Below are 57,524 nucleotides of genomic sequence, written 5' to 3' on the forward strand. Positions count from 1 at the left end.
CACATGGCACACAACCAGAGCTGAAACGACCTACAAATAGTTGATCACAGACACCTCCGCCGGGGTCGTGTAGTCTAAGGCTTCATGAAGCCGGTGGTTATTCCACCAATACACCCAGGCGAGGGTCGCCCACTCCACCTCCGCACAGGAAGCCCACGACTGGGAATGGATGAGCTCGGCCTTGTATAAGCCGTTCACCGTCTCAGCCAGCGCATTATCGTAGGAGTCCGCGACACTGCCCGTGGATGGAGTGATCCCATACTCATTTAGTTTTTCGTTGTAGGCGAGGCTCACGTACTGGGATCGGTGATCCGCATGATGAGTCAACCCAGCCAGCTGGTCTTGAGCATTCATGATCGCCTGTTCCAAAGCCTCCAGTGGTAGTGCCTCAGTCCGCATCGTTGAACGAGTGGACCAGCCCACGATCATGCGTGAATACACGTCGGTGACGAACGCGGTATACACGAACCCGGATACCGTGCGTACGTAGGTGATGTCAGCTACCCACAGCTTGTTCGGACGATCCGCCTCAAAGCGGTGTTGGACCAGATCCGGGCGAGTGTCCGGGATCGAGGCTGGCCTCGTGGTCACGGGTTGACGGCCCCGGCGTACACCATGGATCCCCACTTGTTGCATGAGTCTGGCGACCTGGTCACGACCCACATCAAGTCCAGCACGCCTGGCAGCATGCCACATCTTCCGGATCCCGTACACGCCATAATTCTCGGCATGCAACCGTGATAGTTCCCCAACCAGAACCTCATCCTGGAGTCTCCTGGCACTGGGTGGCCGGACTTTTGCTGCACGGTAGCCGCGAGAGGTGATGAAACCTCCCACCAGATGATCACCAAGGACCCGGCACAGGCGCTCGACCGAGTATTGATCGCGATACATGTCAATGGACGCGATCATGGACTCCCGGGGCGGTCGAGCTCCGCTGCGAAAAAAGCTGAGGCAAGTTTCAAGATCTCGTTCGCCCTGCGTAGCTCGCTGTCTTCGCGTTTGAGGCGTCTAATTTCCTCGTGTTCCTCACGGGTCACACCCGCTTTTTGTCCTGTGTCGACGAGTGCTTGCTCGTTCCAACGGCGCAGTGATTGTCTTGAAATACCAAGCTTTGGCGCGATCTCATTAATCGCTTGCCACTGTGTGCATGACTCATCACTGGCTAGACGGTCGTGGACCACCCGGACAGCTCGTTCCCAAAATTCTTTGGAATACCTTTTCGGCATGTCCCAATCCCCTCAAAAACAGGCAGGAACAAAACCCAGGACACTTCAATTTCCACTCAGCTAGAAAGCCATACTGATTCGGAATTGTCAATCAAAGTGAGATGGATTCATCAGTTTTTGATTATGAGACAGTTAAGTAGTCAATTTACCTAGAAATCATTCTCTGGTAACTTTCAGCACGATAGCAAGTTTGAGGGTTCTCGAATAGTGACAGTAGGCCACTAGCCGGAGTCTCGGGAACTTCTCTTAAGAGCTCTCCACTACATGTTTATTCGAAAGTGCGTTACACACACCATCTTCATTTAAACAAGGCTGGACTGTCAGCAAGTGTAGCGTTTTCGAAGGAATATGGTGGTCCACAACTATGAGTAAGACGCCACCCAATCTTGACTGGATTCAGTGCTTGACCCGGTCTCCCATTCCACTTCCAGAGACTGTTTGGAGTAGGTACCTAAAATAGGACTTGAGACTGCTCTCTTGGATCATTTTTTCGTCAAGACGCGCAAGCTTCTGCGGCTGGGACATGTCCGTCTCTGTTACTTGTCCAAGACCCGTAATTCCCGGACGGACATCAAAGACGCCACGCGCTCGACGTTCCTCGATCAGTTCCGTCTGTGAGAACAGACAGGGCCGTGGGCCGACCAGGCTCATATCCCCTCGAAAGACGTTTATTAGTTGAGGAAGTTCGTCCAATTTTGTCCGACGAAGAATTCCACCAAGTTTTGTAACGCTTGTTGCATCAACAAGGTGAGTCGCCACAGATTTCGTATCGCGTCTCATGGTTCTAAACTTCAGCAGAGTGAAAGGCTTTTCCCTTAAACCAACTCGCTCTTGCTTGAATAGTGGAGAGCCAGTGTCAAAAATACCCAAAACATAGATGACACCTAGAAGTGGCCAGAGGAATAATAGGCCAACTCCCGAAAGGAGAATATCGACCATTCGTTGGGAACCCTGGGCCCTGATCTCAGTTCGCACTAAACCTGGCGTGAGCCGCTGTGTTTCCTCATTCTGAGGAGGTCGCCAACCTAATAGGTCCTTCGCTTTCGAGGCGTCTACCTGAAGATTACCTATTAGGCTTTGCGTCATCGTGCCCTTTCCAAAAAAAGTAGCAACGCGACTCATCAGTTGCACTGGGATTGGGAAAGTACGTAACCGCTTATTCTTTGTTGAAGCAATAGACTCGGCAAGCTCTAGCGTCGACAGGTCATGCATGTCAGACACATGAAATGTTTCTCCTGGCGCCTCCCGATGCCTGGAGCATAGCAAGAGAACGTCACATAAGTTTCCAACCGCTATGAACGAGCGCTTGTTACGGATTCTGCCGATTGGAAGTGGTATCCCCTTCTCGATCAAGCGGCGAAGAAGTGCGAGACTACCCTTTGACCTTTCGCCATACACAACCGGCGGTCTTACGATGACAAGATCCAAGTCGTTTGCGGCGGCATATTCCCGCAATGCATCTTCGGCAGCCAGTTTTGATCGCCCATAATCGTCCTCGGGCCGAGGCCGTTCGTCTGGCGCCAACGATTGGCCGGGCTCGCTGGACTCCCCCATGGCCTTGATCGAACTCACATACACAAAACGTTTGGCGCCCAGGTGAAGTTGAGACTGTTTCGCAACATTGACTGCGCCACCGACATTTGTGCGCATGAGCTCCTCTAGATCCACGCCTGCGCTGGCGTATCCCGCGAGGTGTACGACTACGTCGACATTCAGATCGGTAGATGGATCCGCTCGCCACGTTGCTATGTCCTCGGCAACTACAATATCATCGACACGGCTTCGTAAATCTTTAGGAATTCTGCCAGAGTCACGCACAAGAGCAACAACCTCTACATCTGGCTTGCTAGCGAGCATCCTAATAAACTCTTGGCCGACGAATCCCGTCGCACCTGTAACCAGAATTTTCATACCTGAGTTCCTAACAGTTCCTTGTAAATGTTGAGATGCTTGGCGACAACGTCCTGTATTCGGAATAGGCGTTCTGCTCTCTTTCGTCCTGCCGCACCTAGCTTCGAAGCTAACTCCCGATCCCCCGCCAAGGAAAACATTGCGTCGGCAAGCTTCTCAGAATTCTTCGGCGGTACCAGAAGCCCGGTTAGACCTGACTCCACGGTTTCTCTACAGCCTGGGATATCGGTAGTTACTATCGCACGTCCGCTTGCAGCCGCTTCGATTAGCACCTTTGGTAGCCCCTCAGAGTAAGACGGCAAAACAACCACGTGAGCTCGTCCCATCAGCGCGGGAATATCACCCTGATAGCCCAGTACCTTCACGATTCCGCTCTGTCGTATAACTTCGAGTTCTTCTTCCGAGATGCCAGCAGGATTAAATTGATCTAAGTCTCCGACTAATAAGAACTCTGCATCAACACCACGTTTGTGAAGTATTTCAGCCGCTCTACAAAACTCTCGAACACCCTTCGTGCGAAGTAGCCTAGAAGCCATAAGGAAGATAGTTCGACCCTCGGGCATAGGCTGGACCGAGATGCCATCAACATCCACCCCGGAACCCAGGATTAATTCTGATTCAGAGTTGGAAATTCCAGCGGATCTTTGGACTTCGCGACGGTCAAATTCATTCTGAAAAATGACTTTCTTGTTGGAGGCACCGAGTGCCAAACCGTAGAAGCGTCGCACAACACTACGACGAACGCGTTGCCAGACCCCACCAGCATCAATAAATACGTGGCCGAGTCCCGAAACCGCATAAACGACACCTGGTACGCGCGTTAGCCTTGCGGCTATCCCGCCCATCAGTACCGGTTTAATCGTGACGAGGTGCAATACTTCCGGGTTTACCTTTCGGAACAGCCTGACGAGATCAACAACTAACTGCCCAAGACCCACTGGGGACGAACTAGTGCGATGCAATTTGAGCGGGTGAAGGGTAAATCCATACTTTTCAATCTCACTGCGCTCGATTGTTAATGCTGTTGCAATATGGACATCCCAGCCTGCCCTCTTGGCTGCAATGGCAATCGGCAACCTATGTGAAAGAAAGAACCAGTCGACATTAACAACGATCAATAACTTCATTGAATACCCCGAGCGAGTTTAGAATCTACGGCCAAGTCTAAAACGGAACTTCGCAAATCATAACAGCCACAAAGCCTAATCTGACCTATTCCGGGGTCGACGGAAGCATAGCTACGCCCATCGGGTTCGTCTCGAGATACTCCACGGCTTCGTCATTCTTGATCGCGTCGAAGAGCTTGCCGCCGTTCACCTCGTCGTACATGACGATCGACTGACCGTCATTGGACCAGCCCGTCCCATTGTGCGGAGCAGTCACAAAATAAACGTTGCCGGGACGGATGTTGCGTGCCGAGTACGCGAGGTCTCGGATCTCTCCGATGGTAAACCCTTCATCAAGAGACACGGAGCCCGCTACGGTCTCAATGAAATTGGTAAGCTTTCCGAGATCGCTCAAGATATTCTGATCGAATACTTCACGCATGATGGAGCGCATCCAGTTCTGTTGGCGCTGCACACGAGAGAAGTCTCCCCCGCTCAGGCCATACCGCTGACGAACATAACTCAGGGCCTGTTCACCATTTAGGCGGTGTTCACCTGCGTCGAGTGTTCCGCCAGGAACACTGAGTGGAGAGTTCAGGGTGATCCTCACTCCCCCAAGTGCATCTGTCATGGTCGAGAAGGAATCGAAATCTGTGACAGCAAAATGATCAATACGAACATCCGTTAATTCTTCAACTGTTTGGATCATAAGAGAGGGACCACCGTAGGAGAATGCTGCATTGATCTTTCCCTCACCCCATCCTGGGATGTCTACCCAAGTATCTCGCGGTATGGATACAACGGAGACACTCTCACGGTCTCCTGAGATGTGCATGAGCATGATGGCATCGGTGCGCTGCGCTCCCACCTGCCATTGACTGGGATCTCCTGCGGAGATTCTCGAGTCTGAACCGAGAACAAGGATATTGACCGGGAGGTCCTTGTCTTCCTCTTCAGCTTCCTGGATAACCTCATCCGGAATCTCTGGCCTGCTCGAGATCTCCCCAAACGGATCGTCAATACGTTCGATCATTCCGTCGAGGTGACGCTGTACCCACCAGCCGAAGCCAACGACACCGGCAGCCAGGACAAGAACAGTAACGAGAATGAAGATACCGGCCTTCTTACCCGTCGACATCTTCTTCCTGGGCTTCTTCTTGTCTACATCGACCTGTTGATTCTCAGTCACACTTAAACCTTGCCTGTCATTCACGCACCATCACCGTACGAGTCCGATTCCAAGGATAGCCCGGTATAGCCAATCAAGTGACAGGGCTTTCATCCTCACCGATCCATCAGGAACTTAACAACTCATTGTCCCACCGGATAACACAACGTGCTCGTCGCACCCTCAGCTTCCGCTCAGGCCAGTCGCTCCTACGGCAGATCTCTGCTGGCTATCGGAACCAGCAGTACGGGTCGCTAGATGCGCGAAGCGACAATAGCGAAGCCTCCTTTTATGTGCATCACAACCACAACGATCCGTCGTATACTCCCTGGCTCCCGGACGGAAGCCTGGCCTATCGAATTGAGAGCCCGGCTCGCTACTCCATAATCTCGTAGAAGCAACGAGGATAAAGATCAACTAACCCAGGCTACTTGAGAATTCGACCAGGTCCTGCTGGCCAACACAGCTTCTGAATTCACGGGCGTGAAGCTCAAGCGTCCTCTGGTAATGGTATTGCAGAAAGTCAATTCACCGCCCGTAGCGGAAGCCGACAACAGTGCAACAGTGCTCATTCGTCCTATCGCACTTTCGACAATTGGTCGTTTCAGTCATATTTTGCGTATTAGGCCCCCATTGAATCGAAAAAGGGTCTACAGTGGCTATTGGCCACACCGTAAGGCCCCACCTCGTAGTCGAGATGGGGCCTTACGTTTTCCCAGGGCAAAGCGGTCAACTCACATTGTGGGAAGATCCCAATGCTCGCATCCTTGCAAGTTACACCTGTCAGCCGCTTGCCTGTCGAACATACGTTGATGCCGATATCTATTCACAGCCGATTCCGTCACCGTCCCTGTCGCGATGCCTGCCGTAACCGGGATCATCCTTGTAAACAGGGGCAGCACCCTCATTGCGGGCTTCCGTACAGTTCTTGTAATACGTGTTGGTTGCAACCGGCGCTGAAGCTGGGACTGGAGCCTGGGTCGCAACTGGCGCTGGATCAGCGACCTGAGACGGCCGAGGTGTGCTTGGAGGTGCGGGAGCCGTTACAACCGCGGCAGGTGCAGAAACTGACGCTTCTTCCACCAGCTCCTCCGGAACTCCCTCCTGAGCTTCCAATGCGGTTTCTAGGTCTGCCGACACCAGGGCAAGCTCGCTCGTCTTTTCCTCAATCTCTTCTTTCAGACGGTCGCGCTCGGCCTCAAGGTCAACAACTGCCTCTTCGACGGCAAGCTCTAGTTCTTCACCCGCTGCAACCTCTGCGTCCAAGGCTTCCTGATGGATGCGCTCCAGTTCTTCGTCACAGCCATCAAGTTGAGTCTCCAGGTTTGAGACCTGGCTTTGCAGTGCTTCCAGCTCACTGGAGTCTGGCGCACAACCGCCAGCCACAACGCCTACCGCGAAGGCGCCTACGCCAATAAACTTTGGCAACTTCCATGCTCTGAAGCGTCTGTACGTCCCGCACGCGTGCAACCGGAGACCACAACACTGCCATGACCCGCAACACCTAAAGGCGCCACCCGAAGTAACCACGAATAACAAAATTCTGGGCCCAAGAAATCTAAGAGCGACAGCCACTGATTAAGACAGGAAAAGTAAAAAGCCGGGACACAGATCTGTAACCTATGTCCCGACTCATCACATTTGTGGAGCTAAGGGGATTCGAACCCCTGACCTCTTCCATGCCATGGAAGCGCGCTACCAACTGCGCCATAGCCCCGAGTGCTCCCCTAGTTTATGTCGAAACACCCACCTAATGCCAAATTAACTGCTGGTGGTAAGGGACACACAGCTTCAATTGACGTTGTACGAAACCAGCCGCCATCCCGGCACCCTGTTGTCCTGCCGAGTCAGCACAGCCCAGTGGCAGTTGTCCAGGCCGGCGATCGGCTGCCGTTCTGAAGGGTTAGTTCCCAGGAGCGTCATAACACCGTTGGAGATAGCACCACCGTGGGCAACGATGACCAGAGTGTTTCCACCCTTTCCGCTGAGCTTCTCGGTCCATTCGTTAATCGCTTCCGCAACCCTCAATCCGCAAGCTTCGCGGGTTTCTACGTCTCCCCCGGGTTCCTTACCGTCACGCCACAGGGTGAGGCGCTCGGGCGAGTGCTCGGCGATCTCCTCAAGGTTCTGGCCTTCCCACGAGCCAAAGCTACGTTCGGCTACACGCGGGTCCTCGACGGCGGTGATGCCGGTGAGGGCTTCGAGTTCACGGGCAGTGTCCCGGGCTCTCACGAGCGGAGAACTGACGATGTAATGGGGTCCAAGCTCTGCGAGCCTGGGGGCTGCGGCCTTGGCCTGTTCCCTACCGGCTTCGTTGAGTGGGTAGTCGGAGGCTCCCTGGAGCCTGCGCTGCTTGTTGAGGTCGGTCTGTCCGTGTCGCCACAGAATAATCCGAGTGATCAACGATCTCCCTCCAGATCAGAGACATCGATTTGGGGGCAGTCAGCCCACAGGCGATCCAGGGCGTAGAACTCTCTGTCTTCGTCCTGCTGGACATGAATGATGATGTCACCGTAGTCGGCAAGGATCCATCGGGCTTCGCCCTCGTATCCTTCCCTACGCTGACGCTCTACACCCTGCTTGTGCATGGCTTCATCAATAGCATCGACAATGGCTCGTACCTGCCGGGAGGTTTCTCCAGAAGCCACAACGAAAATATCCGTAAAGGCGAGCCTTTCGGATACGTCAATGACTGTGACTGAAGTTGCGAGCTTCTCGAATGCTGCCTCTGCTGCGGCGCGGGCGTTGGTTACGGACGTAGAAGTCGCGGTCACAATACTCCAGGGTAGAAGGTTAGAGATGCTGGTACTGCCAGTGCTGATGCCGAAGCTCCACCACCGGAGAAGATAAGAGATCCGAGGAGGATACCGACCCCGAACCCAACGACAATGAGAAGAAGGAACAGAACGATTGTCTTCCAGCGGCTTGCCGGAGCTTCCTCTTCTTCGGCCGCGTCAGCGCTTCTGGCCGATGATTCTGTTTCAACGGGTGGACGGGATTTCAGTTCGGCACGGAGAGCACCGGCAAAGTCATGTTCGGTCTCGTCCTCATCAGCTTCATCCTCGTCGCCTGCGGCGGGAACGACCGGCTCGGCGACAAATCGTGAGGATCCAGAAGCAGACTTTGCTGAAGCATCCGTCTTCTCTGAGGTCGCAGGATCGCCGCTATCTGCATCAGCCGAATCAGAATCGGAATCCCTGTGATCCTTATCCGCAGGCTTTCCATCGCTATCAGCAGTCTTCTCTACAGCATCTTCGGCCTTCTCCTCCGAAGCCACCTGATCTCCGTAGAACTGGTCGATCGGGTCCTGCTTCTGAGCGGCAGGAGTCCATGCGCTACCGCTCTGTGCAAGTTGTTCGGACGTGTTGACCGTGGAATCGCCGTCGACCGCTCCCCCGCTAGCTACGTCGGTCGGATCTTGGTTGGTCGATGAGAACCTGTCGAAAACGCTCTGTCGTTCGGGAACCTCGGCTACCTGATCATCATCCGTGGCGGAGTCCTCAACGAACTCATCCGCGGAAGCATAGGAGGTTTTCCCGAACTCACCGACCGTGTCGTGAGCGGCCGTTGCATCCAGCTCTTCGTCCGCGAGCGCGGGCTCGTCAGCGGGCGCAGTCTCCTCAGCGGACGTAACCTTCTCAGAGCTAGCGTCCACAGATGCGCCAGCATCGGCTTGGGTGCCAGGATTGTCGAGGCCGGGCTTATCTGAGTCTTCAGCGGGTTCAACGGCGTCCTGAGCCTGCTCGGCAGGCTCTTGGCCTTCGGCCAACTCGCCGGCCGCGGGCTCGGTCACGGGTGTGCCTGCGGGCTCGGGGCCCGTGCCAGTATGCTCTTCGTGGACCGGGGTTTCTCCCGGTTCTTCTGCCGACTTTGGCTTTAGAAGCCCGGCCATGCGCATTTCCCGTCGCGTCATGCGGCGTTCGCTCATCGGTTCTCCTTCACTGTGACTGAGGTTCAGTCTACCTGCCTTGAGTCTTAATCGCCGGTCTTCCCGGTTGGGACACGAGCGGGAACCTACTGGGTGAGTACAGGCCGTATTTCCTGATGTACTGCACGACCCCATCGGGAACGAGATACCAGATCGGTATTCCTGCATTTTCCCTGCGCCTGACATCGGTGGAGGAGATGGACATGGCGGGGACTTCCAGGACCGTGACATCGTCGAGCGGTAGACCATCGGTCACCAGGCTATGTCCGGGTCTGTTGACTCCGACAAAGTGGGCGAGCTCCCAGAGCTCGTCGGAGTCTTTCCATTCGAGGATTTGCGGGAGTACGTCGGCACCGGTGATGAAGAAGAATTCATCATCCGGGTATATTTCACGTAGGTCTCGCAGGGTATCGATCGTGAATGTGAGCCCAGGCCTGTCTATGTCCACTCGGGATACGGAGAACCGTGAGTTTGAGGCAGTGGCGATCACAGTCATGAGGTATCTGTTCTCTGCCGGGGAGACATCCCTGTCCTGCTTGTAGGGTTGCTCCCCCGTGGGAACAAAGATCACCTCATCCAGGCCAAACCGGTACTGCACCTCGGAGGCGGCGACAAGGTGACCGTGGTGGATGGGATCGAATGTCCCACCCATGATTCCAATACGGCGGTGCCTAGTGCCCTTAGTGTGCGGTGCTTCGATGGAGCTGAGGTCCGTTTCGTGGGAACGGTCGTGGCTGCTACCGGACATGTCCGGCGCCCTCAACACGCCACGTCGTCGTTGTGAGCTCTGCCAGGCCCATGGGGCCACGCGCATGGAGCTTCTGCGTAGAGATACCGATTTCTGCTCCCAGCCCAAGTTCACCGCCGTCGGTGAACCTGGTCGATGCGTTAACCATGACTGCGGCGGAGTCGATGCCGGCGGTGAACTTGTTTGCCACCGTCACAGAGTCGGTCACGATTGCTTCCGTGTGCCCAGATGAATGCTTGCGGATATGGGCAATGGCGTCATCAACCGAGTCGACGATCCCCACCGCCATGTGCAACGCCAGGTATTCCTCGCCCCAGTCCTCTTCAGTCACGTCACGGAGATAAGCGGAGTCCGCTCCCGCGGCCTCCGCGAGGCCACGGGCCTCGCTATCAAGGTGGAGGGTAACCCCAGCATTAACGAGAGCCTTCAGAATCGCACCCGGTTCCGGGTAGTCCTTGTGAAGAAGGAGAGTCTCAGCCGCGTTGCATACGCCGGGCCGGTGAGTCTTCGAGTTAATAACGATGGGCAGTGCCATCTCCGGGTCAGCATCAGCGTTGATGTAGACGTGGCAGTTACCCACGCCGGTCTCAATGACGGGTACAACTGATTCCTTGACCACGGATTGGATCAGGCCGGTACCGCCACGGGGAATGAGAAGGTCAATGTAGCCCCGCGCCCTCATGAGCTCCGTAGCACCCTCGCGGCCGTACTCATCGACCGAGGCAATGGAATCAGCCGGGATACCCACCGACTCGACTGCTTCACGCATGAGAGCAACAAGGACAATGTTGGATTCTTCGGCGGCGCTGCCGCCGCGCAGGAGAACCGCGTTCCCTGCCTTAAGTGCCAAACAGGCAGCATCGACCGTCACGTTCGGGCGGGCTTCGTAGATCATGCCCACCACACCCATGGGGACCCGCACGTTACGAACAACGAGCCCGTTTGGCAGGGTGCGGCCCATGACAACTTCACCCACCGGGTCAGGCAGGGCAATGAGTTCTCGGACAGCATCTGCGATACCGGAGATACGATCCTCATCGAGAGTTAGCCGGTCGATGAGAGCCTCAGTGAGCCCATTCTCTATTCCGCGCTCAACATCTAACTTGTTGGCCACCACAATCTTCGTTGCATTGGCCTCCAAGGATTGCGCGATTGCCGCTAGTGCATCGTTCTTTTGACCGGTCGAAGCTCCCCGAAGGATCTGCGCTGCTTCGCGCCCCTTTGTCGCCAGTGCCCTGACTGCGTCACTCGTGTTCGTCATGAGAATAAGCGTATAGGGAATTATTCGATCGTCCAGTGAGTTGAAGCCCTTGTATCACCTTTCGAGGTACCCGACCGTAAGGACAACAAATGGCGACCGTAGAAATCACGAAGGAAAACTTCACCGAGACAGTCAAGGAAGGCATCGTCTTCCTCGACTTCTGGGCAGAGTGGTGCGGCCCGTGCCGTCAGTTCGCGCCAACCTTCGAGAAGGCATCGGACGAGCATGAGGACGTAGTCTTCGGAAAGATCGATACCGAAGCAGAGACTGAGCTCGCCCAGAGCTTCCAGATCATGTCGATCCCGACCCTCATGGTGTTCCGTGACGGCATCAAGATCTTCGAGCAGGCTGGCGCTCTCCCGCCTTCGGCACTCGAGGACCTCATTGAGCAGGCCGAGAAGCTCGACATGGACGCAGTACGCGCCCAGATCGCCGAGCAGCAGGCAGCGCAGGGCGAGCAGGCCTAAGCATTCGATCGATTGCTGGTAGCCCGCTACTTATTAGCGGATAACCAGAACTCTGTGTGGGGCGAGCAGTAAATGCTCGCCCCACACTCATGTCCAAGCAGCTGAACTGGGCATGATCTGGCATGACACCTATTCCAAGGGTCTATCCCTGGGATCCAAGGGACTATCCCTATCGATGAATTGCGCCCATTCCAGGCGCAGCGTCCTGCTCTTTCCGTGCCTATCGACTCTTCATAGCCGAACAAGCTGTGCTTCGTTGCCAAACCGACGAATCAAAGTAGCCCGTCCCCCGATCTGATCGCCTGTGCAGAGCAATGGTTTGGACTATAGGTCGATGGTTTCGCCAGGCTCTGTTGTCGAACAGAGCAAATGGCGAGTGAAAGGGGCGCGCCGCTCAGCAAGCACCGCGCCCCGTTCACGTAATTTACTTTTCGTCCAAGGCGTTGCTCGTTCGAGGATTCAAACGTTCGAGGTTTCAGATACAGAGCCCTCAAGCCTCGCGCAACCAGGCTTCCCGAGCTAATGCTCGGTCTTCCGGACCTTTAATCCGTGTTCTATGCCTGTTCGAGGAAAGCTTCCCTTTAGGCAGCGGCCTCGGCTTCGCGGCGTGCGTGCAGAAGAGGAAGAACGCCGCAGACAGTGGACGCGAGATCGGTGGGAAGGGAACCCGGGAGGATCGTGAATGCATCGCCGGCACCAAGGGCCAGCCAGGATTCTACGTGGTCGGCAACGTCGTGGACGGTACCGAGAACACGTGCCGAGCCTTCTGCGTAGCGATCGGCACCTATGGCGGAGATAAGATTGCCGCGCTCCTCCGCATCCATCGCGCAAGCCGAGACGATCATGAAGAGATCGCAGACAACCTGAAGGTCGTGTCCGGCTTCCAGTGCTGCGGAGCGCAAGGAGTAACGGATCTCGCGGGCCGTGTGGGGATCCTGTTCGCGAAGGCGAACGGTATCAACAGCAGTACCGAGCTTAGTGAGATCAATCGACTGAGCAGTATCACCGGTCAGGGCAACCGTGACTGGAGTACCAGCATCCTGCGCACGGCGAACCAGATCGAGAGCGGCATCTAGTTCCCCGTGCGGGATGTGGATCTCGAGACCAACGCCCGTGTCCTTGACCAGGTCGAGGGCGGCGTTGCCGACCTCGTGGGCGGTGACGGAAGCAAAGATGGGGCCGGTAATCCGGGACGTGAGCTTCACGGCTGCGCGGATAGCATCGAGCCTGCAGTCCCGCAGGTGCAGATCGGATCGCAGCAGGAAGGAGGCTCCGAGGGTGACTCCTGCAAGACCATCGGTCAGTGCCGCTGAGGTCATGGAAGCCAGGCGGCCGAAGTTGCAGGTTTCTACCGGGAAGTCCTCACCGAAGTCGGTATCGGTGTCGAGCACTTCTGCACCGAGGGCAGACAGATCGATCGAGAGGGCGGGAACGCGGTAGCTGGAACGGGTTTGGTTTGATGAGGGCAGCTGGATAGTCATCGTAAATCCTAAGAGTGGTATAGCAGAGTGCTCCGAATTGGAGCTGATGTGTGAAGGTGCGTAAGTGACGCTGGAGGGATAATGAGATTCCCAGGTGTAGATCGCGTTGGCCGGATCAGGCCATGGACTTATGCGTGCGCATATACATTCGATGAATTCGGTGCGTAGCCGATACTCGGACGGACTGCCCAGTCGTCTGGTAAATATTCGTGAATGTCATGCTATTTTCCTTCGTGCTTTCCCACCGCGAACGGTGCTTCGCTTGCCGATTGAGGCCTGGTCATCACCCGGGGCACCCCTCGCACGTGAGGGGTTGTCGACCAGCTAGCCGGGGCTCTTCGCTGGTTCTCTGGACCACGGCCAGAATAACACGGTCCCTAGTCCGCATGTCAAGACGCCGCCGCCCATTACGTGAGATCAGGGAATCTCATGGCATTATTAGGTCAAATTTAGCGATTTGCAGCTACCGTTCGGTAGCGTTCTGAAGAGCCACAGGGCCGCTCCCCTATCGGCAGGGCGTATCCGCTATACGCAACCCAAGAGGCCGGTCGGAACGGTGATATTTCGTTGGAATAGCGCGAGAAGCGCGCAGTCGCCTTTCCTGGCACTCTACTGCACAAATCAGTTCAATCGGTTATGCAGGACCGAGGTAGATCCAAAATTTTCCGTCCTGCGCAGTTCCATTGTGGAGACGTCTGTCACACATGACGCGCTCGATACTGCGACACATGGTGTCTCGCTCCATATGGCCTAGAGTAGCTCGTATTCGGCGGAGAGACCCTCCCGGCCAATATGGGCCGGTACCGATCCGGGAGCCAGTACTGCGTCATATGCCAGTGCGGAGCCTGCGGTAAGGGTGGCACCAGCTAGCCCACACTGCTTCCCTGATACCTGCCCCCTGATCCCTGGGCTACTCGTGGCTGCCGTATGCCCTCAGTGGTGCGGCAAGGAGGATGTCGTGGAGGTAGAGGATGGCGGCGGGGAGGATGAGTAGGTTCGCGAAGACAAGGACGCCGAGGATGTCGGGGTTGAAGTAGAGAATCGCTGGCTGGATGAGAAGCAGTGCGAGAGCGAGGAGAGTACGCGGCAGGTAGCGGAACGCTAGGAGTGCTGAACGTTTAGTTGCTGAACCTATTGGGGCCTTGTACTGGCTGATGTAGGGGAAGTACCAGACGGCGAAGCCCAGGATGAGGATGGTGCCGGTGATGGAGAGGACGGTGGCGATGGTGCCGGCCAGTCCCAGGTCCATGCGGCCGATAGCCCAGATCTCCCAGGCTGCCAGGAGCAGGAAGACGAGGATGAGTAGCCAGGAGATGGTGGCTCGCCAGAAGGTTTCCTTGAAGGTATTCCAGAATGTTTTGGCCGGTGAGGAGCCCTCCTCCCGCAGTTGCTGGAGGAGGGCGGCGTGGGCGCCTGCTACTGAGGCGCCCACTGTGATAACTGGTAGGCAGAAGAGGACGAACAGCACGTTGATGATGATCGCCTCTGTTACCGCGACAAGCCCGTTGTAGAACTTGGTGTCGGGTGCGAGCCACCCTGCCATAGCGATCAGCCCTTGACGGAACCGGCGACAACGCCCTCAATGATGTGCTTCTGGGATACGAGGTAGAAGACAACGATCGGGATGATAGCGAGTACCAGCATTGCCATCATCGCTCCCATGTCCCTGTTGCCGTTCGAGCCCACCAGCATCTGTACCACGACAGGGATGGTCTTGTATCGGGTGGAGAGGCCGATGACGAGGTATGGAAGGAGGTAGTCGTTCCAGATCCACATGGCGTTAAGAATCGCCACGGTGACGGTGGTGGGTTTGAGGATGGGGAGGATGATCCGGAAATAGTTCTGGAGCGGCCCACACCCATCAATGTAGGCGGCCTCCTCAATATCTAGGGGAATACCTTTGATGAAGCCCGAGAAGATAAACACCGATAGGCCTGCTCCAAATCCCAGATAGAGCACCACCATGCCCAAGGGGTTGTTGAAGTGGAGCATGTCGGCGATCTTCACGGTGGGGAACATGACCATCTGGAAGGGGATAACCATGGAGAACACAAACAGGTAGTACAGGGCCGAAGTCCACCAGGTCTTTACCCGGATGATGTAATAGGCCGTCATAGCACTGAAGAACACGACGGTAGCGACCGAGAGAACGGTAATGACGAAGGACCAGAGAATGGCTTCGAAGAAACCGGTCCTGGCAAGGCCCGTTGTGTAGTTCTGCAAGCCCGCCCACATGTCCCCAATCGGGAGAGCGAACGGGTCGGAGCTGATCGAGAACTTGTGCTTGAACGAGTTAATGACAATGAACAGGATTGGCCCGATGAAGACAACGACCAGGAGAACAAGAACAACATAGAAGAAGCCGTTGCGTGCTGGCTTGGGCTTCTCCCCCGCTGAGAGCGTCTGGTTCCCCTCCGGTAGGGGTTCGGCGGCGTTCTCAGCATGTTCGATCATGGCGCTCATGCCTCGACCTCCTTGCTTCGGGTCGCCCGTAACTGGACGAGTGCGATCAGGACAACAAAAATTACGAAGATAACGGCCTTGGCCTGGCCGACACCTTCCTGGCCCATCCGGGCAAACATCGTGTTCACGATGTTGAGGGCAACCATTTCGGTCTGCGCCTGCGGCGCACCGTTGGTGAGCGCAAGGTTTTGGTCGAACAGCTTGAACGAATTGGCCAGTGTCAGGAATACACAGATGGTGATCGTGGGCATGATAACCGGGATAGTGACATGGCGCAGGGTCTGCCACCTCGTGGCACCGTCAATTTCGGATGCTTCGGTGAGCTCGGGTGGGACGGACTGGAGGCCGGCAATGTAGATGATCATCATGTAGCCGACCTGCTGCCAGTTGATGAGCAGGATTAGGCCCACGAAGCCGTACTCCCATTTGGAAATGATCGTGGTGCCGTAGTTCGCGAGCACGGCGTTGATCATCTGCTGCCACGTGTATCCGAGAACAATGCCGCCAATGAGGTTTGGCATGAAGAACACGGAGCGGAAGAAGTTTGTGCCACGCAATTTCTGCGTGAGCAAACGCGCGATTGCGAAAGCAAAAATGTTGACCGAAACAACGGCGACAAGGACAACGAGGATCGTGAACCCAAATGAACTGGTGAAGCCCTGGCTCTCATCAAACGCCCGCTGATAGTTTTCCAGGCCCACCCATTCGGCATTCGAGATCGTCGTGAAATCGGAGAACGACAGGTAGATGCCGATGACAAAAGGCAACAGGAACGCGATGGTGAACGCGATGCCTGTTGGGGCCACGAAAACTGGAAAATACTTCTTTAGTGCTCTTTGCATGTTTGTCTCAATTCTGGAGCGCGTCCTTGCGCTCCGTAGGACAAAGGGGGTGCTGGGGGCGGGTCAGACGCCCCGCCCCCAGCGTTCAGGCATTAGCCCAGGTTAGCCTTCTCGGAGGCCCAGCTGGAAACGAAGATGTCGACAACATCGTTCCATTCCATGTTGCCCGATGCGTACTGGGCAAGACCGCCAGCGAAGTCGTCCTTGAACTTCTGCGACGGGAAGGTGGTGAACACCCACGGGATCGGCTCCAGATCCGGGTCGGTCATGTACCGGTTCACTTCCTTTGCCAGCGGGTCGGACGGGGTCGAATCGCCAAACGACTCAAACGGAGCAATGAAGCCCAGATCGTTGGTCACGTAGTCCATGCCCTCTTCAGAGCTGAACAGCCAATTCACGAAGTCAATCGTGGCCTGCTGGTCGGCTTCGGAAGCTTCGGAGTTGATAGCCATGAAGGCCTCGGTGCCGATGTTGATCGACTTGGACTCTTCGCCCTCGACACCGGTGTAGATCGGGAGGAACTTGATATCGTCCTCGGCAACGACGTTGCCTTCGATGCCGCTGATCTGGCTCCACGCCCAGTTGCCATTCTGCACCATGGCGGCCTTACCGGTTGCGAACTCCTGCATAGAGTCCGTGACAGTCTTTGACGGGGTCAGCGAAGGTTCCACCGTCGAGTTCGTCAGGTACAGGTCAAACACATTCTTGTAGTTCTCGTTGTACGAGAAAGCGATCTCCTGCTTGTCGGTCACGCCCTCTTCGTCGTACTCGTAGAACACGGGAATGTTGGCAAGGTGGGTCTGGAAACGCCACTCCTCACCCGTAGCAAGCGAGGTGGAAGCGAAGACACCGTCAATGCCCAGCTCGTCCTTGCGAGCCTGCATGTCATCCGTGACTTCCTTCAGGGTGTCAAAGTTGTTGATCTCATCCATCGAGGTCACGACCGCGCCATCCATGGCGAAGTAGTCTTCGAAGATTGCCTGGTTGTAGATGATGCCGTAGCCCTCTACTGCCAGCGGCACACCGTAGATCTTGCCGTCCTCGCCCTGAAGGGCAAGGCCCGGATCGTTCAGGTCCTGAGCAAAATCAGTGTCATCGAGCTCGAGAGCGTATTCCTGCCAGTTCACGAGACCCATTGGTCCGTTGATCTGGTACAGGGTCGGCGCTTCAGACTTCGTGATCTCAGACTTCAGTGTCTGCTCGTACGTACCGGAAGCAGCCGTAACGACCTTGACCTCAACACCGGTCTCCTCGGTGTACGCGGCCGCGATCTCCTTGTAGGTTTCCTCGGACTCCGGCTTCCAGTTCAGGAAGTAGACCGAGCCCTCGCCACCTTCCGCCTCATCGTCAGACCCGCACGCAGCGAGACCGCCAAGGGCGAAGGCGCCGGCCGTCAAAACAGCGACGGCCCTCTTAGCGTTGAACATGATGTGTCCTCCTTCGGACATCCAAATAACCCATCGGCGTCCTTGCCGACAGGCGTTCACAGAAGACTTCCTGGACATAAGTACAGAGGAAGTTCCGTTTTGTCACGATCAATATCATGGCACATGGTTTTCTCATTCACCAAGACGAAACACCTAGTATCCACCAATACGAAGTGCACATCTGGCCGAATCGAAGCGAACGAACTGGGAGCTCGGCTCAATGCCACAGACACCAGGGTCAGATAGTTCAGAATTCGCTTAAGGATGCCAGGTGAGCGATCCTCTTCAATCAAATACGATCGAGCCGAGCCGACCTGAACGCATCTGGGCCAATCAGGGGCACAGTCGAGTGCCACGAGGACTCTGACCTACCGGCTCTGAGAGGCTCGTTGAGTGGCACCGGGGCAATCATTTTCGGCGTACACCGAGCTATTTTGACTGCTCCAACAATGAGCGTCTTTCCCCGTCACCGGAATGAAAGGGAGCGCTCTGCCTGTCTCCCACCAACATCATTGCGGGCACGCACTTCGTAGACGTATCGGCGGAAGCCCTACCAGTCTTCCTCAATCATGCGTGCGACGGATGGGGCGGTGATCGGAAAGCTCCGTCAGTGCCGCATCAGCACCATGTCGTCAACGTGGACCGCGGGGCGGCCTGCGCCAGCTACGCCGGCGGAGGCACGGAGCCTTTCAGAATCCCAGCCAGCTAGTCCTCGGGCAACGAGGTTGCCGTCGGGTCCGATGATGTCGATGGGATCACCCGGATCGAAGGTTCCGACAACGTCGGTGACACCGACGGCGAGAAGCGAGTTGCCACCGGATTCCAGGGCAGCAACCGCACCAGCATCAAGCCGAAGCTGACCGGATGACTGTGCCGCATGGGCGATCCACAACGCTCGAGCGTTCGACTTGGTGCCGGTGGCAGCGAACCAGGTGCCGACTGGCTCTCCTGCGAGGGCCCTACCAAGATTGTCGGCCGAGGTGACGATGGTGGGGATACCGAAGGCGGTCGCCATGCGAGCGGCGGTAACCTTGGTTGCCATGCCACCGGTACCGAAGGAGCTACCCCTGCCGGTGATCGAATAGTTCTGAAGCTCGGACATGTCACCCACGAAGGGGATCCGGCGCGAGCCGGGTTCCTTGGGCGGGCCAGAGTAAAGAGCATCCACATCCGTGAGCAAGAGCAGGAAGTCAGCATCAATGAGGTGGGCGATGAGAGCTGCGAGACGGTCGTTGTCTCCCAGCCTGAGTTCCGAGGTGGCCACCGCATCGTTCTCGTTGACGATGGGAACGATCCCCATAGTCAGTAGCCGGTCGAGAGCCAGGCGAGCGTTGCGGTAGTGGTTGCGGCGAATTACATCGTCGGCGGTGAGCAGGACTTGGCCGATGCTGATGTTGTGGGCGTTGAAGCGCTCGCTGTATTCGGCCATGAGCTTTGTTTGACCGACCATGGAGGCGGCCTGAAGCCCCGCCATGTCCGTCGGCCGCGACGTCATGCCGAGACTGCCGACGCCCGCGGCGACGGCGCCGGAGGAGACGAGCGCGAAGCGCTGGTCCCTGCTGTAGGCCTCTGCGAGAGTGTCGGAGAGGATATTGAGCTGTTCGTGGTTCAGTGTGCCGTCAGGCAACGTTAGGGAGGAGGATCCGACCTTGACAACGAACTTGGGGGCGCTGGGGACGAGCGACCTGTTGGCCAGTCCCCACTTTATTGATCCGCTGGTCACTGCTCCTCCGGATCGGTCCAGACTCCGGACTCGCGCTCCGTCCACAGTTCTTGGCGAGCAGCTTCTTGAGCGTCCATCTTCTCGTAGAAGGCATCCCGCTTTTCCTGACGGGTGGGGCGAGAGGACTCTTCGAAGCGAAGATCCGTACCGCGTGGGCCAAGGAGCTCTGCACCGGTTGCCATGGTGGGCTCCCAGTCAAACACCACTCCCCCGTCGACATCGCCGATCACGACGGTGTCGCCAGCAAGAGCGCCTGCCTTAACGAGTTCATCCTCAACCCCGAGCTTCGCGAGTCGGTCGGCCAGGTAGCCGACGGCCTCGTCGTTGTCGAAGTTGGTTTGGCGGACCCAGCGTTCGGGCTTATCACCAAGGACCTGGTAGAAGGTGCCGGAGCTACCGCCAAGGCGGTTGATGTGGAACTCGTTGCGGGCGCCACGCGGCTCGGGCCGCAGAACGATCGGTGCGGGCTCTTCCTCGGGCTGGTTCTCGCGTACCTCGGTAACGAGAGCCGCAAGAGCGAAGGAGAGTTCACGCAGTCCCTCGCGGGACACTGCGGAGACAATGTGGACCGGGTACTTCTTGCGCAGGTCCTCGGCAACAAACGCTGCCAGTTCCTTGGCTTCGGGCACGTCGGCCTTGTTGAGAACAATGAGGCGAGGGCGTTCCATGAGCGGCAGGTGGCCATGGGTGGGCGGGATCTGCTGGGAGTAGATCTCAATCTCCCGCTCCAGTGTCATGAGATCAGACTCGGGATCGCGTCCCGGCTCCAGGGTGGCGCAGTCAAGCACGTGAACAATAACTGCACAGCGTTCAATGTGGCGTAGGAACTCGAGACCGAGTCCCTTCCCTTCCGAGGCCCCGGGAATAAGGCCGGGAACATCGGCAATCGTGTACCGAACGTCCCCAGCATCAACCACACCGAGGTTCGGAACCAAGGTGGTGAACGGGTAGTCGGCAATCTTGGGCCGTGCGGCGGACATGGAGGCGATGAGGGATGACTTGCCGGCCGAGGGGAAGCCCACGAGAGCAACGTCGGCGACGGACTTGAGCTCAAGAACAACGTCGATCTGTTCACCCGTGTCACCGAGCAGGGCAAAGCCGGGGGCCTTGCGCTTCGGGGATGCGAGGGCTGCGTTACCGAGACCGCCCTGGCCGCCCTTGGCAAGCATGTACTGCGCGCCGGGGCCCACGAGGTCAGCAAGGATATCGCCATTCATGGACTTGACCACGGTTCCGCTGGGTACACCGAGGATCAGGTCCTCACCGGACTTGCCAATCCTGAGGTCGCCTTCGCCCGGCTTGCCGGAGGTGGCTGCCTGGTGTGGGGAACGGTGATAGCTAAGTAGCGTGGTTACCTGCGGATCAACCTCAAGGATAATGTCGCCACCGTTGCCGCCGTTGGCCCCGTCGGGGCCTCCGAGGGGCTTGAACTTTTCCCGGCGCACGGACACGCAGCCGTTACCGCCGTTGCCCGCCTTAGCGTGCAAAACGACCCTGTCAACGAAACTAGCCACCGTTACCTCCAAAGAATGGCAGAAGGGGTGGACGGCACTGCCGTCCACCCCTCACTGTTTAAAATTTTGTTCAGGCGGAAACCGGAACGATGTCGACGATCTTGCGATCGCGACGGACACCGAATTCGACGGTGCCGGTTGCAAGGGCGAACAGCGTGTCGTCCTTGCCGCGCCCGACGTTGTTGCCGGGGTGGAACTTGGTGCCGCGCTGGCGAACGAGGATCTCGCCCGCGTTCACGAGCTGACCGCCGAAACGCTTAACGCCGAGGCGCTGTGCGTTCGAATCGCGACCGTTGCGCGTTGAGGATGCACCCTTCTTGGTTGCCATAGTTCAGGTCCTTCCTTACTCAGGCGATCGAGGTGATCTTGACGCGGGTCAGCTGCTGGCGGTGCCCCTGACGCTTGCGGTACCCCGTCTTGTTCTTGTACTTGATGATGTCGATCTTCGGGCCCTTTTCGGCCCGGACGATTTCTCCGGTCACCGTTGCGGAAATCCCGTCCGCAGACGTGGTGACCTTATCGCCATCGACAAGCAGGATCGGCTCGAGCTCGACCTTGTCACCGGCCTCGCCCTCGATCTTATTCATGACGACAATGGAGCCGACGGACACCTTCTCCTGGCGGCCGCCAGCCTTGACAATCGCGTAAGCCACGTTGTTTGCTCATCTCTGGTTGACGTATGCGGACATTAAAGTCTTGTGCCCCGGTTGGGCACCGACGTCCCATACTACTTGAAACAGTTTCTGTCAGCCAAGCCCTGAACCGCGATAAACGGCGGATTCGGCTGTGTTTTTCAGCACTACTTGGTCGGGAAGGTCATGATCCCCGGTGCGGAGCTGGACTTCGGGATGATCGTGCCCGACGAAGCGGAGCGCCGCGACTTACGGTTCTCATCCTCGACCTTCTCCTCCACCGGCTTCCCAGCAGGCTTCGGTGCAGGCTTCTTAGGAGCAGTCTTAGCAGCCGTTCCCTTCGGCTTCTCAGCCACGATAATCGCCCCGCCAGTGGTCACGATCGTTCCCGACGAGGCAACCCGGCGAGCCTTACGCTCAGCGGGAGGCGTAGCAGCAGCAGGCTCGGAGTAGGCCGTCCTGGACTGAGCTGACCTTGAAGCAGTCTTCTCTGCAGAGTCAGCCGAACCGGCAGAATGGCCGGAGGAATCCGTGCCCGAGCCGCCCGGCTGGACCTTACCGGAGACGCCGACCTTGCCGGAGACACGGCCGCGCGAACCTGACCTGTCGTCACGTCCAGCGGACTTGTCAGAGTCAGCGGTGCCCTGAGAATCCGCCCCCTTCGAGCTGGCGTTCCTCGAATCCGCGTTCTTCGAACCTACGTTCTGTGAATCTGCGTTCTGTGAATCGGAGCCCTTGGAACCGTCGTTCTTGGAGCTTGCGCCTTCTGCGAGCTTCGAAAGGTCCTCGGTGAGGTCCGGGATAGAAGAAGAGCTGGCGGAATCGGTTCCGTTGGTGGAGGCGTTCCGGGCGGATTCGGAGCGGCGTGCGGACGAGCGCCTGCCGCGGGGCTTGGCGTCTTCCTTCTTATCCTCGTCCTCTTGGTGGATCTGCGCAGCTGCTGCTGCGATAGAAGCAAGGGCGGACTTGACCTCTTCGCGCTTGGCGGTCTCTTCCTTATCGACCACCGGCGGGGTCGGTGCGGGCTTCGACTGCTGCTGCTTTTGCGGTGCGGGGGCCTGCTTGGGCTGGTCGCCCTTTTCCACCGGCTGGGTATGGATGTGGTATCCGCGTCCCTCGCAGTGCTCACAGGTCGTGGAGAAGGCCTCAACGAGTCCCTGTCCGACGCGTTTGCGCGTCATCTGGACCAGGCCAAGGGAGGTTACTTCGGCTACCTGGTGGCGGGTACGGTCCCTGCCCAGGCATTCGATGAGACGGCGGAGCACGAGATCCCGGTTGGATTCGAGAACCATGTCGATGAAGTCGATGACGATGATGCCGCCGATGTCGCGCAGGCGGAGCTGGCGAACAATTTCTTCGGCCGCTTCCAGGTTGTTCTTCGTGACGGTCTCTTCGAGTGTTCCACCGGAACCGGTGAACCGACCCGTGTTGACGTCAACAACGGTCATAGCTTCCGTACGGTCAATGACGAGCGAGCCACCGGAGGGCAGGTAGACCTTGCGGTCCATTGCCTTGGCCAGCTGCTCATCGACCCGAGCGTCCGTGAAGACGTCCTTGTTGGCGACCCACTTGTGGACCCGCTCGTCGAGTTCCGGGGACAGCTCGTGTACGTACTCCTTAATGGTGGAGTACGTGTTGTTGCCCTGCACGTGGAGGGACTCGAAGTCTTCGTTGAAGACGTCGCGGACAACGCGAACAGCGAGCTCCGGCTCTCCCTTGAGGAGCACGGGTGCCGACTTGGCGGACTTCGACTTCTGCTGGATATCGGCCCACTTCTGGGTAAGGCGCTCGACGTCCTTGCGGAGCTGATCTTCCGAGGCTCCTTCGGCCGCCGTACGGACTATCACTCCGTGCTCGGCGGGAACGATTTCCTTCAGGAGCTTCTTGAGCCTCTGACGTTCCCGCTCGGGGAGCTTGCGGGAAATCCCCGTCATGGCTCCGGAGGGAACGAGAACAAGATGGCGACCAGCGAGAGTGATCTGGGCCGTGAGGCGCGCACCCTTGTGTCCGATCGGATCCTTAGTCACCTGAACAAGAACGGTCTCGCCTGAGGAGAGGGCGGACTCGATGCGCCTTGGCTTACCTTCGAGGCCTGCGGCCTCCCAGTTGACCTCGCCGGCGTAAAGAACGGCGTTGCGGCCCTTGCCGATGTCGACGAACGCGGCCTCCATCGAGGGCAGCACGTTCTGCACCCGGCCAAGGTAGACGTTGCCGACCATGGATACCTGGGTGTGGCGAGCCACGTAGTGCTCGACAAGAATGTCGTCCTCGAGGACAGCGATCTGATTGAGGCCATCCTGCTCGCGTACGAGCATCTTGCGGCTAACCGATTCGCGGCGTGCCAGGAACTCGGACTCGGTGATCGAGTGCCTGCGGCGGCCAGCCTCGCGGCCGTCCCTGCGGCGCTGCCTCTTGGCTTCGAGGCGCGTGGAGCCCTTGAGTGCCGTCACCTCATCGGATGAGGTGGACCGGCGGCGCCTGCGGCGCCGGGTCGTCCCGACCGTGTCATCGGAATCCTGCGAGTCGTTTCCAGAGTCGTTGGAATCGTCCGAGTCATCGGAGTCGCTATCCTGGTCCCTGCTCCTGCGCTGAGACCTGCTGCGGGTGCGGGTACGAGTCTTGGGCTCGTCGTCCTTCTCATTAGAGTCAGAATCGGAGCTAGCGGTAGACGAGTCGTCGGACTGATCAGAGTCGGACTGGTCATCCTTGTTGTCGTTGTCCCGGCGGTTGCGCTGATTCTTCCGATCCCGGTCGCCGTCCTGGTCCTTGTGACCTTTGTTGCCCTTGCCGCCTTTGTTGTTGTCTCGGCTGTCCTGCTGATCCTGCTCTGATGAGTCGGTGGAGCGGCCGCGACCGCGGGAACCGCGCCTGCGGGGCTTGCGCTCCTCATCGTCATCGTCACCTGTTTGCGGCTCGGGTGCCGGGCGACGGATTACTGTTGTCGGGTCGGGCTCCTGGAAGAGGAGGTAGGTTGCCGGCAGTGCCGGCTTCGAAGCGTTCGAGCTATTATCGGCCTGTTCTTCGGCCATGAGGACTCCTGTCCGGAAAGCCGGCACGGACAGCTTCCCATGTGAATCGCCGGTGTCGGCGGAAGTCTCTTCAAACATCGTGTCCAGGCAGCACACCGGGAGGCGGCGCTCATATCCACAATGTCGGCTCCGCGGTCCGTGCCCGCTGAGCCCTGTGCAATTCTCTCATACTTTCCGGTATTCACTCCCTGGGGGTCCAGAAAGAATGGTCAAACTCAACACGCCGTGAGCAAAAGATGATCCTTGTCATCGGCGTGGTGCGGAATTTCTCCAAACATACGCGGCGTGGGACCGAGCAAACCAAGTAACTAGCCAATTTGGTATAAATCACTACTTTTCCGGCATTAAAGGTTTTATGACAGAGTGTCTAGAAACGGGACCTTTGTCCCAGGCTCATGTTAGCCGACGGCATAAATTTGGACCATATATCTCTATACCAGGAAGGGGATGTGGTGGAAGCGCTTGACCTCGCACGGTGGCAGTTCGGCATCACTACCGTTTACCACTTTATCCTTGTCCCACTGACCATTGGCCTCGCTCCCCTTGTCGCGATCATGCAGACAAAATGGTTGCGTTCAGGCGAAGAAAAGTGGATGAAGTTAGCCGAGTTCTTCGGCAAGATCCTTATTATTAACTTTGCTCTTGGCGTTGCTACCGGCATTGTCCAGGAGTTCCAGTTCGGCATGAACTGGTCCGAGTACTCCCGTTTCGTGGGTGACATCTTCGGAGCACCGCTCGCATTTGAGGCCCTCATGGCCTTCTTCTTGGAATCAACCTTCCTGGGACTGTGGGTGTTTGGTAAGGGCCGCATGAGTGCGAAGCTCAACACCCTGTGCATCTGGATGGTCGCCATTGGCGTGAACATCTCGGCCTACTTCATTCTCTGCGCCAACTCCTTCATGCAGCACCCCGTCGGTGCTGTCTACAACGAGGAGACCGGTCGTGCAGAGCTCGATGGTGTGGGCGGCTTCCTTGAAGTACTGACCAATAACACGGCCATTGCCGCTACCTCGCACACGATCACCGCTGCCTTCCTGGTTGCCGGCACTCTCGTTGCCGGCATCGGCACCTGGTGGATGGTGCGTTCGACGAAGAAGAACATCGCGGGTCAGCCCGAGATGTGGCGCTCCGCCGCTCGCTTCGGTTTCGTCACGATCCTGATCTCGGCCGCGGGCGTTGGCCTGACCGGTCACTTCCAGGGCCAGCTCATGTACGAGCAGCAGCCGATGAAAATGGCATCCGCCGAGGCGCAGTGCCACAACGAGGAGGGCGCGCCCCTGTCGATCCTCGCGATCGGTGACCTCACGAACGACTGTGAGAACGTCACCCGCATCATCGACGTGCCGTGGGTGACCTCGTTCATGGCAACCAACCACCTCACGGGTCCCGAGTCCGAGGTTGCCGGCGTTGAGGACGTTCAGTCCTTCTACCAGGAGAAGTACGCCGACCAGTTCGGTGAGGACTACGACTACCGTCCGAACCTGGTTGTCACCTACTACTCGTTCCGCGCCATGATCGGCCCGATCATCTTCCCTGTCATCCTGGCCCTTGCCGGGCTCTGGTTCACGCGTAAGGAAAAGATCTGGGACTCGAGCGGTTGGGCCAAGTACGCGCTCTTCGCCATCCCCATGCCGTTCATCGCATCCTCCTTCGGTTGGATCTTCACGGAGATGGGACGCCAGCCCTGGGTTGTTGCCCCGAACCCAACCGGCGTGGAAGATGTCCTACTCCTCACTGACTATGGTGTCTCGCAAACAACGAGCCCAGCCATGGTCCTCACCACCCTCATTGGTTTCACGGTGCTGTACGCCATCCTCGGCGTGGTCTGGTTCCTGCTGGTACGGCGATACACGCTGGAGGGCATCGACCTGACAACGGAGAAGGCTCCTGCACCGGACGACGAAAACCAGCCCCTGAGCTTCGTTTACTAGGGAGAGATAGAACAATGGATTTCCTGCCCTACCTGTGGTTCATCGTCATCGCCGTTCTCTGGATCGGTTACCTCACGCTCGAGGGCTTCGACTTCGGTGTCGGCATGCTCTACACAACCGTGTCGAAGAACCCGAAGGAACGCCGGGTTGCTCTCAACACGATCGGCCCCCACTGGGACGGTAACGAGGTGTGGCTGCTCACCGCCGGTGGCGCCACCTTCGCGGCCTTCCCCGAGTGGTACGCCACCATGTTCTCCGGCATGTACCTCGCGCTGTTCCTCATCCTCGTCCTCCTCATCGTTCGCATCTGCGCGATTGAGTGGCGGGGCAAAATCAACGACATCAACTGGCGCAAACGCTGGGACCTCGCCCACACCGTCTGTGCCTGGCTCGTATCGTTCCTGTGGGGCGTCGCGTTTGCCAACCTGGTCCAGGGCATGAAGATCGAGGTTCTCGAGATCACCAATCCCGCGACCCAGACCTACGAGGTTGTCTCCCCCGAAGCGTTCGAGGCGGCCACCAACACGGCGGCCTACACGCACCACCTGACCGGCGGCTTCTTCTCCCTGCTCACGCCGTTCACGCTGCTTGGCGGCCTTGTCACCCTGTGCCTGTTCCTCACCCACGGCGCGGTGTTCATGGCGCTCAAAACCGCGGGTGACTTCCAAGTCCGGGTCGAGAAGCTCGCGGCACGCCTCTCCATCGAGTCGCTCCTCCCCACGGCCATCTGGGCCATCTGGGCGCAGCTCGCCTACGCGAGCAGTTTCTGGTCCTGGATCCCGCTGGCAATCGCAGCCGTCTGCCTGGTCCTCACGGCCCTGTGGGCACAGAAGGGCGATGAGCTCAAGGCATTTATCGCAAACTTCATCGCGATTGCCGCCGCCGTTGCGTTTATCTTCACCGCGATGTTCCCAAACGTCATGAAGTCGTCGATCGACCCGGCATACTCGCTCACAATCGAGCAGGCCTCGGCCACCGGCCCGACGCAGATCATCATGTCGGTTGCTTCCCTCATCCTTGTTCCGATCATCATTGGTTACTCCATCTGGTCGTACAAGGTGTTCTCCAAGCGGATTCACGTCGACAACATCCCGGACGATCCGTCCGGCCTGTCCCCGAGGTACGAAGAAACCGCTCGCTAACGAAGTCTCCGTTCAGTGAACGGAGAACGTAGACCCAATGGTGGGCGCGGCCTAGGTCGCGCCCACCATTCTTATCGCCGGACATAACCCCGCACCCGCTCTCTGTCACCGCGGCCAATGGGGTCGCCCCCAGCTTTTATTACTAAGGTTGATTACGTGAAGCCACTGGATCCGAAACTCCTCAAGCATGCTCAGCCGGCCCGGCACTACGTCCTTCTCGTGACGGTAACGGGCTTCCTCTCTGCAGCATTCATCATCGCCCAGTGCTTCCTCATCTCCTACGCCATCTCCCCCGTCATAGACGGCACCGCGGGGCTCAGCGACGCTATTCCATTCGTTGGTGCCCTCGCCCTCGTTGTCCTCGGCCGCCTGGTTGTTACCTGGCTTCAGGAGTCTTTCGGTCACCGCGCGGCGCTCGCCACAATCTCGACCCTGCGGAAGAAGGTTCTCGACCGTGCGGGCGACCTCGGTCCCCGGTGGCTGGCCTCTCGCACGTCCTCGATCGTCACGTTCACGACCCGGGGCCTGGAGGACCTCGAGCCCTACTTCGTGAAGTACCTGCCCCAGCTACTGCTGTCGGCAACCGTCACCCCCGCCTCCCTCATCGTTGTCCTTGCCCTGGACTGGCCCTCTGCTTTCCTCGTTGTCTTCTGCATCCCAATCATCCCGATCTTCATGATCCTTATTGGGAAAATGACGGAGTCGACGTCAAAGAAGAAGGTCGCCGCCATGGAGTCCCTGGGCGACCAGGTTCTCGACCTCATTGCGGGCCTTCCCACCCTCAAGGCCCTCGGCCGCGAGCAGGGTCCCACCAAGCGGGTCGACACCCTCGGGAAGAGCTACACGAAGACCACGATGGAGGCGCTAAGGATTGCGTTCCTGTCGGGCTCCGTTCTCGAGTTCCTTGCCACCCTCTCGACCGCACTCGTTGCCGTCGAGGTGGGCTTCCGCATGGTTTACGGCTACCTTGACCTCACCACCGGGCTGATCATCATCATGCTGACCCCCGAGATTTTCAAGCCCCTGCGGGAAGTCGGCACCCAGTTCCATGCCTCGACCGATGGCCTCGCCGCATCCGAAGAGGCCATCGCCATCATCGAGACCCCGGCGCCCAAGCCGGGCACCGAGCCCGCACCGGACCTCACCACCACCTCGATCTTGTTTGAGGACCTATCGGTTGAGGCAGAGGGCCGCGGCATTATCGCCCCCGCCCACCTCACCGCCGAAGTAAAGCCCGGGCTGATTACAGCTATTGCCGGCCCCTCAGGTGCCGGCAAGTCCACGGCGGTCTCCGTGCTCCTTGGCATGCACACGCCCACGAAGGGTGCCGTCACCGCGGCCGGTGTGCCGGTGACGAATATGGATCCCGATACCTGGTGGTCCCAGATCTCCTGGGTTCCCCAGCGCCCCGTCATTGTTCCCGGCACGGTCGCCGAGAACGTCGGAGTGAAAGACGATGAGGCGGCTCGTCTTACCGGTCTGGATGAGATCCTCGAAGAACTTCCCGAGGGCTGGGATACCCGCATCGGCCAGGGCGGTATCGGCCTGTCGCTCGGCCAACGCCAGCGCCTTGCGCTGACTCGTGCCCTCGCCGAGAGAAGGCCACTGCTGATTCTTGATGAGCCGACGGCTCACCTGGATGCTGCGTCCGAGAGGCAGATTATCGACGCCGTGACGGCGGCCAAGGCCCACGGACAAACCGTCCTTGTCATTGCCCACCGACAGACCCTGCTCGACATAGCTGACGAGACAATACAGGTGGTTGCCATGGGGGGAGTGAAATGATCCTCGGACTAAAAGAGCGCAGTGCTCTGAAGCGTTGCCTGGCGATGCTCGAGATCGACCGCGGCAAGTTCCTTCTCTCGGTTCTCTTTGGCTCCATGGGCCTCGGTAGCGCCATCGCCCTGTCGGCAGTATCCGCCTGGCTCATTGCTCGAGCGTCTCAGATGCCACCGGTGTTGGACCTGTCCGTTGCCGCTACCTCCGTTCGCATGTTCGGCATCGGCAAGGCCCTGTTCCGCTATCTCGAACGGCTGGCCTCCCACCGGGTGGCCCTGGCGGGAATGGGAAACCTGCGAACCAATATCTACAAGAGCCTTGCCGGCTCTTCGAGTTCCCGAGTTGCCACTATCCGCCGCGGCGACCTCCTTGCTCGCACGGGTGCGGATGTCGACACGATAGGCGACACTGTTGTCAAGGCCATCCTCCCCGCCTGCATCGCACTCCTCACGTCCTTCGTTTCCGTTGGCATCGTCTGGTGGCTCTCCCCTCCGATCGCGATCGCGCTCATTATTTGCCTTCTCCTGTCCGGCGTTGTCGGCCCTACGGTTGCTGCGCTCGGTGCCCGCCGTGCCGAAGCGGACCGCGTCAACGACGAAGCCGAGCTATCTTCCCTGTCCCTCGCCGTCCTCGAAGGCTCCGCCGAACTGCGTGTCTCGGGCCGGCTTAAAGCCATGGAGAACGCTCTCGAGGAAACCGAAGCCCGGATAAGGTCCCACCGCGACCGGTCGGCGAAGCCGTTGGCATGGGCGGCGGTTATCGACACTCTCGCCCTTGGTCTCTCCGTCCTGGCCGCGATCGTCATTGGCGTGGGTCAGATGGAGGCGGGAATTATTAACGGCATCGAGCTTGCCGTGTGCGTGCTCGTTCCGCTGGCGGCCTTCGAGGGAACGGCGGCCCTGGGCCCTGCCGCACTCGAGCTTGTGCAGTCCGGTCAGGCCGCCATGCGGATCAGCGATCTGCTCGGTGAAGAAGAGGCAGATCCGAAGCGGTCGGACAAGGCTCTCTCCCCCGTTATTGAAGCCAAGGACCTCGTTGTCGGTTGGCCGGGCGGTCCCGATGTGGCAGGTCCGCTGAACCTGCGGATTGAGAAGGGCTCAAAGATTGCCGTTGTCGGTCCCTCCGGCATCGGCAAGTCCACACTGCTCTCCACGCTTGCCGGGCTGATCCCACCCCATGCTGGTTCTGCCACGGTCGGTGGAACGGAAGCAGCAACGCTGGATCGGGAATCGGTTTCCGAGGTCATGATTCTGATCGCCGAGGACGCTCATATCTTCCACACGACCGTGCTGGAGAACCTCCGGGTCGTCCGCAGGGATCTGACCGAGGATGACGCTCGTACTGCCCTCCATAGGGCCGGTCTTGGCGACTGGCTGGAACGGCTGCCCGATGGGCTCAACACTCTTCTGGGCGGCAATGCCACCACCGTGTCGGGTGGCGAGAGGCGTAGGCTTCTCATTGCTCGCGCCCACGCCTCGCATGCTCCGATCATTGCTCTCGATGAGCCGGGTGAACACCTGGAGCCGGAGACCGCCGACCGGCTCCTGGGTGACCTGTTCCAGTCGGACTTGGGCATCGTTGTTGTTACTCACCGGCTTACGGGGCTGGAAAATGTCGATACCATTGTTTATTTAGGAGACAATGGCGTAGAGATCGGCACCTACGGCGATCTCATGGAGCACAGCCCCAAGTTCCGCTGGGCGGTACAGGAGACTCAATGACAGACCCCATCGGTTACCCGATCATCGAGCAGACCGGACAAACCGGCGGGCTTTTTGACTCCGCACTCGCCTTAACCTCACGACTCGACATCACCTCGGCTTTGCAAGAGTTTGTGGAGGCGGCACGCCGCCTCACGGGAGCCAAATACGCTGCTCTCGGCATTCTCGGTAGCCGGGGTGAAACCGTAGCCTTTCACTATTCGGGTATGAGTGTGCCGGACGCTGAGAAGCTCCCCCACCCACCCCATGGTGACGGTGTGTTCGCGCAGATCCCGGTGGATGCTCCCCTCATCATTAACGACATTGCCTCCCACCCAGCATTCGAAGGGTGGCCGAGCTACCACCCGAAGATGCAGAACTTTCTTGGTGTCCCCGTACGCATCCAAGAGCAGGTCTTCGGCAGGCTCTACCTTTCGGATAAGCAGGACGGCTTTAACGAGGCAGATGCATCAAACATGAGCATGCTGGCCTCCGCAGCAGCCATTGCCGTCCAGAACGCCCGGCTTTACTCCGAGTCCGAGGACCGGGCTAATTGGATCAGTGTCTCCCAGTCCATTACGACTGCCTTGCTTGAGGGAACCGATGAGGAGGAGGCTCTCAAGCTCATCGCCAGGAAAATGAGAACGGTCTCCAGGTCCTCCACCGCCCTCATTGTCCTGCCCTCGATCGGTGACGCATGGGTGTGCGAGATTGCCGATGGTGAAGACGCCGAGAACATGATTGGTCTCGAGTTCCCACCCGATGGCAGAGCCCAGACAGTGATCCGCGAGGGCTCCGGCGTTGTCGTTGACTCCATGACCCGCACCCGCACCATGCGTATCCCAGAACTTCGGGGATACGGTCCCGCTCTTTACGCACCGATGATCGTTGGCGGCCAGGGCGCCGGTGTCATCATCCTGCTGCGCTCCCGCACCCAGCAAGAGTTCGATCTTGCCGATTTGGCCATGGCCGAATCGGTATCCAAGCAGGCCGCTCTCGCCCTAGAACTTGCTTCAGCTCGCCACGCACAGGACGTTGCCGCACAGATCGACGAGAGGGCCGCAATCGGTCGCGATCTCCACGACCTGGCCATTCAGCAGCTCTTCGCCACCGGCATGCAGATCACGGCAATCCGTGAAGATCTCGAATCGAAGGAAGCCAGCCCGGACATTGTCGATCTCCTGAACCAGGCCATCTCTTCCGTCGATGAGTCGGTCAAGGAAATCCGCCACATTGTGCACCGGCTCCGCGAGCCCGACGCGAACGTTGTCGTTGTCGAACGCCTCCGCCGCGAAGCATCACTGGCCCGTACCTCGCTCGGCTTTGCCCCATCCTTTGTTATCAGCCTCAACGGGGAAACCCTGCCCCAGGATGTTGATGCTGAGACGGTAGCTCTGATCGATAACATGATTGGTGCGGACATTGCTGACGATGTCGTTGCTGTCACCCGCGAGGGCCTCTCCAATGCTGCCAGGCACGCCAAAGCCTCATCCGTGTCCGTGACTGTCTCCATCGACCCTAGCGAAGTCAGAATCGTAGTTTCCGATGATGGTGCGGGCCTGTCCCCTACCCAATCCCGCAGGTCCGGCCTCGCCAACCTGGCAGCCCGAGCCCGCCGCCACGGCGGATCCTTCGACCTATCAAGGGGCGAAGACCGCGGTGCAGTCATGACCTGGTACGCACCACTCGACTAGGAGCTCCAACAGGGCCGATCGCAAAATTGTGACCAACAGTTCCTGCGGTCCTCAATGAACACACACAGTCGGCGCAAGCAGGCGCATTCGGCGCTGCAAAATCTGCTAAAGAACAATTCCATTTTTCCCTTCAATAAAATCCCCCCATGGAATGATGGTGATTAAAGAACAAGAACTTTCCGTGTCTGTATCAATCGCACCCTTGCGGGAAACAATCACACGAAAAGTTGGAAGGAGGCCCTCATGTGGTTCCCTATCATTGCTATGTCCATACTCCAGATCCTGGCCGTTATCGGGCTTGTTGGCGTCATCGCTTTCTTGCTCTTCAGGGTCTACAAGAATAGCAAGGGCAACAATCACGTCGTATCCCCTGCGACACCTGAGTCGCCACAGACAACGTATTGATCAGTTACCTCATCGAGGGGTAGCGCAACCTAACGCTCACGGGGCGTGGGAAGATGGCGCCCGAACAGATTGACGGGGTCGGGCTTGGAGTCCGACCCCTTCTACTTTCTTGTACTGGCACCCCACGACAATCAACGAGCCAGCCGCGCGCTCTTTCGCACGATCATCTCATTGCTAATTATCCGCCGGAGAACAAAACCCGTCCTCACGTCTCGTCCGCAACAATCTCAGCTTTGAAGCCCGCAGTGTTCTCGAGCCAGCCGGCGTAATAGTCCGGTCCTCCAGCGTGCGGGTAACGCTCCTGGTATAGGGGCTTCCATCCGTGTTCCTGAGCTTTCGCCATGATGGTATCCACCCTTTCAGGTGTGCCGCCCTTGAAGGCAAGGTGGTTAACGCCCGGTGCTCTCCGATCGTGTACCTGCCCGGAGAGGTTCGGCGAGGTTGTTAGCGTCAGATAGGCACCGCCAGCTTCCCAGGACTCCCCCTCCGACCATTCACTTGCTCGTTCGAAGCCCAGCTCCTGGAGTAGCCATCCCCATACGGCCCGTGCCTGTACGAGATCTGCGACCCATACTTCAACATGATGAAACCCTGCCATGTTCCAGAGTTTCCCATCCCGACCGAACCTGACTCAGATGACACGCTATGGCGGCGATTTTTGGTTGTAGGCAAGATGGCACTCCAGCACTGAGCCGGGAAGCCTATCAGCCGTTAATTAAAGTATTTGGGGTGAGCCAGTGGCCCACCCCAAATGAAGTTATTGTTACGGTCGCAGAATTAGTTTTGTGCCCGCCATCCAGCAGCACGCTGACCGGCTACCCATGCGGCAACCTGGGTGCGGCGCTGGAGGCCCATCTTTGACAGGAGCGAGGTGATGTGGTTCTTGACGGTCTTCTCAGCAACACCGAGGCGGTCGCCGATCTCGCGGTTGGAGAGACCATCACCGATGAGGTCGAGCACCTTGCGCTCGGAAGGCGTGAGGTCGGCTGTCGGGTCGTCATGGTCGGCACGGCGCCTTGTAATGGTGCGCTCGTCAAGGAGAACGCGGCCCGCTGCCACTGCCTTGATGACCTCGGTAATCTCAGCACCGCGGACAGACTTGAGCAGGTAGGCCTTCGCACCAGCATCCAGGGCCTCTGCAAGAGCATCGTCATCGTCAAAGGACGTGAGGACGATGGGGCGCACGGAGGGAGTCTCCACTGCCATCCTCGTGATGATGTCAATGCCGGTGCCGTCGGGAAGACGCAGGTCGACGAGTGCCACATCGGGCCGAACAATCTTTGCGCGGTTCAGTGCTTCTTCAACGGAGCCCGCTTCAGCAACGACGGACAGGCCGTCGGCGCGCTCGACCACTTCAGAAATACCTCGACGTACCACTTCGTGGTCGTCGATGATCATGACGTGGATATCTTCCTTGACTTCGCTCATGTGGCTAATCTTATCCCAGCACGCTCAAAGGTGCGCCATTCTCTCCCGTCCGATTTCTCCCGTTGAGACTTCGTCCAGAGATACTGCCAACTAACAGCGGTATGCGTCACCGATCCATGGGTGCACATTACGAAGTACCCAAAGAGTAGCTGGACGCACCTCAATTCGGTCGATCACACACAACCCAGCTCGGACTTAACCTCGTCCCAGCGAGCGTTCTCGCCCTCTTCGGAAAGGGCTTCATCAAAGGCCAATATGTCATCGAGTTCTTCGGTTGTCTCAATAAACCGATCAAACGATTCAGAAGAGACAAGCACGGCCTCACGTCGCCCGTGCTTCTCAATGACTACAGGAGCGGATTGAGCCTGCTGCACGACCTCAGCATAGTTATTTGGCACGTCAGATAAATCGAAAGCAAACATATTCAGATTGTGCATTGACTACCAACAAATGTACATAACACGCATGAGCAACGTAGGCGCTGACAGGACCGACGCCAATACGAAGACGGGCTTGCTGGAGCCTTGAGCCTAGTCAAACACCTGCACCACGTACACTAATCCTCGCGGCTGTGAGCATTCAAAGGGCAGGAAAACTACCCTGACTGCCGCAGTATCTAGCGTTCCTTTCGACCGTCATCGACGACATTAATTTTCGCTTACTATGCGACCTTCATGCGATCGTCACCGCTGATGAACTCAACGGTAAGTTCACCGCCAACGGCTTCTACGTAACGACGAATCGTGCCGATTCTGGCAGTTTCCAGATCGCCGTGTTCGATCTTCGAGACCTGCCGTTGCCCAACACCGATGCGATCCGCGACCTCGGCTTGCGTTAGTCCCGCTTTCTCACGAAGCTCACGGAGTCGAAAAGCACGAACCTCTGCAAGCATGCGTGCCTTTTCTTTTTCAACGGCTTCACGATCAACCGGATTCTCCGCGAGAAAATCTTCAAGACTTACAGACATGTCACTCACTTACCTTTCTGCTTTCGTAGGTGTTCGTCAAAGAGATCGTCAGCCAGCGGAATATTCTTCCGATACCAACTCTTCCAGTTTCCAGATTTGTCACCTGCAACCAGGAAGATCACTCGCCTTGCCGGATCGAATGCGAATAAGATCCGGAGCTCTGATCGACCGGATGAGCCGGGACGCAACTCTTTCATATTCTTGTGCCGCGACCCCGTTACCGTGTCGACAATTGGGCGGCCGAGCTGTGGACCAACATCTTGGAGCAACTCAATCGCAGCAACGACCTGAACCTGTGAGCGCTGATCTAGACCAGTCAGCCAATCGGAGACGAGTTTGAGATCGACGCTCCACATGAGACCATTGTAGAACACGCAGGGTCTAAAGGCGAGAGGTTATTTAGCAAGAAGTTTCGCACCTGGCACGGCCGCTGGCAGTACCGACACCGATGCATAGGTTAACTTGCTAGAGTCCCAAGCATGATCCAACTCCTGCGCCGTGCACACCGATCCACTCGCCACCCGGACGGGCACGCACTGCGATGTGTAGCTAGTAGCGTGCCAGCGGCTGGCAGATCGGGCAGAAGGTTGAGGAGCGGTTCATGAACTGAATCTTCTTCATCTTCGCTCCACATTTGAGGCAGGGTTGTCCGCCTCGGCCGTAGGCGCGCAGTGATCGTTCGAAGTAGCCGGACGCTCCGTTGACGTTGACATAGAGGGAATCAAACGAGGTACCGCCCTGCTCGAGGGCTTCACGTAAAACCTCGATGGACTGGGTCCAGAGTTCGGTCAGCTGGATGTAGGACAGCCCGTTGGTCTTACGGCGGGGGTTGATCTTTGCTCGGTAGAGCGCCTCATCGCAGTAGATGTTTCCCATGCCAGAAACAAGAGTCTGGTCGAGCATCGCGCGCTTGATCTCAGTTCGCTTGGCCCTGGTTCTCGTGTTCAGGTCGGTAATCTCAAGGGCAGGATCAAGCAGGTCGCGTGCGATGTGGGAGACGGGTACAGGGATCAGCGTGGAGGTGGTGCCCTTGCCTGCCGGGGCTCCGTCGTGGACCTCAACCAGGGAGGATCTTTGAATGTATCCGAAAGTGCGCTGGTCGATGAAGCGCAGGTGGGCGCCGTCTTCGAAGCGGATGAGGGCACGCAGGTGCGGGTGGGCCAGTGGTTCTATGCCGGGGGCGCTGACGAGAAGCTGGCCCGACATGCCGAGGTGGAAGTTGAGTGCCATCCCCGACATTTCGAACCACAGGTACTTGCCGCGCCTCGCTACGGCTTCGACCTGTGAGCCTGCGAAGGCTTGCAGTCCTTCGACATCGCCTTCTGAGCGGCGTACCGCGCGTGGGTGGAGGGGCGTGATCGTTTGGAGGGTTTTGCCATTGAGGAGACGGTCCAGGCCCTCGCGGACCGTCTCAACTTCGGGTAGCTCAGGCATGGACGGCCTTGCTCAGTGCCTCGTAGCTCGCCTCCGCCGCCGCCATCTCAGCCCTGGCTCGGGACGTTCCCTCGCCCTCTCCCCAGGCCTTGCCATTAATCATGGTGGTGGCAACGTAGTGCCTTGCGTGGTCGGGGCCGGACCCCTCGATCTTGTAGGAGACATCCCCGAGCTTGCCTTCGTTCGCCACCATCTGGATCGATGTCTTCCAGTCGAGTGCCGGGCCGGCCTTAGTTGCGTCAACAATGTAGGGGGCAGTGAGCTTCTCGACCACTCCCCTGGTCTTATCAAGACCAACGGTTAGGTACGTGGCCCCGATGAGCGCTTCGAGGGTGTCGGAGAGAATCGACGGCTTGTTCCTGCCGTCCGTAACAAGCTCGCCGTTGCCCAGCAGGATAAATCCATCGAGACCAATGGTTTTGGCAATGCCCGCGAGCGGGGTCTCGGAAACTGCCGCTGCCCTGATGGGAACAAGCTCGGCTTCTGACATGTCCGGGTAGTCGTGGTAGATCCGGTCGGTCACGATGATCGACAGGACCGAGTCACCGAGAAGCTCAAGCCGTTCGTTGGTGGGAACGTTGCCGTTCTCGAAAGACCAGGAGCGGTGTGTGAGGGCCTGTTCGAGAAGGGCCTCGTCGATGTCTACTCCCCAGGATGCTAGGAGGACTTCACGGTCGGTCCGCGCCGGAGGGTTGACCTTCCGGCGCCCCTTCGAGCGGCTCATTTCTCCTGTTCCTCCGCCACGAGCTTCGCACGGAGCTCATCGAGGGGGCTCGGGGGCTCTTCCTCGGTTTCGTGGAAGTGATCCTCGGGAAGCTCCGCAAGACGCTCACCGCAGACGCTGCACAGGCCGGGGCAGTCCGGCTCGCACAGGGGAATGAATGGCATCTGACCGACAATCGTGTCCCGTACGAGGGATTCGAGGTCGATGGAATCGTTGACAATCAGGGGAAGCTCCTCCGCTTCCTCATCACCGGATTCCTTGAGAGCCTTGGCCCGGTTCTCGTAGAAGTAAAGTTCAGCCAGATCGGCCGTGCCTTCCTCTTCAATTTCCCGAAGGCAACGAGCACATTCGGACACCTGGTCGTAGTCAACTCGTGCGGTGACGAGAACCCCTTCCGATACTGACTGGAGTGATCCCTCGATGTTGAGGTCTCCAACGGTTCTCACCAGGTCTGTCGCAAAATCGGGTGACTCGATGGTCCGGACCAGGTCAATCCGGGCCCCTTCCTGTCGGCGCAGGTCCTGGAGCGAGATGCGGAATGCATCGGACATGGTGTTTCTCCTTATCGAAGGGGCGGGCCCCGCACCAACAGATGGTCGGGGCCCTAGCGTCATGCTCTATTATTCGGCGACGGTTGCTGAACGCAGCATCCACGCCTGCTTTTCAAGTTCTGTCGCGATACCAATGAGGAGGTCACCCGACAGGGGATCTGCCTCGTCAACGGTCTCGAGGTGCTTCTTGATGTTGTCGGAAGCCGTCTGGAGCTTCGACTCAATCGTTTCGTAGGCGTCTGACACCTTAATCCACGAGGACGAGATGTCACCAATGCTGGAGTCCGTTGAAACGGTCACTGCACGACCATCGGGCGACGAACCGATCGCAGCGAGACGCTCGGCAACATCATCGGAGGACGTGCGGGCCAGGTCAACAATCTCGTCCAACTGAAGGTGAAGCGAACGGAAGCGCGCACCCTGAATGTTCCAGTGCGCCTGCTTGCCCTGGAGAGAAATATCGATGAGATCCACGAGAACGGACTGAAGTGCAGTAGCTACGGTGCTTGACATGTTTTCCTCAACTTTCCGGGAGAACTCCCACTACACCTCTAGTGAACACCGTTGCCGGGCGTCTCTCAACCTTTTTGCTCAACAGCGAAATAAGAAGAAACAATCCGTCATACCTGCTCATGCTCATGTCAAGAGGGTGTGGCGAGGCCTGCCGAGCACCCTGAGCCTTCGCTCAAGCGACAAAGCCCAAGGCCGAGCTCGCCAGAATCTCCCTTTGGAGCCCGGTCTAGGAGCCCAGTTCCCATGGATTGAGGTCCCAGCGTTCGCTGAACTTCACTTCCGAGCATTCGTTCAGCTTGGCCCTAGCATTAGTTTTTCAGACCTCGATCAAGCGTTCTTAGAGCATAGTCCATCTGGGGCGAGCGTTCTTAGTGCTTGCGGCTAGCGCTCGTTCTCGTAGGGCGGTTCGAACTCTTCTTCTTCGTCTATGGGGCTGACACGGATCTCGTTGAGGCGTGGCTTGTGCTCCTCCTCAGCGTACTGGTTTACTTCCTCAACCGGACCGTCCTGGTCGTAACCATCGTGGTCAAGGTCCTGGTCGCCTTCATAGTCCAGCTCTTCTTCAGTCACGCCCTGGGCCTCGGGAGCGGGCTTCTGCGATCCGTGTACGCGGGCCTCTTGGCGCCGCTCGAGCTCTTGACGGCCGGCGTGGACCTTTGTGAGGAGAGATTCGAGTTCGGCCTGGAGGAAGCCGAGGGAGTCATCCGAGTAGCGGTCGGCTCCCGCGTTCATGCGTTCCGCTTGCAGGCGTGCCTCCTCGAGGATACTGGCAGCTTCGTTGCGGGCACCTTCGGTGATCGCATGCTCGGTGACGAGATCGGCGGCCTTTTGGCGGGCCTGAGCGATCGTTGCCTCGGAGTCTGCGTGGGCGCGCTCCAGGATGGTCTTAGCCCTGCGTTGCGCGTCTTCCTTGACCTCCGAGGCTTCGGCGATGATGCGGTCGGCTGCTTCGATCTGGTCGGGAACAATGTCGCGAGCTGTTTCGAGGAGGTCGAGAACCTCGGAGCGGTTGATCATGGCTGAGGCTGACATGGGCACTCCGCGAGCGCCCGCAACGATCTGGGCTAGTTCGTCGAGGACCGCGATGAGGGAGTCTCCTGCGACCGCGTTCTGTTCAGTCTCGTATTCGTGCTCAGACATTCGTTTCCTTTCCTGTGAGCGCCGCCGCGACTGCCGCCGGGACGAGGTCGTCTATGTTACCGCCGTGCCTTGCAACGTCTTTGACGAGGGAGGAGGCTATGTGGGCGAGTTTTGGGTCTCCCATGACAAATACTGTCTCGATTCCGGACAGGTGTCGGTTGAGGAGCGCCATGGACTGTTCTCCGTCGTAGTCGGCCGCTCCTCTCAGGCCTTTGACGATGGCGGAGGCGCCGACGTCTTTGACGAAGTCGACGAGGAGCCCGTCGATGGGCATGACTCGTGCACCGGGCAGGTCGGCCACGGCGGACTCGGCGAGGCCGAGTCGTTCCGATGGGGAGAACCGATAGTTCTTGGAGGCATTCTGGGCAACTCCAATGATCACTTCGTCGAACATTGTGAGTGCTCTGCGCACCACGTCAACGTGTCCGAGGGTGATCGGGTCGAACGATCCCGGGCATACGGCAATTCTCATGAGTCAAGACTACGTGCATACTCCGCGCCGAGCGCGGACCAGATGACGGTGTCGCCCCATGTCTTCTCATCGTCTTTCACCAAAGAGCTTGGCCACGTGGGTTCGGGAGAATGCTTATCCCGTTCCACAAGGAGTAGGCCGTCGTGCACGAGGAGCGGTGCCGCTTTGGCTATTGCGTTAGCGAGAACCTCTTCCGCCATGTCGTATGGCGGGTCGAGGAAGATGAGGTCGTAGGACCTGCCAATGGTGCCAAGGAAGGCTTCTGCCTTCTGGTTGACGACGAGAACGTCAAGGCCGGTTTTCTTGGCGTTGGCTTTGATCGTTGAGACTGCTTCGCGGTTGGCGTCAACGGCGGTCACTGTTCGTGCCCCGCGGGAGGCTGCTTCCAGGCCAAAGGCTCCCGACCCTGCATACACGTCCAGGACGTCGGTGTTGTCGAGGTATCCGCGGTGTTCGAGACGGGAGAAGATTGCTTCTCTCACCATGTCGGGGGTGGGACGGGCCGACTTGGGCACCTTGATGGTGGTTCCCTTGGCGGTTCCGGAGACGATGCGGGGCATTAGTTCCTCCCGATGTAGTCGGTCTCTGACAGTTGGCGTGCCGAATCAACGGCCGCCCGCAGTCCGGGCCAGGTGGCCAGCGTAGGGTCCTTCTCGATGAGCTCATCGGCGGACTGCCTGGCTAGATCAATGATTCTCGAATCTGAGCGGATCCGCAGGTGTTTGAGGTGAGATTGGGAGCCGGACTGGCTGGCCCCGAGCACATCGCCTTCCCTGCGCAGTTCCAGGTCTTTTTCCGCGAGCGCGAACCCGTCCCGGGTCGCGGCGAAGGCATCGAGGCGTTCCGATGCGACGGTGCCTGGCGGTGCCCAGGAAAGTGCGAGGCAGATACCGGGGCGGTTGCCTCGTCCGATGCGTCCGCGGAGCTGGTGGAGTTGGGATAGTCCGAACCTATCGGCGTCCATGATGACCATGGCGGTGGCGTCGGGAACATCGACACCGACCTCGACCACGGTGGTGGCGACAAGGATGGGGACTTCACCGGATTGGAATGCTGCCATGGCGGCATTCTTCTCCTCGGGGCCCATGGGGCCGGTGAGAGTTCCGATGGGAATACCTTGGAGGGCCGGAAGTGTTCTGAGCTGCTCAGTGAGTTCATCGACGGAGGCAAGCGGTGGGCGCGTACCTTCCTCGGCTTCTTCTAGCAGTGCCGGGTTCTCGGTGGGGGTGATCCGGGAGCAGATGACGAAGGCCCTGCCGCCGCCCTGCACTTCTTCGGCGACGCGTTCCCAGACGCGGTCCACCCATGTTTCTTTAACGGCGGGAACAATCGTGGTAGTGACTTCCTGTCGTCCCGCCGGGAGCTCGGTCAACTCAGAGACGTCGAGGTCACCGAAGACAGTCATGGCAAGTGTTCGTGGGATTGGTGTTGCCGTCATGACCAGCAGGTTGACGCCACCGTTTGCTCGCAGAGCATCGCGCTGGTCCACACCGAAGCGATGTTGCTCATCGACAACGGCGAGGGAAAGGAAGGGGATCTGAACGTTGTCGGAGAGGAGCGCGTGGGTTCCGACGACGATGCCGGTCTCTCCCCCGGCTAGCCGGCCAAGGACGGCGCGTTTCTGCTTGGCCCCGAGGGAGCCGGTCAGGAGGTCAACGCGGGTGCCGATATCGGAGCCGCCGAGCATTCCGCCGGCCGCCAGGTCACCGAGCATCGTAACAATCGAGCGGTAGTGCTGTTCGGCAAGGACCTCGGTGGGTGCGAGCAGTGCGGCCTGTCCCCCACCGTCCACCACTTGAAGCATGGCACGAAGGGCGACGACGGTCTTACCGGAACCAACATCGCCCTGGAGGAGCCGGTTCATGGGGCGGGCGGACGACAGATCATCGGAGATAACCTTGCCGACCTTCTTCTGTCCATCGGTCAATTCAAAGGGCAGTCGCTGATCGAACTCATCGACGATGCCACCCGAGAGGTGGGGTCGCGGTTCAGAATCGACGGAGGTGGCTTCGTGACCGCGCTGGGCGAGAACCGTTTGCAGGATCAGGGCTTCTTCGAACTTCATGCGTTCCCGCGCCCGCTTCCAGTCATCATCGGTGACCGGGCGATGCAGGGCTATCAGCGCATCGTAGGCACCCATGAGATCGTGCAGGGAACGGAACTCATCGGGAAGCGGTTCGGGTATGTCATCGGGTTGGACTTGGTCGAGGATGGAGCCAATGGCTTTCTCAATCGTCCAGGTGGGCACTTTAACGCCCGCCGGGTAGAGGGGAAGCGGTCTCGCTATTTCCTCTTCGTTGACATCCCCCGCATCTTCCAGCACCTGATACTCGGGGTGAGTGAGCTGCAGTTCCCCACGGTACGAAGAAACGGTTCCAGAGAAAGTAGCTACAGTTCCCGGTTGGAGCTTAGATTCGTGGAAGGCCAACGGCCTGGAGGACTTAGCGAAGAACGTGAGCGACATGTCGTACACGCCATCAGAAATAGTGACCTTAAGAAGGAAACCCCTTCTCGCATTCATTGGTCGTAGGCTCGTGCCAAGCACATGGGCGACAACGGTGACGCTCTCACCTTCAACAGCCCGCGACAGTGGAACCAGTTCACCGCGGTGAACGTAGCGCCTTGGGGCATGCGCGAGGAGATCCCCCGCAGTGCGGAGTTCCAGCTTTTCCAGGGCCTTCGCTGTACGCGCTCCGAGCATCCGATCCAGCGGTGTCTCCAAAAGCGTCAGTCCATCGGTGGCAACAGCCTTCATTATTCCCTCCCCGTCCAAGAGTAGCGTCACGACCGGACCTGCTGAGGTAAGCTTTCATACCTGTGACCGAATCACGAAACCGCAATAGTGTGCGATACCACGTCCCCGTCAGGACACTTATCTTGGCACTTGCGGTCACCCTCGGTTAATATAAACAGGTTGCATACTCCAGGGTATGCAGGTAAGGAGACGCCGCTGGCGTCTTGTCAGCGAGAAGATCAGGAGAGAACCGTGGCCTCAGTATGTGACGTCTGCGGCAAGGGCCCGGGCTTCGGCAAGAGCGTCTCGCACTCCCACGTGCGGACCAACCGCCGGTGGAACCCGAACATTCAGCGCGTACGCGCACTCGTGAATGGCTCCCCGAAGCGTCTGAACGTATGCACCAACTGCATCAAGTCAGACCGCATCGTCCGGAACACGAAGTAGCCTTTAGCTCATTGAACCCCCACCCCGGTGGGGGTTCAATCGTATCCCCTGGAAACTCACCCGTCGCACCAACCAGACTCGCTGCCTCCCCTCGCCTTACCGCATTCCTCGTCAATCCGTGGGATTCTGGCAAATTCCGTGGGGTTCTGACAGGATGCACTCCATTCAATGAAAATGAATAAGCAGGGCGCTAGCATGGCACCAACCATGGGAGGCCTCTATGCACAACCTTGAGGAGCAATTCACGATCCGCCATTTCCTCATCACTTACGATCGCAAGGCTGATCATCCGGTGGAGCTTCGGGAGTTCGGGACCGACACTGAGAGGGCACTTGATGCCTACGAAGAAACTGAAAAGCTCTACCGAGACCAACCAAACATTGACATCTTCCTCCTTGGGTCGGATTCACTGGAGTCAATGCGCAAGACACATGGGAACTATTTCGACGATGAACCAAGATTCCGTCTTAAAGTCGATGCAAAGCTCTTCAGCATCGTCAGCGGGGTCCTGCAAGGAGACTATGACGCGGCCCAGAAGCGCTCGGAGTAAGCTAGTGGGTCACGGACGGCGCCGATCTGTTGCCGGTTAAAGCATCTAGCTTTTTCTTCTCGTCACCGGGATCAGCCCAATCTTGAGTAATGGTCTTTTCCCTTACTGTTTAGTCTCGTGGCATCTCTCCCAGGTGTGTTCGCCCGACGACCGCTTACCCGAAGTGGTCCCAGCCTCCCATGGCATCAACTTGTTTGCCGTCAACCAGCACACCGGTCCCCTTAACGACTCGACCGATCTCATTCCAGCCATCGGGTACCGGGCCGTCAACGGTTGCGACGAAACCGTGATCTTCTCCCCCATAAAGCGCCTGCTCCAACGTGACATCGGGACTGGCGGCCGCGGTGACGAGAGTGGAATCCAGCTCGAGAGCAACACCCGAGGCTTTTGCAATTCTGCGGCAGTCTCTGACCAGTCCGTCCGAGACATCCATCATGGCGGTAGCGCCCACTCCGACTGCTCGGTTTACTGGTGGCTCGGGCCTGAGGAACAGTCGCACTGCTTTCCCGGTTTTCCCTGCCTGAATGAGCTCATAGCCGCGCGCGGAGGCGCCAAGGTTACCGGTATGGACGATCTTGTGTCCGGGGCGGGCTCCCGAGCGTAAGACCGGCTCCCGGCCCTCCATGTCGCCCACCACGGTGCCGGCGGCAACAATGATTGGGCCGCGTGACAGGTCGCCACCATCAATAGCGATCGGGCCAGAGAGCGAGTATAGGTGATCACAGGCTTCTCGAAGGCCCCGCGAGAAGTCCTCCACCCAGTCGGCAGTGACATTCTCAGGGATTGTCATGGCGACAAAGAACGACATGGGGCGGGCTCTCATCGCCGCAGCATCGGCCACGTTCTGCATGACGCACCGCCACCCAATGTCCGCTCCGCTCGACCAGTCCCTACGGAAATGAACGTTCTCAACGAGAATGTCGGTGGAGATGGCGACTTCTCCCTCGGGTGCCAGAACCGCACAGTCATCACCGGTTGGCACTGTCGCTGTTGAGGCCGGCAGGTGACGGGCGATAAGGGCTAGGAGTTCGTCTTCGCTCATGCCGCTATTCTCTCACCCCGCCAACATTTCACTGTCTTCTCACGGTCGGCGTCGCCGCCTTCACGTTTCATGGCACGTAATCCTGCACTGGTTGCCCTGGTTTGACCGATAGAGTTGGGGCGTGAAGTTCTCTCGTTTCCCCGTTGTCCTTGGCCTTGCTGGTGTTCTTGGCCTCGCCGGTTGCGCCAGCACCGTTGGTCTCGAAGCAACTCCGTATGCTTCTGACCCGAACTGCGCCAACATGCTCATGGCAACACCAGAGGACGTGTCGGGCTTCGAACGGTCAAAGACGACTGCGCAGGCAACAACCGCGTGGGGTGACGGAGCGTCCTTCCGATGTGGGGTTGAGCCGCCCTCCCCTTCCACAGACCGTTGCATCACCGTTGACGGTGTTGATTGGCTGAGCCTCGACTCCTCCGACCCCCGTATCCCAGCCAACGGCGGGGATGGCACATGGACGTTTATTTCCTACGGAAGAGTGCCCGCCGTAGAGATCGTCATCTCCACCCAGGCCGTTGGCGAGGGCACCGTGACGGATGTTCTCACCCAGTTCTCCCCCGCACTCAACCTCGTACCCGCCGAGAGGCAATGCCTGGGCCTGACCGAAGCACCTCAGGTCTACAACGACTCGGAGACAACCGAGCCATAGGGCTGGCAAAGCAGTGCCAGTTAAGCAACAGGATTAACGAGGCAGTTGTTCCACGACGTTCCCGGACCCTGCCACTGACCCGAGACCGGAAGCGCACTGCTATGAGATCCTTCGAGTCGACAAAGACAGCGACTCCGGCAGAGGCCGGAGACCCTTCTCTCCTGAAGGCTTTCGGAATCAGCAGTCACTCCCACGATTCTTGAGCATGGGAACCTCCGCAATTCTCTAGGAGCTCTTTACTGGCTCAGCGGGTTCCTACCTCAGCCCAATGTTTCGTTCGAGGGCCAGGGTGATGAGTTCGTCAATGAGTTCCGGATAGGTGAAGCCTGACCTCTGCCACATGAGGGGGTACATCGAGTAGGGCGTGAAGCCCGGGATCGTGTTGATCTCGTTAATGACGAGCGTTCCATCGTCGTAGAAGAAGTCGACGCGTGCCATGCCTTCGCAGTCGATTGCCTCGAATGCCTCAATCGACATTGCCCGCAGTTCCTCGCGGTGTGAGTCGGGGATGTTGGCGGGGATGGAGAGAACGAGGCCGTCGGTCTCAACGTACTTTGACTCGTAGTCGTAAAAACCGGAGTCCGCGTTGTCGAGCACGATCTCACCAGGCAGGGAGGCCCTCGGGCTGTCACCGTTGCGACCACCCAGAACTGCGCATTCGATCTCGCGGCCATTAATACCCTGCTCGACAATGACCTTCGGGTCGTGCTGCTGAGCTTCAGCGATTGCTGCATCGAGTTCGTCAAGGGATTCGATGCGGGAGATACCCAGGGAGGAGCCAGCACGAGACGGCTTCACAAACAGCGGCATGTGTAGCTTCGAGATCTTCTCGACCAGCTCGTCCCTCTTGGTCTTCCAGCCGTTGCGGGTAACGAGTACCCAGGTGCCAACAGGCAAGCCGGCTTCCCTCAGAATGATTTTCGTGTAGTGCTTATCCATGACGGCGGCGGAAGCAAAAACGCCGGAGCCAACGTACGGCATCCCCGCCATCTCAAACAGTCCCTGAATTGTTCCGTCTTCACCGAACGGGCCGTGCAGGAGCGGGAACACGACGTCGACGTCCAGTCGTTCTCCGTCCTTGAGGATCCCGCCGGTCCCGTAGGAGACGGTGATCGGTGAACCGGGACCAACTTCGGCCGTGCCGGTTCCGAGGATCTCGAGGTCGCTGATCCCCTCAACCCAGGTGCCGTCCTTGCGGATTCCGATCGGCACGATCTCGTACTTGTCCTGGTCGATCGCTGACATGACAGAGCCTGCTGTCATGCAGGAAACGGAGTGCTCGCCTGAGCTCCCGCCATAGATCAACGCGACTCGAATCTTGGTACCGTTCTTCACCGCTCGAGCCTATCAAGATAGTGTTCAATTCATGACGAACCCAGCAACGATTCTTGCTCAGTCCGGCCGTCCCGAACGCATCCAAGGCAATCCGGTTAACCCACCCGTTGTCTTCTCCTCGACGTACCGGAACTCCGGCACAGCTCCCGGGAACATTTATGCTCGCTGGGACAACGAGACCTGGAATCCGTTTGAGAAAACGCTCGCCGCCCTTGAGGGCACCGACTATCCGGCACTCGTTCATGCTTCCGGTATGGCGGCCATGACAACAGCACTGCATGCTGCCCCTCCCGGGAAGATCGTCGCACCCCGTCACTCCTACCACGCCTCACTGATCGTGGCGCAGGAGATGACGGAGCGGGAGGGTGGACAGCTCGTCACCGTCGATATCGCAAACACCGAAGAAGTCGTTGCCGCTCTTCCCGGTGCTTCCGCTGTTCTCATCGAGTCCCCCACGAACCCGATGCTCGAGCTTGCCGACATACCTACCATTGCCAAGGCCGCGCACGAGGCAGGTGCCCTTGTCATTGTCGACAACACGTTCGCCACTCCCCTGGGACAGCAACCGTTCATCATGGGAGCCGACATCGTCGTCCACTCGGCCACAAAGTACCTCGCGGGACATTCCGATGTTGTTCTCGGCGCAGTTCTTGCCAATACCGAGGAACTGCACCAGAGGCTGTGGGATTACCGCACGCACACCGGCGCCATTGCTGGCCCCATGGAAGCCTGGCTGGCCCTGCGTGGTATGAGAACTCTGTCCCTGCGGTTCGAACGGATCACCGCGAATGCCGCAGAGCTTGCTCGCCGGCTTTCCAATCATCCCCTCGTCGAGGCCGTTGCGCATCCCTCCCTACCGCACCACCCGAACAAGGAGCGAGCACCGAAGGGATGTGGTGTTCTCACGGTCCGCCCCACGGGCGGAGCCGAAGCAGCCGACCGGCTGGTTGAGGCAACAGAGCTGTGGCTCCCTGCCACGTCCCTCGGCGGCGTCGAGTCGAGCCTTGAGAGGCGCAGGCGCTTTGCAGATGAGGCGACAACTGTTCCGGAGGACCTGCTCAGGCTCTCCACCGGCATTGAAGACATGGAGGACCTCTGGGAGGACCTCGACCGGGCACTCACCCGCTCCCAGGCGTAGAACCGGCCTACTGGAGACCTGAGGCTCACGACAGAAACCGATATCTTGGGCCTCCGGTTTCGAACCGGGAACACGCATCGATAAGTAACGGTCACACGTACGAAAAGTCCGATATGAGAAGCGTTGCAGAAACGTTGCAGTCATGTAACGATTGCGACTAGCAATCGACGGGCTTCTCGCCCCACGAGTAAGTTAGGGCTATGAAAAGAATTGTTGTGGCTATTGCAGTGTCGGTCGTTCTCGCGGCGTGCGGATCCGACACCGATGGCCCGACGACAGCGCCGCAGACAACCACCGAAGGCTCGGCAGGTCCCGGAGAAGAGACAACCGAGCCGGCCTCCGAGGAGCCTACAACGGAGGACACCGCCGCACCGTCCGATGATCCCACGACGGAGTCCACGGACGAGCCGACGAGCGATCCCACTGACACGGGTGAGGGCAGCGGAGACTTCACGACCGGGCCATCGCAGTCAGCTGACTTCCCGGACCTGGTTGGTGCCTACCTTCCCGAGACAGCGCGCGTTGGCGGGCATGACACCTACGAACGTGTCGTCGTCGAGTACTCCGGCAACGAGGGAACACTGAACTGGTCCGCCTCCTACGAGGACGCCCCTATCCAGGACGGTTCCGGCTTCGAGGTCGACATGGGAGGCGAAGAGTTCCTCACCATCTGGGTCTCGGGCGTTACGTACCCGACCGGTGACCCCGGGGAATTCGAGATTAGCGGCCTCAACCAGGCAACCGCCATCCAGGACGTTCATGTCGACATGCCTTTCGAAGGCATGCACACCTTTTTCATCGGTGTCGATGAAAAACGCCCCTACCGCGTACAGGTCCTCAACGATCCCATGAGAATCGTCGTCGACGTCCAAAAATAGTCAGCTAAGCATTCACCAGGGCTAGCCCCACGATTCGGGTCGCCCAGGGAATGGGAAAGGCATGGAACGGTTTGTTCCACGCCTTTCCCTTGCCCAATTCGGGTTTACGCTTCCCCGATCGATAAACCTGCTATCTCCTCATCTTGTTGAGGAGGTAGAGGATCCCGACAACGATGAGGGCAAGGACACCAACCCAGACGAGAAACTGTATGGCCTCAACGATGATGCTGAGCAGGATCAGCGCAATGGCGATAAGGATGAGTGTCTGCCACATGGCTTTCTCCTTGTTCGTAAACTGTTGCGGCCGGAAATCGAGCTCGGCTCACACCGAGCAACTGTTAACGAGACTACCTGATCTTGAGCGTTGACTTGGCACCTAACAGCGTCGTCACCTGTTCTGTACGGCATCGCCCAGTCACAGCATCGCTTCGCAGGATGTCGCATCTGCGCTGATGGACCTCGCCGCAGAGGTGCGGCCCGCTCGTTAGAGATAGAAAACTGATCAAGCGGGCCGGCACTTCAGCAGTTCTAGTAGAAGATGTGGCTGCGGACTCCCATGATGATCCGGTCGCCCTTCTGGGCGGTCCTCATGTACTTGGCAACCTCGTTCTCGGTCAGCGCCACGCAACCGGCGGTTGCGACCTTGTTGGCGTGGAGGAAGATCGCATACCCCATGCCTTCGACGATCTCGGAGTCCGGCGGGCGGTTGTGGTTGATAACGACACCGAGCCGGTAGTCACCGGCACGAGCGATCGCCCACATATCCTCATCGGCTGCCGATGCCTTCGGTCCTTCGAAGTACTGGTTGTAGTTCACTCCCCTCGTACCGCCCCACTTGGACTGCGAGTTGAGTTGGCGGTAGTCCAGATCTGTTCCGGGGTTGTAGACACCAAATGATTCGGTAACCGAGTAGGAGCCGGTCGGTGTCTTGTACGTGTGCCACGCCGCGGGTTCACCAACTGTCGCCATGCCGTTGGCGCCAATCCTTGTGGGGGTCTGCCATTCCTCGTAGTAGGAACCATCCCACTGCTTATGCCAGTTCACGAACTTGGCGTAGGAGGTGCCGTAGCGTTCTGCGATCACCAGGCTCACGCGGTTCGCGTTATCCGTGGTGTACCGGGACCTGCCCTCGTTCAGTGGCGCACACTCACCAGCAGCCTTGAGTGGCGGTCCGCCACGGAATACGCCCGGGGTGTCAACGCCATCACCGTCCCAGTCACCAACGAGAGAGTGGTCGGTTTCCCGGCCGTACATGATGGTCAGCATTGCCGGCTTCAAAGTCATTTCGGATCAACCATTCCTTGCCGCGTTTCACGGCAAAGGTGTCGATACCGTCATTGTCCCAGTCACCGACGAGTACGGTGTCGCCCTCCCTGCCATACGGGAACGAGATATCTGCCTTACCACCGTTGAGAGAGTTCTTGACGTAGAACGTGTTGCCGCGGCGCACCGCGATGGTATCCGTGCCGTCACCGTCCGAGTCGCCGAAGAACACCTCATCGTTGTCCCGGCCGTACTTGAAGACGTCGTGGGCGGGTCCGGATGTGAGGTCGTTACGGAGATGGAATTCGTGCCCGCGCCGGATGCCGAGAGTATCGGTGGCATTGCCATCCCAGTCGCCGATGAGCACTTCATCGCCCACCCGACCATACGTCACCGTGTAGTGGGCACCGCCCTCGCTGTTGAAGTTTCTGAGCTCGAAGACTTTACCGGTACGAACACCGATCGTGTCCGTGCCGTTTCCATCCCAGTCACCCGTGACCGGCATACCGCTGACATCTCCGAAGAAAAACTCCTTGTCAGCGTTTCCGCCTTTTCAGGTGTTACTCAAATAGAAATTGTCTGGTGGATCGGCAGCCTGCACGGGAGCTCCCACGGCAAAGAGCAGGAGGAAAGAAAAGAGGGCGCCGAGGATCTTGGAAGACTTCATTGGACTACTCCAATCACGCAGATGCCTGACCCAAGGGCAAACACAGCTTTGTGCTTGAACGCGGCTAGCGTTTATTAGCACAGAGTGCGCTCTTCGTCACAGCATACGAGGATAGTGGGAGAAACGCACGAAGATATATGAACCAAATATCCTAATTGATTGTCAGAGCACTTGTTCAAAGGCTGAATTCCGCGATCCCGTCGATGGGAAAGATCGCGGCAAGACCTTGTGGACAGTCGAGACATCCTGGAACTCCCACGAAACCGAGCTGCCATTTTGCATCCTCAAGCCGGTCAGCTTATGCGCTGACGTCGGCTCCACGTTTCGCCACGTTCGTTGACATCCTATGACTTCCCCACTGAAGCCACTCAAGCGTGAGCTCTTCTCGCGTGAGGCACACGTGCTTGAAATGCACCACCGTGAGAACGACGTACACGAGGCCCACCTACGGGAGACACTCCGCCGCGAGACCGACATACCCGAGAACCGCCTACGGGTGGCACTCCGACGCGAGACCCTCCCATTCAAGGCCCGCCTAATCGAGGGCTCCCTACTTCAATTTCTTCCAGGGCCTGCGCTTGGCTTTGCGGGCTTCGATCATGGCGCGGCGCTTGTGGTGATTCAGTTCGGTGGGGACGAAGCGCTCTGCGGGCGGGTCGCCCATGGGCCTTCCCAGGAGCTTTCTTAGGCGGGCCACTTCCTCGGCGATGACGGTCATTGCCGAGTTGGATCGCTCCTTATGGTCTTTGCCAGTCAGCGTGATGGGGTGACCGATGTGGACGAGAACTTTCTCGCTGCGGGTAAAGATCATGCGCCACCTGATGCGGCCGGTCCACTGGTGGACGATCCGTTCGTTACCCCAGTGGGAGATCGGAATGATCGGGATGTTGGGGCGGAGTTCGTTGAGGCGCGAGATCCCCGTCTTGGCTCTCATCGGCCATCCCGCCGGGTCATGTGTAAAGGTGCCTTCCGGGAAGATGATGATGGACAGCCCCTTGTCGAGGCTCTCCGCCATCTGCTCGATCATGGTGCCGGGAGCATCCCGGTCCAGTTCGACCTGGCCGAGGGCCCGCAAAGCGGCTCCCAGGGCTCCCTTAAAGAGTTCCTTCTTTGCGATAAACCGGGGTGGTACCCCAGCTTCGTAGAGCGCCACCGCGATAACGAAGCCATCGAGATGGCTCGTGTGGTTCGCGATGTAGATGGCGGGGCCGGGCGGGATGTTGTTTTGACCGGTGACGCGCAGATCCTGGATCGACCTTACGAGGGTGACAACCGGCCAGGAAATCGCCCTCATGAGGACAGGGATGTCCCGCTCGTGACCTTCGTGCTTGAGCGGGGCAAACGTCATGACAGGGTCACGTCCGCACCGAGCTTCCCGAGCTTTTCCATGAAGTGCTCGTAGCCCCTGTTAATGAGTTCAATGCCGGAGACGCGGCTCGTGCCCTCCGCGGCCAGGGCCGCGATGAGGTGGGAGAAACCGCCGCGCAAATCCGGCACATCGATGTTGGCCGCCTGAAGCTTGGTCGGGCCCTGGATAACAGCGGAGTGATAGAAGTTTTGCCAGCCGAAGCGGCAGTCGAGCCCGCCGAGGCATTCGCGGTACACCTGAATGTTGGCTCCCATGCCACGCAGAGCGTCGGTGAAGCCGAAGCGGTTCTCGTACACGGTCTCGTGGATGATCGACAGGCCGGTGGCCTGGGTGAGAGCCACGACGAGGGGCTGCTGCCAGTCAGTCATGAGGCCCGGGTGCACGTCCGTTTCGAGAACGGCGGCGGTGAGCTCACCGCCGGGATGCCAGAAGCGGATGCCGTCGTCGCGGACGTCGAAGGCACCGCCGATCTTGCGGTAGTAGTTGAGGAAGGTCGTCATGTCCTTCTGCTGGGCACCCTTAACGAAGACATCGCCACCGGTGGCAAGGGCTGCCGACGCCCAGGAACCAGCTTCGATGCGGTCGGGCATAGCCGTGTGCTTGTACGAGTACATCTTGTCGACGCCCTCGATGCGGATGGTGCGGTCCATGTCGACCGAGATGATCGCACCCATCTTCTGCAGCACGGCAATGAGGTCGAGGATCTCCGGCTCCATGGCGGCATTCGACAGCTCGGTAATGCCCTTCGCCATAACAGCGGTGAGGAGTGTCTGCTCGGTGGCACCCACGGACGGGTAGGGCAGGCGGACCGGCTTGCCCTTGAGGCCCTTCGGGGCCGTGATGTGCATGCCGTACGGAGTGGAGGTGCGAACGGCACCGAAGTCTTCGAGTACGCGGAGGTGGAAGTCGACGGGGCGGTCACCAATGTGGCAGCCACCAAGGTCGGGAACAAAGGCCTCGCCGAGGCGGTGCAGGAGCGGGCCGCAGAACAGGATGGGGATGCGGGAGGAGCCCGCGAGCATATCAACCTGGACCGGGTCGGGCAGTTCCAGCTTGCCCGGGGTGATCGTTAGTTCACCTGCTTCGCCTTCGTGGCTGACATCCACCCCGTGCATTTTCAACAGTTCGGAGACCACGTCGACGTCCCGGATTTGTGGGACGTTGCGAAGTACGGACGTCTCTTCGGACAGGAGTGATGCGACCATGGCCTTGGGAACAAGGTTCTTTGCTCCCCGGACAAAAATCTCGCCCTCGAGCGGCTTACCGCCTCGGACCTCAAGCACTGAACTCATCGTTCCTCCTCGTATCACTCCCCCAAGGATACTGGCAGGAGCATATTGCTCGAGCTTATCCTTGCTCGGCGCGTGCCGGGAGGAGCTGTGCGCCAAGCGCGTAAAGGTCCCCCACCCCGTTTGCGTGATTCTCTTCCGACATTTCCCGGATTCGTTGAGACAGTGCCGAAAGATCCTCGGTGACCGCCACTCGTTGCTCCCGGGTGAGATAGGCAACCGCGAGCATGACGGACTGGTTTTGGTCCTCGTCCATGACGTCGGGGACTCGTCCCCGAAGGTACTCAAGGATGGCGAGCGAGGCCGCCCTGCCATCCTCGCTGCCCCTCTCTGAAGGATCGGGTTCGGGTGGATTAATCCGTGTTTCGTTCACGCTCCACCAGGTCTCCCGAGCATCATCCCCGACCCGCTTATTAATGAATCCACCGGAATGCAAGATCGACAGGTGGTACGACACCTTGTTGGCAGCGGCACCGATCTCGCTGGCAAGATCCGAAGTCCTCGCCTCCCCCATCGCGTCCATGACAACGAGGATCTGGAGCCGCAGGGGATGCGACATTGCCTTCAGGCGGGTTATCTCGTCACTCATATTTCTCCCAGTCCGCTGGCGCGGGGATGGCCCGCACTCTTCTCGAGAGTAACCCAATAACGAGACTGGCAAGCGTTACGCCGGTAAAGATGACTGCCACGAGGCTGGAGTTGTACGCCTCAAGGATGATGCCGGCAATAAGCGGAGCAAAGGCGGAGAGCGCCTGGGCAACAATGTTGATGAGGCTACTGACCCTGCCCTGGAAAGACTCCGGGGTCCGGCCCAGGATATAACCCAGCATCGCCGCATTGGCGATCGGTATGCCAAGCCCAAGAGCGAAGGAGCATCCCAACATCACCCAGTAGTTGTCCGAGAAGACCAACGGAATGCTGCACAGCGTGTACCAAACAAGAGTGAGGATCGCGATCAGCCCTGTCGGTAGCTTCTCCGCCACTCGCCCTGCGACCGTAGACACCAGAATGAGTGCTATGCCGGTGGCTGCACCCAGGTAGCCGACCTCGACCGCGGGATATCCCTGGGCGATAAGGGACAGGACCATGAGCGCCTGAATCCCGGCAATACCAAAGTTGATAAGCGTGATAACAACGCTGAGAATAAAGATCGTTTTCCGAGAAGCCATGTAGCGAAGACCCAAAACAAAGTCCGCAACCATGCTGGGCCGCTTAACCGGCTCCCCCTCACCCGCAGACAGTGATGGTTCGCCGACTATCGCCTCGTGTTCGATTGTCGGTACTTCACCAGTCGGCGACTCAGTTGCCGGTACATCTGCTGTTTTCTTTTCATCGACCCGTGGCACAAGCGAGCGCTCGATCCGGGAGAAGGCAAATCCCTGAACTGCCAGGAAAACTGTTGAGATGAGGTAGGGAAGCCACGGGAAGAAGCCGTAGAACAGCCCGGACAGCGGCCTGCCAGCAAGGTGGACGGCGGCGTCCCTCCCCTGGTTCGCCGCCTGTGCCTTCACGAAGCCGGTGCCCGACACGATCGAACGCAGTGCCGCGTTCGTTGCCTCGCCGAAGAAGCCGTGGACGAGAGCCAGGATGCTCATAAGCACAACAAACGACAGGTAGGTGAGGTGACCCGTGAATACGTACAGGAAAATTCCCGCGCTCACGACCGACGCGAAGATCGAATAGAGATAAATGAGCCGGCGGCGATCGCTCCGGTCAGTAATGACACCACCGGGGATCGATGCTACGAGCATGATGACCAGAATGATCGTTTGTAGCAGACCAGCGGAACCTTCCGAGCCCGTTAGATCGTAGACAACGAAGCTGACGATAAAAAGCGAGAAGGTGCGGCCGATCATGCCGGTCGTATCGCCAATCAGCCACCGCACATAGTCCCGGTTAGCCCAGATTGACTCCCCGCCGACCCCACGCGAGCTGCCCGGCCCCAAGGCACGACCCTCACCAGATGTGGAGCCGTGCTCCGATGCGGCGGCCCGACCAGAAGCAGAGCTCCGGCCGCTTACAGAACCCTCGCCAGGCACGTTGCCCGACCCAAAGGTGTCGTTGGCGGTCGTTGCACCACCATCTTTTGCTGTCATGACTCGAGCGTAAACAACAATCCAATTTAATTCAATAATCTTGCGCAATTAGTTTGCACTAATTTTGGGAAGGGTTATTGTCGATGGGGCGTGTCGAGATTTGCGGGCGGAATCCCCACCGAAGGAAGCAGGTTCCGCTCCCGAAAGAACGGGGGTGGGAGCGCTTGAGTTTGGAGTTTTCTTGAGAGTCCTTGAGTTTGGGAGCGTCAGGGACTCGTCGCCACCACTGCTACGACCCCACCGCATACCGGGGCGTTCGCGAACGTTTAGGGGCGCTCATCGCGAGTTCTCGGCCCATCGCATACCGGGGCGTTCGGGAGCGTTCGGGCATAGCGGAGGAACTGTGACAAAACTAGACAGAGGGCTTTGATCTGGGGAAATGTACCGACGTGTCAGTTGTTGGAGATTCCTGGTCTTTTCCCTTAGGTCCCATGTAGGTCCGATTTGGGATCGATACTCTGATCGAAATTTCAACTAAGTGTCGAGGGCCACAGCCACTCCCCTACGTCGTGGGGAACTGTTGCCAGTAAGGAGCTCGTCATGGACCAGTCATCACGCTACGCAGATCTTTCCCTTCGGGAAGAGGACCTGATCGCAGGGGGCCGACACATCCTCTGTGCCTACCACCTGAGGCCAAAGGCAGGGGTGGGCTTTCTGGAGGCCGCCGCCCATTTTGCTGCCGAATCATCGACCGGCACGAACGTTGTCGTGTCGACAACCGATGATTTCACGAAGGGCGTTGATGCCCTTGTATACCAGGCCGATGAAGCAAGCGAGGAAGTACGGATTGCCTTTCCGCTTGAACTCTTTGATCGGAACATGACCGATGGTCGGATGATGATGGTGTCGTTCCTGACCCTGACGATCGGCAACAACCAGGGCATGGGAGACATCGAGTACGCGAAGATGTACGACTTCTACATGCCGCGCGCAGCCATCAGCCTCTTCGATGGTCCCGCGAAGGGAATCAGGGACCTGTGGCGGATCCTCGGTCGACCGGTTGAGAACGGTGGCTATATTGCCGGCACGATCATCAAGCCGAAGCTGGGCCTTCGGCCCAAGCCCTTTGCGGAGGCCGCCTACCAGTTCTGGTTGGGCGGGGACTTCATCAAGAATGACGAACCGCAGGGCAATCAGGTGTTCGCCCCAATCAAGGAAACAATCCCGCTCGTTGTGGATGCGATGAGGCGGGCCATGGATGAGACGGGCGAAGCGAAGCTGTTCAGCGCTAACATCACCGCCGACGATCACGATGAGA

55 protein-coding genes, 1 tRNA gene and 1 riboswitch (1 of these 57 running past the window's edge) are annotated in these 57,524 nt (G+C 58.5%); of the genes, 12 read left to right on the forward strand and 44 right to left on the reverse strand.

The genetic code is table 11. The features are described from left to right. Positions 1–30 precede the first annotated feature (30 nt). From ACTHUY_RS06190 to ACTHUY_RS06240, 11 genes are all read right to left on the reverse strand, one after another. Positions 31–1,229, reverse strand: a protein-coding gene (locus ACTHUY_RS06190; RefSeq protein ID WP_441678153.1) for an IS3 family transposase whose coding sequence is annotated in 2 segments (ribosomal slippage) — positions 31–950 and positions 950–1,229 — 1,200 coding nt in all. Because the reading frame shifts where the segments join, the coding sequence is not laid out codon by codon here. A gap of 396 nt (positions 1,230–1,625) precedes the next feature. Further along, positions 1,626–3,140, reverse strand: coding sequence for a hybrid nucleoside-diphosphate sugar epimerase/sugar transferase (locus ACTHUY_RS06195; RefSeq protein WP_441678155.1), 1,515 nt, complete (start codon positions 3,138–3,140; stop codon positions 1,626–1,628). Continuing rightward, entirely contained in the window at positions 3,137–4,267 is a 1,131-nt protein-coding gene (locus ACTHUY_RS06200; protein WP_441678156.1) for a glycosyltransferase family 4 protein, read from the reverse strand. Before ACTHUY_RS06200 ends, ACTHUY_RS06195 begins: the two co-directional genes overlap by 4 nt. An 85-nt stretch (positions 4,268–4,352) precedes the next feature. After that, the gene (locus tag ACTHUY_RS06205) at positions 4,353–5,435 is read right to left on the reverse strand and encodes an LCP family glycopolymer transferase (RefSeq protein ID WP_441655810.1); all 1,083 of its coding nucleotides are present in this window, start codon (positions 5,433–5,435) and stop codon (positions 4,353–4,355) included. 801 nt (positions 5,436–6,236) lie between these two features. Continuing rightward, positions 6,237–6,842 carry an excalibur calcium-binding domain-containing protein gene (locus tag ACTHUY_RS06210; protein ID WP_441678159.1) on the reverse strand — a complete coding sequence of 202 codons (606 nt, stop codon included), beginning with the start codon at positions 6,840–6,842 and terminating at the stop codon, positions 6,237–6,239. A 216-nt stretch (positions 6,843–7,058) separates the two neighbouring features. Further along, positions 7,059–7,131, reverse strand: a tRNA-Ala gene (locus ACTHUY_RS06215). Between the two features lie 74 nt (positions 7,132–7,205). Continuing rightward, the gene (locus ACTHUY_RS06220; RefSeq protein ID WP_441655812.1) at positions 7,206–7,817 is read right to left on the reverse strand and encodes a histidine phosphatase family protein; all 612 of its coding nucleotides are present in this window, start codon (positions 7,815–7,817) and stop codon (positions 7,206–7,208) included. Continuing rightward, positions 7,814–8,188, reverse strand: coding sequence for a ribosome silencing factor (gene rsfS, locus ACTHUY_RS06225; RefSeq protein WP_126703592.1), 375 nt, complete (start codon positions 8,186–8,188; stop codon positions 7,814–7,816). The genes ACTHUY_RS06220 and rsfS overlap by 4 nt, the downstream gene beginning before the upstream one ends. Continuing rightward, the gene (locus ACTHUY_RS06230) at positions 8,185–9,342 is read right to left on the reverse strand and encodes a hypothetical protein (protein ID WP_441678161.1); all 1,158 of its coding nucleotides are present in this window, start codon (positions 9,340–9,342) and stop codon (positions 8,185–8,187) included. Before ACTHUY_RS06230 ends, rsfS begins: the two co-directional genes overlap by 4 nt. A 31-nt stretch (positions 9,343–9,373) precedes the next feature. Continuing rightward, positions 9,374–10,090, reverse strand: a complete 717-nt coding sequence (nadD, locus tag ACTHUY_RS06235; RefSeq protein WP_441678163.1) for a nicotinate-nucleotide adenylyltransferase — start codon at positions 10,088–10,090, stop codon at positions 9,374–9,376. After that, a complete protein-coding gene (locus ACTHUY_RS06240; RefSeq protein ID WP_441678165.1) occupies positions 10,080–11,351 on the reverse strand; it encodes a glutamate-5-semialdehyde dehydrogenase in 1,272 nt (423 codons plus the stop codon). The genes nadD and ACTHUY_RS06240 overlap by 11 nt, the downstream gene beginning before the upstream one ends. An 89-nt stretch (positions 11,352–11,440) precedes the next feature. On the opposite strand from ACTHUY_RS06240, the gene trxA reads away from it, so the two are divergent. Next, a complete protein-coding gene (trxA, locus tag ACTHUY_RS06245) occupies positions 11,441–11,818 on the forward strand; it encodes a thioredoxin (RefSeq protein ID WP_126703596.1) in 378 nt (125 codons plus the stop codon). A gap of 581 nt (positions 11,819–12,399) precedes the next feature. On the opposite strand, the gene ACTHUY_RS06250 is transcribed toward trxA, so the two are convergent. From ACTHUY_RS06250 to ACTHUY_RS06295, 10 genes are all read right to left on the reverse strand, one after another. Continuing rightward, on the reverse strand, positions 12,400–13,299 hold the full coding sequence (locus tag ACTHUY_RS06250; RefSeq protein WP_441678168.1) for a hypothetical protein: 900 nt from the start codon (positions 13,297–13,299) through the stop codon (positions 12,400–12,402). Positions 13,300–13,552: 253 nt separating this feature from the next. After that, positions 13,553–13,655, reverse strand: a riboswitch (SAM riboswitch). Positions 13,656–14,209: 554 nt separating this feature from the next. Continuing rightward, on the reverse strand, positions 14,210–14,842 hold the full coding sequence (locus tag ACTHUY_RS06255; protein ID WP_441678170.1) for a DUF624 domain-containing protein: 633 nt from the start codon (positions 14,840–14,842) through the stop codon (positions 14,210–14,212). A 5-nt stretch (positions 14,843–14,847) separates the two neighbouring features. Next, a complete protein-coding gene (locus tag ACTHUY_RS06260; RefSeq protein WP_441655826.1) occupies positions 14,848–15,753 on the reverse strand; it encodes a carbohydrate ABC transporter permease in 906 nt (301 codons plus the stop codon). A gap of 5 nt (positions 15,754–15,758) precedes the next feature. After that, the gene (locus ACTHUY_RS06265) at positions 15,759–16,604 is read right to left on the reverse strand and encodes a carbohydrate ABC transporter permease (RefSeq protein WP_441655823.1); all 846 of its coding nucleotides are present in this window, start codon (positions 16,602–16,604) and stop codon (positions 15,759–15,761) included. 92 nt (positions 16,605–16,696) lie between these two features. Next, on the reverse strand, positions 16,697–18,031 hold the full coding sequence (locus ACTHUY_RS06270; protein ID WP_441678172.1) for an ABC transporter substrate-binding protein: 1,335 nt from the start codon (positions 18,029–18,031) through the stop codon (positions 16,697–16,699). A 607-nt stretch (positions 18,032–18,638) separates the two neighbouring features. Then, positions 18,639–19,754 (reverse strand): glutamate 5-kinase, encoded by a 1,116-nt coding sequence (gene proB, locus ACTHUY_RS06275; RefSeq protein ID WP_228201587.1) that lies wholly within the window; start codon positions 19,752–19,754, stop codon positions 18,639–18,641. Further along, complete coding sequence (obgE, locus tag ACTHUY_RS06280; RefSeq protein ID WP_441655732.1) at positions 19,751–21,268, reverse strand: GTPase ObgE; 1,518 nt, start codon at positions 21,266–21,268, stop codon at positions 19,751–19,753. Before obgE ends, proB begins: the two co-directional genes overlap by 4 nt. A 70-nt stretch (positions 21,269–21,338) precedes the next feature. Beyond that, complete coding sequence (gene rpmA / locus ACTHUY_RS06285; protein WP_126703603.1) at positions 21,339–21,596, reverse strand: 50S ribosomal protein L27; 258 nt, start codon at positions 21,594–21,596, stop codon at positions 21,339–21,341. 19 nt (positions 21,597–21,615) lie between these two features. Next, positions 21,616–21,921, reverse strand: coding sequence for a 50S ribosomal protein L21 (rplU, locus tag ACTHUY_RS06290; RefSeq protein WP_126703604.1), 306 nt, complete (start codon positions 21,919–21,921; stop codon positions 21,616–21,618). Positions 21,922–22,067: 146 nt separating this feature from the next. Next, positions 22,068–24,929 carry an Rne/Rng family ribonuclease gene (locus ACTHUY_RS06295; protein WP_441678174.1) on the reverse strand — a complete coding sequence of 954 codons (2,862 nt, stop codon included), beginning with the start codon at positions 24,927–24,929 and terminating at the stop codon, positions 22,068–22,070. 449 nt (positions 24,930–25,378) lie between these two features. Here ACTHUY_RS06295 and ACTHUY_RS06300 point away from each other — a divergent pair, with 449 nt between their 5' ends. From ACTHUY_RS06300 to ACTHUY_RS06320, 5 genes are all read left to right on the forward strand, one after another. Further along, complete coding sequence (locus ACTHUY_RS06300) at positions 25,379–26,860, forward strand: cytochrome ubiquinol oxidase subunit I (protein ID WP_441678176.1); 1,482 nt, start codon at positions 25,379–25,381, stop codon at positions 26,858–26,860. A gap of 14 nt (positions 26,861–26,874) precedes the next feature. After that, positions 26,875–28,002 carry a cytochrome d ubiquinol oxidase subunit II gene (cydB, locus tag ACTHUY_RS06305; RefSeq protein ID WP_441678178.1) on the forward strand — a complete coding sequence of 376 codons (1,128 nt, stop codon included), beginning with the start codon at positions 26,875–26,877 and terminating at the stop codon, positions 28,000–28,002. Between the two features lie 156 nt (positions 28,003–28,158). After that, positions 28,159–29,787, forward strand: coding sequence for a thiol reductant ABC exporter subunit CydD (gene cydD, locus ACTHUY_RS06310; protein WP_441675662.1), 1,629 nt, complete (start codon positions 28,159–28,161; stop codon positions 29,785–29,787). Next, a complete protein-coding gene (gene cydC, locus ACTHUY_RS06315; protein WP_441655727.1) occupies positions 29,784–31,502 on the forward strand; it encodes a thiol reductant ABC exporter subunit CydC in 1,719 nt (572 codons plus the stop codon). The genes cydD and cydC overlap by 4 nt, the downstream gene beginning before the upstream one ends. Next, a complete protein-coding gene (locus tag ACTHUY_RS06320) occupies positions 31,499–33,175 on the forward strand; it encodes a sensor histidine kinase (RefSeq protein WP_441675661.1) in 1,677 nt (558 codons plus the stop codon). Before cydC ends, ACTHUY_RS06320 begins: the two co-directional genes overlap by 4 nt. 105 nt (positions 33,176–33,280) lie before the next feature. Here ACTHUY_RS06320 and ACTHUY_RS06325 read toward each other — a convergent pair whose 3' ends face one another. The 14 genes from ACTHUY_RS06325 to ACTHUY_RS06390 all read right to left on the reverse strand — a co-directional run bounded on the left by ACTHUY_RS06325 (position 33,281) and on the right by ACTHUY_RS06390 (position 43,564). Next, positions 33,281–33,535, reverse strand: a complete 255-nt coding sequence (locus ACTHUY_RS06325) for a hypothetical protein (RefSeq protein WP_441655725.1) — start codon at positions 33,533–33,535, stop codon at positions 33,281–33,283. A gap of 250 nt (positions 33,536–33,785) precedes the next feature. After that, on the reverse strand, positions 33,786–34,178 hold the full coding sequence (locus ACTHUY_RS06330) for a VOC family protein (RefSeq protein ID WP_441655724.1): 393 nt from the start codon (positions 34,176–34,178) through the stop codon (positions 33,786–33,788). A gap of 179 nt (positions 34,179–34,357) precedes the next feature. Then, entirely contained in the window at positions 34,358–35,008 is a 651-nt protein-coding gene (locus tag ACTHUY_RS06335; protein WP_126703611.1) for a response regulator, read from the reverse strand. A gap of 173 nt (positions 35,009–35,181) precedes the next feature. Then, positions 35,182–35,430, reverse strand: coding sequence for a type II toxin-antitoxin system Phd/YefM family antitoxin (locus ACTHUY_RS06340; protein WP_441654609.1), 249 nt, complete (start codon positions 35,428–35,430; stop codon positions 35,182–35,184). Positions 35,431–35,669: 239 nt separating this feature from the next. Then, positions 35,670–35,975: a helix-turn-helix domain-containing protein gene (locus ACTHUY_RS06345; protein ID WP_126703613.1), complete on the reverse strand. Its 306-nt coding sequence runs from the start codon at positions 35,973–35,975 to the stop codon at positions 35,670–35,672. Between the two features lie 5 nt (positions 35,976–35,980). Beyond that, on the reverse strand, positions 35,981–36,331 hold the full coding sequence (locus tag ACTHUY_RS06350) for a type II toxin-antitoxin system RelE/ParE family toxin (RefSeq protein WP_441654610.1): 351 nt from the start codon (positions 36,329–36,331) through the stop codon (positions 35,981–35,983). 193 nt (positions 36,332–36,524) lie between these two features. Next, on the reverse strand, positions 36,525–37,409 hold the full coding sequence (gene mutM / locus ACTHUY_RS06355) for a bifunctional DNA-formamidopyrimidine glycosylase/DNA-(apurinic or apyrimidinic site) lyase (protein WP_441654611.1): 885 nt from the start codon (positions 37,407–37,409) through the stop codon (positions 36,525–36,527). Continuing rightward, positions 37,402–38,133 carry a ribonuclease III gene (gene rnc, locus ACTHUY_RS06360; protein WP_441654612.1) on the reverse strand — a complete coding sequence of 244 codons (732 nt, stop codon included), beginning with the start codon at positions 38,131–38,133 and terminating at the stop codon, positions 37,402–37,404. Before rnc ends, mutM begins: the two co-directional genes overlap by 8 nt. Beyond that, complete coding sequence (locus ACTHUY_RS06365) at positions 38,130–38,684, reverse strand: YceD family protein (protein ID WP_441654613.1); 555 nt, start codon at positions 38,682–38,684, stop codon at positions 38,130–38,132. Before ACTHUY_RS06365 ends, rnc begins: the two co-directional genes overlap by 4 nt. Before the next feature lie 69 nt (positions 38,685–38,753). Then, positions 38,754–39,197, reverse strand: coding sequence for a Dps family protein (locus tag ACTHUY_RS06370; RefSeq protein ID WP_126703618.1), 444 nt, complete (start codon positions 39,195–39,197; stop codon positions 38,754–38,756). Positions 39,198–39,578: 381 nt separating this feature from the next. Further along, entirely contained in the window at positions 39,579–40,337 is a 759-nt protein-coding gene (locus ACTHUY_RS06375; RefSeq protein WP_441675652.1) for a hypothetical protein, read from the reverse strand. After that, entirely contained in the window at positions 40,330–40,809 is a 480-nt protein-coding gene (gene coaD, locus ACTHUY_RS06380) for a pantetheine-phosphate adenylyltransferase (RefSeq protein WP_126703620.1), read from the reverse strand. Before coaD ends, ACTHUY_RS06375 begins: the two co-directional genes overlap by 8 nt. Then, positions 40,806–41,369, reverse strand: a complete 564-nt coding sequence (locus ACTHUY_RS06385) for an RsmD family RNA methyltransferase (protein WP_441654615.1) — start codon at positions 41,367–41,369, stop codon at positions 40,806–40,808. The genes coaD and ACTHUY_RS06385 overlap by 4 nt, the downstream gene beginning before the upstream one ends. Next, positions 41,369–43,564 carry an ATP-dependent DNA helicase RecG gene (locus ACTHUY_RS06390; protein ID WP_441678181.1) on the reverse strand — a complete coding sequence of 732 codons (2,196 nt, stop codon included), beginning with the start codon at positions 43,562–43,564 and terminating at the stop codon, positions 41,369–41,371. Before ACTHUY_RS06390 ends, ACTHUY_RS06385 begins: the two co-directional genes overlap by 1 nt. 231 nt (positions 43,565–43,795) lie before the next feature. Between ACTHUY_RS06390 and rpmB the strand changes: the two genes are divergently transcribed. Beyond that, a complete protein-coding gene (gene rpmB / locus ACTHUY_RS06395; protein WP_126703623.1) occupies positions 43,796–43,990 on the forward strand; it encodes a 50S ribosomal protein L28 in 195 nt (64 codons plus the stop codon). A 220-nt stretch (positions 43,991–44,210) separates the two neighbouring features. After that, positions 44,211–44,540, forward strand: coding sequence for a hypothetical protein (locus tag ACTHUY_RS06400; protein ID WP_441675649.1), 330 nt, complete (start codon positions 44,211–44,213; stop codon positions 44,538–44,540). Positions 44,541–44,694: 154 nt separating this feature from the next. Here ACTHUY_RS06400 and thiL read toward each other — a convergent pair whose 3' ends face one another. Next, complete coding sequence (gene thiL / locus ACTHUY_RS06405; RefSeq protein ID WP_441654618.1) at positions 44,695–45,582, reverse strand: thiamine-phosphate kinase; 888 nt, start codon at positions 45,580–45,582, stop codon at positions 44,695–44,697. A 121-nt stretch (positions 45,583–45,703) separates the two neighbouring features. Between thiL and ACTHUY_RS06410 the strand changes: the two genes are divergently transcribed. Then, the gene (locus tag ACTHUY_RS06410; protein WP_441654619.1) at positions 45,704–46,231 is read left to right on the forward strand and encodes a DUF3515 family protein; all 528 of its coding nucleotides are present in this window, start codon (positions 45,704–45,706) and stop codon (positions 46,229–46,231) included. Positions 46,232–46,486: 255 nt separating this feature from the next. Here ACTHUY_RS06410 and ACTHUY_RS06415 read toward each other — a convergent pair whose 3' ends face one another. Further along, on the reverse strand, positions 46,487–47,566 hold the full coding sequence (locus ACTHUY_RS06415; protein ID WP_126703627.1) for a D-alanine--D-alanine ligase family protein: 1,080 nt from the start codon (positions 47,564–47,566) through the stop codon (positions 46,487–46,489). Positions 47,567–47,597: 31 nt separating this feature from the next. Between ACTHUY_RS06415 and ACTHUY_RS06420 the strand changes: the two genes are divergently transcribed. Both ACTHUY_RS06420 and ACTHUY_RS06425 read left to right on the forward strand, forming a co-directional pair. Continuing rightward, positions 47,598–48,704: a trans-sulfuration enzyme family protein gene (locus ACTHUY_RS06420; protein ID WP_441654620.1), complete on the forward strand. Its 1,107-nt coding sequence runs from the start codon at positions 47,598–47,600 to the stop codon at positions 48,702–48,704. 200 nt (positions 48,705–48,904) lie between these two features. Next, positions 48,905–49,582, forward strand: coding sequence for an AMIN-like domain-containing (lipo)protein (locus tag ACTHUY_RS06425; RefSeq protein WP_441654621.1), 678 nt, complete (start codon positions 48,905–48,907; stop codon positions 49,580–49,582). 130 nt (positions 49,583–49,712) lie between these two features. On the opposite strand, the gene ACTHUY_RS06430 is transcribed toward ACTHUY_RS06425, so the two are convergent. The 7 genes from ACTHUY_RS06430 to ACTHUY_RS06460 form a co-directional block, all read right to left on the reverse strand. Continuing rightward, positions 49,713–49,856: a hypothetical protein gene (locus ACTHUY_RS06430; protein WP_441654622.1), complete on the reverse strand. Its 144-nt coding sequence runs from the start codon at positions 49,854–49,856 to the stop codon at positions 49,713–49,715. Positions 49,857–50,110: 254 nt separating this feature from the next. Beyond that, positions 50,111–50,866 carry a L,D-transpeptidase family protein gene (locus ACTHUY_RS06435; RefSeq protein WP_441678184.1) on the reverse strand — a complete coding sequence of 252 codons (756 nt, stop codon included), beginning with the start codon at positions 50,864–50,866 and terminating at the stop codon, positions 50,111–50,113. Then, entirely contained in the window at positions 50,799–51,350 is a 552-nt protein-coding gene (locus ACTHUY_RS06440) for a hypothetical protein (protein WP_441654624.1), read from the reverse strand. The genes ACTHUY_RS06435 and ACTHUY_RS06440 overlap by 68 nt, the downstream gene beginning before the upstream one ends. A 712-nt stretch (positions 51,351–52,062) precedes the next feature. Further along, positions 52,063–52,860: a lysophospholipid acyltransferase family protein gene (locus tag ACTHUY_RS06445; protein ID WP_441654625.1), complete on the reverse strand. Its 798-nt coding sequence runs from the start codon at positions 52,858–52,860 to the stop codon at positions 52,063–52,065. After that, positions 52,857–54,173, reverse strand: coding sequence for a UDP-N-acetylglucosamine 1-carboxyvinyltransferase (gene murA, locus ACTHUY_RS06450; RefSeq protein WP_441678186.1), 1,317 nt, complete (start codon positions 54,171–54,173; stop codon positions 52,857–52,859). The genes ACTHUY_RS06445 and murA overlap by 4 nt, the downstream gene beginning before the upstream one ends. 55 nt (positions 54,174–54,228) lie before the next feature. Next, on the reverse strand, positions 54,229–54,759 hold the full coding sequence (locus ACTHUY_RS06455) for an ArsR/SmtB family transcription factor (RefSeq protein WP_441654627.1): 531 nt from the start codon (positions 54,757–54,759) through the stop codon (positions 54,229–54,231). Beyond that, positions 54,752–56,266: an MFS transporter gene (locus ACTHUY_RS06460; protein ID WP_441654628.1), complete on the reverse strand. Its 1,515-nt coding sequence runs from the start codon at positions 56,264–56,266 to the stop codon at positions 54,752–54,754. The genes ACTHUY_RS06455 and ACTHUY_RS06460 overlap by 8 nt, the downstream gene beginning before the upstream one ends. A gap of 540 nt (positions 56,267–56,806) precedes the next feature. Between ACTHUY_RS06460 and ACTHUY_RS06465 the strand changes: the two genes are divergently transcribed. Next, positions 56,807–57,524, forward strand: partial view of a ribulose-bisphosphate carboxylase gene (locus tag ACTHUY_RS06465; RefSeq protein WP_441678188.1) — the 5' portion only. Its footprint extends 662 nt past the window's final position; only the first 718 of its 1,380 coding nucleotides appear in the window; it begins with the start codon at positions 56,807–56,809; its stop codon lies off the right edge, out of view.

Source organism: Flaviflexus sp., assembly GCF_052087705.1.
Lineage (GTDB): Bacteria > Actinomycetota > Actinomycetes > Actinomycetales > Actinomycetaceae > Flaviflexus > Flaviflexus ciconiae.

Bases quoted from the DNA above. Each gene is read 5' to 3' on its own strand.
- ACTHUY_RS06455 (WP_441654627.1), bottom strand. From the start codon at position 54,759: ATGAGTGACGAGATAACCCGCCTGAAGGCAATGTCGCATCCCCTGCGG.
- ACTHUY_RS06460 (WP_441654628.1), bottom strand. From the start codon at position 56,266: ATGACAGCAAAAGATGGTGGTGCAACGACCGCCAACGACACCTTTGGG.
- ACTHUY_RS06260 (WP_441655826.1), bottom strand. From the start codon at position 15,753: ATGATCGAACATGCTGAGAACGCCGCCGAACCCCTACCGGAGGGGAAC.
- ACTHUY_RS06230 (WP_441678161.1), bottom strand. From the start codon at position 9,342: ATGAGCGAACGCCGCATGACGCGACGGGAAATGCGCATGGCCGGGCTT.
- ACTHUY_RS06365 (WP_441654613.1), bottom strand. From the start codon at position 38,684: ATGTCCGATGCATTCCGCATCTCGCTCCAGGACCTGCGCCGACAGGAA.
- ACTHUY_RS06265 (WP_441655823.1), bottom strand. From the start codon at position 16,604: ATGCAAAGAGCACTAAAGAAGTATTTTCCAGTTTTCGTGGCCCCAACA.
- cydC (WP_441655727.1), top strand. From the start codon at position 29,784: ATGATCCTCGGACTAAAAGAGCGCAGTGCTCTGAAGCGTTGCCTGGCG.
- rpmA (WP_126703603.1), bottom strand. From the start codon at position 21,596: ATGGCAACCAAGAAGGGTGCATCCTCAACGCGCAACGGTCGCGATTCG.
- ACTHUY_RS06240 (WP_441678165.1), bottom strand. From the start codon at position 11,351: ATGACGAACACGAGTGACGCAGTCAGGGCACTGGCGACAAAGGGGCGC.
- ACTHUY_RS06400 (WP_441675649.1), top strand. From the start codon at position 44,211: ATGCACAACCTTGAGGAGCAATTCACGATCCGCCATTTCCTCATCACT.
- ACTHUY_RS06435 (WP_441678184.1), bottom strand. From the start codon at position 50,866: ATGACTTTGAAGCCGGCAATGCTGACCATCATGTACGGCCGGGAAACC.
- ACTHUY_RS06195 (WP_441678155.1), bottom strand. From the start codon at position 3,140: ATGAAAATTCTGGTTACAGGTGCGACGGGATTCGTCGGCCAAGAGTTT.
- ACTHUY_RS06295 (WP_441678174.1), bottom strand. From the start codon at position 24,929: ATGGCCGAAGAACAGGCCGATAATAGCTCGAACGCTTCGAAGCCGGCA.
- ACTHUY_RS06390 (WP_441678181.1), bottom strand. From the start codon at position 43,564: ATGAAGGCTGTTGCCACCGATGGACTGACGCTTTTGGAGACACCGCTG.
- nadD (WP_441678163.1), bottom strand. From the start codon at position 10,090: ATGTCCGGTAGCAGCCACGACCGTTCCCACGAAACGGACCTCAGCTCC.
- ACTHUY_RS06425 (WP_441654621.1), top strand. From the start codon at position 48,905: ATGAAAAGAATTGTTGTGGCTATTGCAGTGTCGGTCGTTCTCGCGGCG.
- ACTHUY_RS06350 (WP_441654610.1), bottom strand. From the start codon at position 36,331: ATGTGGAGCGTCGATCTCAAACTCGTCTCCGATTGGCTGACTGGTCTA.
- trxA (WP_126703596.1), top strand. From the start codon at position 11,441: ATGGCGACCGTAGAAATCACGAAGGAAAACTTCACCGAGACAGTCAAG.
- murA (WP_441678186.1), bottom strand. From the start codon at position 54,173: ATGAGTTCAGTGCTTGAGGTCCGAGGCGGTAAGCCGCTCGAGGGCGAG.
- ACTHUY_RS06320 (WP_441675661.1), top strand. From the start codon at position 31,499: ATGACAGACCCCATCGGTTACCCGATCATCGAGCAGACCGGACAAACC.
- ACTHUY_RS06250 (WP_441678168.1), bottom strand. From the start codon at position 13,299: ATGACTATCCAGCTGCCCTCATCAAACCAAACCCGTTCCAGCTACCGC.
- mutM (WP_441654611.1), bottom strand. From the start codon at position 37,409: ATGCCTGAGCTACCCGAAGTTGAGACGGTCCGCGAGGGCCTGGACCGT.
- ACTHUY_RS06430 (WP_441654622.1), bottom strand. From the start codon at position 49,856: ATGTGGCAGACACTCATCCTTATCGCCATTGCGCTGATCCTGCTCAGC.
- ACTHUY_RS06200 (WP_441678156.1), bottom strand. From the start codon at position 4,267: ATGAAGTTATTGATCGTTGTTAATGTCGACTGGTTCTTTCTTTCACAT.
- thiL (WP_441654618.1), bottom strand. From the start codon at position 45,582: ATGAGCGAAGACGAACTCCTAGCCCTTATCGCCCGTCACCTGCCGGCC.
- rnc (WP_441654612.1), bottom strand. From the start codon at position 38,133: ATGAGCCGCTCGAAGGGGCGCCGGAAGGTCAACCCTCCGGCGCGGACC.
- ACTHUY_RS06370 (WP_126703618.1), bottom strand. From the start codon at position 39,197: ATGTCAAGCACCGTAGCTACTGCACTTCAGTCCGTTCTCGTGGATCTC.
- ACTHUY_RS06340 (WP_441654609.1), bottom strand. From the start codon at position 35,430: ATGTTTGCTTTCGATTTATCTGACGTGCCAAATAACTATGCTGAGGTC.
- ACTHUY_RS06375 (WP_441675652.1), bottom strand. From the start codon at position 40,337: ATGTCTGAGCACGAATACGAGACTGAACAGAACGCGGTCGCAGGAGAC.
- ACTHUY_RS06420 (WP_441654620.1), top strand. From the start codon at position 47,598: ATGACGAACCCAGCAACGATTCTTGCTCAGTCCGGCCGTCCCGAACGC.
- ACTHUY_RS06445 (WP_441654625.1), bottom strand. From the start codon at position 52,860: ATGACGTTTGCCCCGCTCAAGCACGAAGGTCACGAGCGGGACATCCCT.
- ACTHUY_RS06440 (WP_441654624.1), bottom strand. From the start codon at position 51,350: ATGCCGGTCACGGGTGACTGGGATGGAAACGGCACGGACACGATCGGT.
- ACTHUY_RS06255 (WP_441678170.1), bottom strand. From the start codon at position 14,842: ATGGCAGGGTGGCTCGCACCCGACACCAAGTTCTACAACGGGCTTGTC.
- ACTHUY_RS06330 (WP_441655724.1), bottom strand. From the start codon at position 34,178: ATGGCAGGGTTTCATCATGTTGAAGTATGGGTCGCAGATCTCGTACAG.
- cydB (WP_441678178.1), top strand. From the start codon at position 26,875: ATGGATTTCCTGCCCTACCTGTGGTTCATCGTCATCGCCGTTCTCTGG.
- ACTHUY_RS06385 (WP_441654615.1), bottom strand. From the start codon at position 41,369: ATGCCCCGCATCGTCTCCGGAACCGCCAAGGGAACCACCATCAAGGTG.
- coaD (WP_126703620.1), bottom strand. From the start codon at position 40,809: ATGAGAATTGCCGTATGCCCGGGATCGTTCGACCCGATCACCCTCGGA.
- ACTHUY_RS06335 (WP_126703611.1), bottom strand. From the start codon at position 35,008: ATGAGCGAAGTCAAGGAAGATATCCACGTCATGATCATCGACGACCAC.
- ACTHUY_RS06270 (WP_441678172.1), bottom strand. From the start codon at position 18,031: ATGTTCAACGCTAAGAGGGCCGTCGCTGTTTTGACGGCCGGCGCCTTC.
- ACTHUY_RS06345 (WP_126703613.1), bottom strand. From the start codon at position 35,975: ATGTCTGTAAGTCTTGAAGATTTTCTCGCGGAGAATCCGGTTGATCGT.